This is a genomic window from Pseudomonas bohemica (assembly GCF_002934685.1).
GTDB lineage: Bacteria > Pseudomonadota > Gammaproteobacteria > Pseudomonadales > Pseudomonadaceae > Aquipseudomonas > Aquipseudomonas bohemica.
Window position 1 is genome coordinate 113,995 of sequence record NZ_NKHL01000119.1, and the last position, 57,671, is coordinate 171,665.

The following is a 57,671-nucleotide window of genomic DNA, read 5'->3' on the forward strand; positions in this document are numbered from 1 at the left end:
CCGGCGAGCAAAAATCCTGTGGGAGCTTCCGGAGGTTACGACGGTGGCGAATAGGGGTTGTCAGGCGCTGAAGATGCATCGCCTGGCGTGGCCCTTTCGCTACCGTCGTCCCTCCGGTTGCTCCCACAGGTACCGCGTGCTGGCGCTGATTTACCGGCGAGCGAAAATGCTGTGGGAACGTCCGCAGGTTACGACGGTGGCGAATAGGGGTTGTCAGGCGCTGAAGATGCCTCGCCTGACCTGGCCCCTTCGCGACCGTCGTTCCTGCGGTTGCTCCCACAGGGACCGCGTGCTGGCGCTGATTTATCGGCGAGCAAAAATCCTGTGGGAGCTTCCGGAGGTTACGACGGTGGCGAATAGGGGTTGTCAGGCGCTGAAGATGCATCGCCTGACCTGGCCCCCAGTTTGCTCTCACAGCGGTTATGTGGAACTCACTTCCCGCATCGGCTTGCCACGCACCGGCGCATCACCCGCCACGTAATAGTCGGCGGTGCTGCGCGGCAGTGGGGTGCGGCCGCGGATCTTGTCGGCGATTTTCTCGGCTATCATGATCGTCGGCGCATTGAGGTTGCCGGTGGTGATGATCGGCATGATCGACGCATCGACGACACGCAGGCTCTGCATGCCATGCACGCGACCTTCGCCGTCGACCACCGCCATTTCATCGGTGCCCATCTTGCACGAGCAGGATGGGTGGAATGCCGTCTCTGCGTGCTCGCGAACGAATTTGTCCAGTTGCTCGTCGGTCTGTACTTCGACGCCAGGGCTGATCTCGCGCCCACGGTACTTGTCCAGCGCGGGCTGCTGAATGATTTCCCGGGTCAGGCGGATGCCGTCGCGAAATTCCTGCCAGTCCTGCTCGGTGGCCATGTAGTTGAAGAGGATGCTTGGGTACTCGCGCGGGTTCTTCGACTTGAGCTGCACGCGCCCACGGCTCGGCGAACGCATGGAGCCCACGTGAGCCTGGAAACCGTGCTCTTTCACGCCGTTGCTGCCGTTGTAGTTAATCGCCACCGGCAGGAAGTGGTACTGAATGTTCGGCCACTCGAACTCTTCACGCGAACGAATGAAACCACCGGCTTCGAACTGGTTGCTCGCGCCAATGCCTTTGCCGAGGAACATCCATTCGGCACCGATGGCCGGCTGGTTCCACCAGAGCAGGGAAGGGTAGAGCGAGACAGGCTCCTTGCAGGCGTATTGCAAGTACATCTCCAGATGATCCTGAAGATTTTCGCCCACACCCGGCAGGTCGTGGACCACGGGAACGTCGAGCTTTTTCAGCAGCTCGGCCGGGCCGACGCCGGAGCGTTGCAGGATCTGCGGCGAAGCGATGGCGCCGCTGCACAGCAGGACTTCCTTGCGCGCGCGGGCTTCGACACGGGTGTCGCTGTCACCCACCAGATACGCCACGCCGATTGCGCGTTTGTTGTCGAACAGAATGCGATCGGTCAGCGCGTGGGTGACGATGGTCAGGGTCGAGCGCTTCTTTGCCTCATCCAGGTAGCCGCGTGCCGTGCTGGCGCGACGGCCGTTCGGGGTGACCGTGCGATCCATTGGGCCGAAGCCTTCCTGCTGATAGCCGTTGAGGTCGGAGGTAGCGGGATAGCCTGCTTGCACACCGGCTTCGACCATCGCGTGGAACAGCGGGTTGTTGCCGGCTTTCGGCGTGGTCACGCTGACCGGGCCGTCGCCGCCGTGGTAATCGTTGGGCCCGATGTCGCGGGTTTCGGCTTTGCGAAAGTACGGCAGACAGTCGAGGTAGGTCCAGTCTTCGAGGCCCGGCAGTTTCGCCCAGCCGTCGTAGTCCATCGCGTTGCCGCGGATGTAGCACATGCCGTTGATCAGCGAAGAGCCGCCCAGGCCCTTGCCGCGTCCGCACTCCATACGCCGGTTGTTCATGTGCGGCTCTGGCTCGGTTTCATACGCCCAGTTGTAGCGACGGCCTTGCAGCGGGAAAGCGAGCGCGGCAGGCATTTGCGTGCGAAAGTCGGCGCGGTAATCCGGGCCGCCGGCTTCGAGCAACAGAACAGTGACGCCTGCGTCTTCGGTGAGACGGGCTGCCAGGGTATTACCGGCCGAGCCTGCGCCGATGATGATGTAGTCAAATTCCTGGGACATTGAGAATGCTCCCTCTTGATAAGTTCTTCAGGGACGACACGGATGTGCGCGGTGCAATCTGTGGGAGCGAGCTTGCTCGCGAATGCTGGCGCTCAATCTCTAAACCTGTGCCGGATGTACAGGCCACTTCGCGAGCAAGCTCGCTCCCACAGATCGATGGTATTTGCGTGGGGGCGGATTTATCCGCGAAGGGCTCCGGCAGACTCCGGAGCGCTTTATCAGAACACCGAAGCGTATTCGCCCAGCTCGACCTGTACCGATTTGATGCGTGTGTACTGCGCCAACGAACTGATACCGTTTTCGCGACCCACGCCCGATTGCTTGTAGCCACCGACCGGCATTTTCGCGTCGGACTCGCCCCAGGCGTTGATCCAGCAAATGCCGGCTTCCAGCTGATGAATCACGCGGTGAGCGCGGCTAATGTCGCGAGTGACGATCCCGGCGGCCAGCCCGAACTCAGTGTCGTTGGCGCGGCGGATCACTTCTTCTTCGGAGTCGTAGCTGAGGATGCTCATCACCGGGCCGAAGATTTCTTCCCTGACGATGGTCATGTCGTCGTGGCAATCGGTGAATACCGTCGGCGCCACGAACGCGCCTTTGGCGAATTCACCCTCGGTCAGGCGATCGCCGCCGATCAACAGACGCGCGCCTTCTTCCTTGCCCTTGGCGATGTAGCTCAGCACGCTTTCCATGTGGGCGAAGCTGACCAGCGGCCCGAAGTTAGTGTTGTCGTCCTGCGGGTTACCGGCACGAATGCGTTTGACGCGCTCGACGATCTTCGCTTCGAACGCAGCCTTCAACGCGCCCGGCACGAACACGCGGGTGCCGTTTGTGCAGACCTGACCGGAGCTGTAGAAGTTGGCCATCATCGCAATGTCGGCGGCGCGATCCAGATCGGCGTCGTCGAAGACGATCAACGGCGACTTGCCGCCCAGTTCCATGGTCACTTCCTTGAGCGACGAACTCGACGCGCTGGCCATGACTTTCTTGCCGGTGTTGGTGCCGCCGGTGAAGGAGACTTTCTCGATGCGCGGGTGCTCCGTCAGCCAGGTGCCGACTTCGCGGCCGCTGCCGGTCAGCACGTTGAACACACCATCAGGCAGGCCCGCTTCGGTGTAGATTTCGGCGAGCTTCAGGGTGGTCAGCGAAGTGACTTCGCTGGGCTTGAAGATCATCGCGTTGCCTGCTGCCAGCGCTGGCGCGGACTTCCATAAGGCGATCTGGATCGGGTAGTTCCAGGCGCCGATGCCGACGGTCACGCCCAGCGGCTCACGGCGGGTATAGACGAACGAGGTGTCGCGCAGAGGGATCTGTTCGCCTTCGATGGCGGGCACCAGGCCTGCGTAATATTCCAGTACGTCAGCGCCGGTGACGATGTCGACGTATTTGGTTTCGGAGATCGCTTTGCCAGTGTCGAGGGTTTCCAGTTCAGCCAGCTCGTCGTTGCGCTCGCGCAGGATGTCGACGGCGCGACGCAGAATGCGCGAACGCTCCATGGCGGTCATCGCAGCCCAGATTTTCTGGCCCTTTTCAGCGCTGGCCACGGCACGTTCGACGTCTGCCTGAGTGGCCCGCTGAACCTTGGCGAGCACTTCGCCATTGGCCGGGTTGATGGCTTCGAAGGTCGCGTCGCTGCTGGCGTCGACGTAACCACCGTCAATGTAGAGTTTTTGCAGTTCGAAACGGGCCATAAAGTCCTCGCAGTTGTCTGTGATGGGCGTTGATCGGCGCGCCGTGCGCTGCTTCGATCCTTGTGCGGCCGCTGTGTTAACGCGGCGCTTTTGCCAGTTGGAAATCCATGTATTCGTAGGCGATCTGTTGCGCCTGTTCGGTATCGAACGCGTCGCCCGAGAGCGCACCGCGTAGCCACAAGCCGTCAATCAGGGCTGCAAGACCGCGTGCAGCGGTGCGCGCCTGATCCAGTGGCAGCACGCGGCGGAACTGGCAGCACAGGTTCGAATACAGACGGTGATCGTTGATCCGCTGCAGCCGGTGCAGGGAGGGCGAATGCATGCTGGTGGCCCAGAAGGCCAGCCAGGTTTTCATCGCCGGGCCGTTGACCTGGCTGGCATCGAAGTTGCCCTCGATGATGACTTTCAGGTGCGCTCTGGGGCTATCGTCTTTCAGTGCCTGACGCCGCTCGGCGACGCTGACGATCAGGGCATTCATCAGGTGACGCATGGTCGCTGCAATCAGGCCGTTCTTGTCCTGAAAGTAATGACTGATAATGCCGTTGGAGACCCCCGCGAGCTTGGCGATCAGCGCGATGCTGGCGTCGCCTATCCCCACTTGATCGACCGCCGACAGTGTGGCCTGGATCAGTTGTTGACGCCGAATGGGTTGCATACCGACCTTGGGCATCTGTAAGTCTCCTTGGCTCGCGAGGTAATCGTGAAAGACTGAAAACGGCGTCCACTCTAATGCTTTTTAATTGAACGTTCAATCAACAAAAAACCGCAGGCGTACGAAAAGCCAGAAACATGCCCTGTTGAAGCGTTAAGATTTCCTTCGCCGGTACCGGCCTATTCGTGAGCAAGCTCACTCCCACAGGGCTTTATGCCGTTCACAAGCTTTTCGGCGAAGCTAAAACTGTAAGAGTGAGCTTGCTCACGAGGGCGGGCTATTCGTGAGCAAGCCACTCCCACAGAGCTTTATGCCGTTCACAAGTTTTTCGGCGAACCTGAAACCTGTAGGAGTGAGCTTGCTCACGAAGGCGGGCTATTCGTGAGCAAGCCACTCCCACAGGGCTTTATGCCGTTCACAAGCTTTTCGGCGAACCTGAAACCTGTAGGAGTGAGCTTGCTCACGAAGGCGTCCGGACAAACGGCGCATTCAGCACGGTGCTGATGCAGCCGCGCCTCAACCGTGGTTCTTGCCCAGCAACGCGTGGTACAGCTCGCTGTCACCCAGAATGCCGACGAGTTGGTTGTTCTCTTGCAGCACCAGTTTGTTGCCGGTGTGGTAACGGATCTGCAGGGCTTCGCGCATGCCGATGTCCGAATGCACGACGGTGGGTCTGCGACCCAGATTTTCGACCGCCTGACCCGGTTCCCAGCTTTGCAGGTCAACCGCGGCGCCGTGCTGATGCAGGCCCTTGATTGTGTTGCCGTCAGCCAAGTCGATCCATGAGTCGTCGCCCGGATCCAGGCACACCTGCGAGCCGTTGATGCGGGTGCAGTCGGTGATCGGACGCATCAGGCTGCGGCCACAGAGCACGTTCAACGGATTGGTATGCGCAACGAAGGTCCGTACGTATTCGTCCGCCGGGTTCAGCACGATCTCTTCCGGCACGCTGTACTGGATGATCCGGCCGTCTTTCATGATCGCGATGCGGGTGCCGAGCTTGAGCGCTTCGTCCAGGTCGTGACTGACGAACACAATGGTCTTGTGCAGCTTCTTCTGCAGGTCCAGCAGCTCATCCTGCAGACCCTGGCGGATCAGCGGGTCGAGCGCGGAAAAGGGTTCGTCCATCAGCAGAATATCGGCGTCCATCGCCAGTGCGCGGGCCAGGCCCACACGTTGCTGCATGCCGCCGGACAGCTCGTCAGGCTTCTTGTTGCGCCATTGGGTCAGGCCGACCAGCTCGAGTTTCTCGTCCACCAACTGACGACGTTCCTTCTCGGGGCGACCCTGCATTTCCAGGCCGAAGCTGATGTTCTCGCGAACGGTCAACCAGGGCATCAACGCGAACTTCTGGAACACCATGGCGATGCGTTTGGTGCGCATCATCTTCAGCTCGGCCGGGGTGCAGTTGGCGATGTTGATTTGCTTGCCTTCGTGCTCGACGAACAGCGAGCCACGGCTGACGGTGTTCAGGCCGTTGATGCAGCGCAGCAGGCTGGACTTGCCCGAACCGGACAGCCCCATCAGTACACAGATTTCGCCTTTGTTGACGTCCAGACTGGCTTTTTCGACCCCGACAATCTGGCCGGTTTTCTTCAGGATTTCTGGCCGCGTCAGGCCCTGATCCAGCAGCTTGAGAGCCTCACGCGGGTCTTTGGAGAAGACGACGTCTACCTGGTCGAATTTGATGATGCTCATGCGTCAGCCCTCACTTTAGCGTCGGGTTGTTTGCAGATACGGTCGAGCATGATCGCCAGCAATACGATCGCCAGGCCCGCTTCGAAGCCCAGAGCGATATCAGCAGTGTTCAGTGCGTTGACCACGGGTTTGCCCAGGCCGTCGGCGCCAACCAGTGCTGCGATCACCACCATCGACAACGACAGCATGATGCACTGGGTGATACCGGCCGCGATGCTTGGCATGGCGTGGGGCAGTTCGATTCGTGACAGCAATTGACGGCGGGAGCAGCCGAAGGCCTTGCCGGCATCGAGCAGTTCTTGCGGGACATCGCAGATGCCCAGATAGGTCAGACGGATCGGCGCGGCAATCGCGAACACGACCGTGGAAATCAGACCTGGCACCACGCCCAGCCCGAAGAGGGTCAGGGTCGGAATCAGGTAAACGAAAGTCGGGACGGTCTGCATCAGGTCCAGGACCGGCCGCATCATGGTGTAGAACAGCGGCTTGTGCGCGGCAACGATGCCCAGCGGCACGCCGATCACCACGCAGACCAGGGTGGCGAATAGCACCTGGGCCAGGGTTTCCATGGTTTCCTGCCAGTATCCCAGGTTCAGGATCAGCAGAAAGGAGATCACGACAAAGGCGGTCAGACCCCATTTGCGCTGGATGAAATGGGCAATCAGAGCAATCAGGCCGATCAACACAAAAGGGTTGAACCAGGTCAGACCCGAGGTCAGTCCGTGGATCATGGCTTCCAGTGACGAAGCGATGGCGTCGAAGGTGCTGGCGCCGTGTTGCGTCAGCCATTCGACAAAGCCTGCGATGTACTGGCCTAGGGGGATTTTATGATCAGTCAGCATGATATCGATTGTCCGCGTGCGGGATGAAAAGAGGACAACAGGCGGGCGCGCCCGCCTGCGTGTCGAGTTACTTCGTCAGCTCGGCTTTTGCGGCTTCCAGGCCAGGTTTACCGTCCACTGTGGTGACACCCGCCAGCCAGGTGTCGAGAACTTGAGGGTTTTTCTTCAGCCACGCCTTGGCGGCTGCATCAGGCTTCATCTTGTCGTCGAGGATATTGCCCATCAGCGAGCTTTCCATCGGCAAGGTGAAAGACAGATTCTTGAGCAGTTGGCCAACGTTGCTGCACTCGCTGGTGTAGCCCTTGCGCACGTTGGTGTAGACGGTCGCCTGGCCGAAGTTCGGACCGAAATAGTCATCGCCGCCCGTCAGGTACTGGATCTTGAAGCGGGTGTTCATCGGGTGCGGTTCCCAGCCCAGGAACACCACGTCGGTGTGACGTTTGGTGGCGCGATCGACCTGCGACAGCATGCCTGCTTCACTGGATTCGACGACCTTGAAGCCTGCGTCTTTCAAGCCAAAGGCGTTCTTGTCGATCATGCTCTGGATCAAGCGGTTGCCGTCGTTGCCAGGCTCGATGCCGTAGATTTTGCCGTCGAGCTCCTTCTTGAATTTGACGATGTCGGCGAAATCGTGAAGACCCTTATCGTAGAGCTCTTGAGGAACGGCCAGGGTGTATTTGGCGTTTTCGAGGTTGGCGCGCACGGTCTCGACAGTACCGGCGTCGCGATAGGCCTTGATGTCGTTTTCCATGGTCGGCATCCAGTTGCCGAGGAACACGTCCATGTTCTTGCCATCGGCCAGCGACTTGTAGGTCACGGGCACGGAAATCATGGTGGTCTTGGTTTTATACCCCAGCGACTGGAGGACTACGCTGGTGACGGCGGTGGTAGCGGTGATGTCGGTCCAGCCAACATCGGAGAAATTGACCATCTGGCAAGCGGCGGGTTCTGCGGCTTGCGCCAGCATCGGCAGACTCAGCACAACGCCCAGCATCAGCTTTTGTGAACCTTTCATGGTTGGACTCCTTAGGTGTTTTCTTCTCGTCATCAGGCGAAGCTGACGCGTTTTTGGTGTCGGCGAGTCAAGTGGGAAAACAGCTCTATCACTGCGTCTGGCGATTGAGTCGACAACGATCATGTAACAGGCAAAAACAAACGCCTACAGGGCGCGTCGTAACCAGTACAGAGGGGGTCGTATCCAGTGTCAGTGACGTCGCTTACAGATTTTTTCCCCGCCCGGCGACGGCTTTTCGAGTGTCAATGCGGCAAAAAGTGTCCAAATCAGTGGCGCTTTTTCCCGGGGGAGCACTCCTGGACACTGTTGTATAGCCACGACGTTTGTGGACAAGAGTGAGTCGGTGTGAGACGCCGCACCTCGAGATAAAAGGCTGATGATGCCGGCATCTGGACGGATTGCAGCTAGAAGCGTAGCAGCTCCGTCGCCGGCCGCTTGGCGCGCCGGGAGCCCTGTTCTTCGGAGGTTTGCGGTAAATGGCTATCAGCGTGTTCGACCTGTTCAAGATCGGTATCGGCCCCTCCAGCTCTCACACGGTGGGGCCGATGCGCGCCGCGGCGTTATTTGTTCAGGGCCTGCGTGAGCGCGACCAGTTGGCCCAGGTGCAACGCATCGAAGTGCGCCTCTACGGCTCGCTGTCGGCGACCGGCGTCGGTCACGGCAGCGACAACGCCGTGATCATGGGGCTGATGGGCGAGTGGCCGGACGGAATCGACCCGACGCTGATCGGTCAGCACATTGCCAAGCTGCGCGAAACCGACACCCTGAAACTCAACGGCGATCATCCGATCCCCTTCGTCTGGCAGCGCGACATGCTGCTGATCGACGAGAACCTGCCCTTCCATCCCAACGCCATGACGCTGATCGCCTTCGATGCGAACGGCGAATCCCATCGCGACACCTATTACTCGGTGGGCGGCGGTTTCGTGGTGGATGAGGCGCAAGCGGCCAGTGGCGTACTGGACATGGACAACACCGTGCTGCCGTACGATTTTTCCAGCGCCGACGAACTGCTGATGCTCTGCGAGAAGCACAGCCTGCGGGTCTCGGAGCTGATGATGGAAAACGAGAAGGTCTGGCGCAGCGAAGAAGAGATTCGTGCAAGCCTCATGCGTTTATGGAGGGCAATGCAGGAATGTGTGGAACACGGTTTGAAGCACGAGGGCATTCTGCCCGGCGGCTTGAATGTGCGTCGGCGTGCGGCGCGTCTGCATCGCAGTCTTCAAGAGTTGAACAAGCCTAACGTCATCGGCTCGACGCTGAGCGCGATGGAGTGGGTCAACCTGTTCGCCCTGGCGGTCAACGAAGAGAACGCAGCTGGCGGGCGGATGGTCACGGCGCCCACCAACGGCGCGGCGGGCATCATTCCGGCGGTGCTGCACTACTTCGTCAAATTCAGCGATGAGGTCAGTGAAGCCAACGTCGTGGATTACTTCCTTGGCGCGGCGTCGATCGGCATCCTCTGTAAGAAGAACGCGTCAATCTCCGGTGCTGAAGTCGGTTGTCAGGGCGAGGTAGGCTCGGCGTGTGCGATGGCAGCGGCGGGCTTGGCGGATATTCTGGGAGCCACACCTGAGCAACTGTGCAACGCCGCCGAAATCGGTCTTGAGCACAACCTTGGCCTGACCTGCGACCCGGTGGGCGGCCTGGTTCAAGTGCCATGCATCGAGCGCAACGCGATTGCCGCGGTGAAAGCCATCAACGCCGCACAGATGGCGTTGCGTGGTGACGGCAAGCATTTCATCTCGCTCGATCGCGTGATCCGCACCATGCGCGACACCGGCGCCGACATGCACGACAAATATAAAGAGACCTCCCGCGGTGGGTTGGCGGTGAGTGCGGTTGAGTGTTGAGTCGTTAGCTTGGCGTTGCCTGTTCTGCAGTCTTCGTGAGCAAGCTCACTCCCACACAGGCTGTGTGAACACCCCGATGAGAGATTGAACTGCGCGCTCCTACGTAAATTCCGAAAAAGATCGGCCGGTGTGCCGGACGTGGAATTTACGTAATTACAGTTCATTTTTTAACCACTCACTGAATTGCTGAGGTTTTCACTCAGTCTGTCAGTCTGCATGGGGTGCCTCACAAGCCAGCAAATATGGTGTACATGCGGACCACTTCGCGAGTGAACTTGATGGCGAAGGCGCTGGAACAAACGCAGCCGTCCGTGAAAAAGCCTCTACAAATGCCTCCCTGGATCGCAATGTCGTGTACAGGCCGACCACTGTGGGGGGAGCTTGCTCACGAAGAGGGAGTTGCGCGCGCAGAGGTCGCGTGTCGTGAAGTGCTATCAGCCACTGCTCGCTTTTCGCTCACGCCCCAAACCTGCCGCTGCCTTTTGGCGCGTGATCGGTGTGACATGGCGCAAAGCCATGCCACACAAGCGCTACCGGGCCTACCGCCGGTCACCTGCGCATGGAGTGACACTCTCCCTGCGTCCGATATTTCGGTGATTCACATAAGTGCTACCGAATTGCTCATCCCGCCCGCTATTTCCGTGGCTCCACGATCGATAGGTCGCTAACGGAACGGTCATGTCGCTCCCGAATAGACGCATCACGACGTCGCAATCAGGGTTTATTGAATGAGCATTCAACTTTAGGCATGGCATTTGCGTTGCAGTAGACAATGCTCTCCATAGATGAGGGCGATACAACAAGAGCCTCTTCCTGGGGCCATCAACCGCTTTCCGAGTGAGGAGATACTGTGATGACTTCGTTCAACTCCGGGGCTCAACCCCAGAACCGTGCGCCTCAATCCATCGGCTTTCTGCTGTTGGACAATTTCACACTCATTTCCCTCGCATCTGCGGTTGAGCCTCTGCGTATGGCCAACCAGCTTTCCGGCCGTGAGCTGTATCGCTGGACCACACTGAGCGTCGACGGCGGACAGGTCTGGGCCAGCGACGGTTTGCAAATTACCCCTGACGCGGCCATGCACAAGGCACCGGTGCTGGACACCGTGATCGTCTGCGGCGGCGTAGGCATTCAACGTACCGTGACGCGCGAACACGTGAGCTGGCTGCAGAGCCAGGCGCGTCAGTCCCGTCGCCTCGGCGCGGTCTGCACCGGTAGCTGGGCGCTGGCGTGCGCTGGTCTGCTGGACGGTTTCGATTGCAGCGTGCATTGGGAGTGTCTGGCGGCGATGCAGGAAGCTTTCCCGCGCGTTGCCATGAGTACCCGCCTGTTCACCCTTGACCGTAACCGCTTCACCAGCTCTGGTGGCACCGCGCCGCTGGACATGATGCTGCACCTGATCAGCCGCGATCACGGGCGTGAACTGTCCGCCGCGATCTCGGAAATGTTCGTCTACGAACGTATCCGTAACGAGCAGGATCACCAGCGCGTACCGCTCAAGCATATGCTCGGCACCAACCAGCCGAAACTGCAGGAAATCGTCGCGCTGATGGAGGCCAACCTCGAAGAGCCGATCGACCTGGACGAACTGGCGGTTTACGTCTCGGTTTCCCGGCGTCAGCTCGAGAGGTTGTTCCAGAAATATCTGCACTGCTCGCCATCGCGCTATTACCTGAAGCTGCGCCTGATCCGCGCGCGGCAGCTGCTCAAGCAAACGCCGATGTCGATCATCGAAGTGGCATCGGTCTGCGGCTTCGTCTCCACCCCGCACTTTTCCAAGTGCTACCGTGAGTACTTCGGCATCCCGCCGCGTGATGAGCGTGTAGGCTCAAACACCACACAACAGGTGGCGATGATGCCGATTCCGCAGGCGATGGTCCTGTCGCCACTCTCCGGCCCGCTGTCGGCCCTGAGCCAGGCGCGCAACGAGTCGACGTTTGCGAGTGTGAGGCTGTAAGTTCTTTGCTCCGTCGATCGCGTCGTGCACTCCCCATGCAGCGACGCGATCGGGATTCATTGCGACGGGCGGTGGGTTTTTCAGGCCAAACCTGTCATTTCTGACAGTTGTTCCCTTTCTGGTTCAAGCGCTAAATATCTCCTGTACTGATCAGTTGTAGGTGTTAGGACCGTGCATAAATTGCCGCTGTAAAGTTCCGCTCCCTGCCGAAAGCTGACTCAAATACCTTAAACAATTTGAGGGGTGATATATGTCTGCTACTACAGATTCTTCGGCTAGGAAGGTCGACTATGTCGAGTTATTCGATGGAGAAAAATTTGTCGGCATTTCCAAGGTCGCCGATGATGGGACATGGAGCTTACCGGTCATCGGGTTGAGTCATGTACCGCACGTCTTTATCGCGAAAACAGCTGAAGGTCGGATCATATCTGAGCCTTGGACTATCACCACTGGACTTCCATTGACCCTTGGTTCGGATCATACGCAGCGAATTCTGGATTTCTGGATCGCGCGCGGTAAGCCTCCCGTGGGCGCGAAGGCTAATGGGCGGTTCTTGCGAGAGGCCACCGGTGGCGTCCCGCCTTATCTCTATACCTCATCTAATCTCAACGTCGCGATGGTGGACGCCACTACCGGTGAAGTCACGGCAGCGGGCAATGGCACGGCAGTCATCACTGTTAAAGATGCGGCCAATAGTGTTGCGCAGTATAAGTTGACCCTGACCGGGATTCATGAAGTCCGTCATTTAAACGAAGTTTGGTGGGCACCGTCGGGTCCGAATCGCGAGTGGGTGAAGACTGCGCTTACTAGAAACGAAATGCGCAGCCTCTATCGGACTTATTCCGAAACTGAGTCAGGTAATGTAGTGAAGTTTCTCGGATGGCCTGATAAGTCATATTGGACGTCGGACAATATCGAGGTCGTGGCCAACGCTTATGCGTTTACGCTGAATACCGATGCTCGAGAGGTTGTCATGAACGGCGGTACCAAGTTACCCACCGTTGTGAAAGTTTAAACCTTTTCAAAAAGCGCCAGAGTCGTTGACGTCTGCCTCTTGTACGCCTCCCTACACTTATTCGTCCTCGGACGAGCAGGCTGCGCAGGTCAGCACCGAAGGCGTTGTGACGGGTGCCGGGAACGGTATTGCGCAGATCAGAGTGTTGTTGATTCGGCAGGTCATGCGCGGCAGCCCCGTTTCAAGCCCGGCGTTGGCTCGACGAATATTTGGCCAATGCTGGCAACAACTGCTGATCGATCGCCTGACGCACCGCAGGCAGGATGGTCGCGCTGCCGCTGAGCATCTTTTCCACCAGCTGACGCAACGCCCGCGCGCGGTCTTCGTTCAGGCCGCATACCGCTTGGGCGCAGGCCTGTTCGGCGGTCGCGCCTGATGGCGTTTCAAAGCCCAGGGATCTGAGTTGACCCAGTAGATCGTCCTGGTCGATCAGGTCTGCATGCATCATGACGCTCGCTCCTTTTTGTTGAGGTTGAGCCGATTCTGGTAGCGCGCCGCACGCTCGGCAATACCTGTCGTCGGCAATGTCTGGCATGCACATCACTGTGTCGGTTTTGGCTATGTAACCGTTTAGTTAATTCGGCATAATGGCCGCACTTTAAATTGCTCGGGCCACGGTTTGGTCACCTTCTAGTCCGAGCAAGTACCTCAACCCCGGTTTTGTAACGGCTTAACCGGGGCTTTTTTTGCCTGGCGTTTTTGTCCAGCGACTCCGGGCTACGAGCGGTCTGCGCAACGTTGGCTGTTTTGTTAAACTCCGCAGCCTTCCAGGAGCCGCCATGAACTACCGTCACGCCTTCCACGCCGGCAACCATGCCGACGTCTTGAAACACATCATCCTGACTCGCTTGATCGCGCTAATGTCGCGCAAGGAGCAGCCGCTCGCCTATATCGACACCCATGCGGGTCTCGGCCTGTACGACCTTCAGGGCGATCAGGCGACGCGCACCGGTGAATGGATCGAAGGCATCGGCCGTTTATGGGCCGCGGACGATGTGCCTGCGGTGGCCGCAGGCTACATGGACGTGATTCGTCACATGAACCGCAAGACCGGCGAGTTGCGCTACTACCCAGGCTCCCCCGAACTGGCCCGCCGCGTGACCCGCGAGCAGGACCGCGTGCTGCTCAACGAGAAGCATCCGGAAGACGGCGCGCTGCTCAAGGACAACATGAAATACGACCGCCGCGTCGCCGTGCATCTGGGTGAGGGCTGGCATGTGCCGCGTGCCTTGCTGCCGGTGCCGGAGAAGCGTGCGGTGATGCTGATCGACCCGCCTTTCGAACAGCTGGACGAGATGAAACGCTGTTCGGTGGCGCTGAAAGAGGCCATTGGGCGCATGCGCCAGACTGTCGCGGCGATCTGGTACCCGATCAAGGATCAGCGTGCGCTCAAGCGTTTCTATCAGGAGTTGGCCGAAACCGGCGCGCCGAAATTGCTGCGTGTTGAATTGCTGGTGCACCCACTGGATACGCTCAACAGCCTCAATGGCTCGGGCATGGCGATTGCCAACCCACCGTGGGGACTGGAAGAAGAGTTGCGCGAGTTGCTGCCTTGGCTGGCCGGGAAGCTTGGGCAGACCCAGGGGGATTGGCGGATGGATTGGTTGATTGCCGAATCATGATTGATCGCCGCTTTACTGACGGAGCGCGCTTGCCCGCGATTGCAATCGGCCTGACCCCATCAGGTGACCGACACGGCGCAATCGCGGGCAAGCGCGCTCTTGTATTGGTGTGCCATGCATCCTGTGATTACTGATTCAGCCTCGGCGGCATGCACACCCCGGTCCCGCCGATCCCGCAATACCCCTGCGGATTCTTCGCCAGATACTGCTGGTGATACGCTTCGGCAAAGTACATGGTCGGGGCTTGGTCGATCTCGGTGGTGATTTCACCTAGACCGGCCTTGGTCAGTTCAGCCTGGAACACCTCGGCGCTGGCCCTGGCGGCGTCTAGTTGCTCGGGTTTGGTTGCGTAGATCACCGAGCGGTACTGAGTGCCGATGTCGTTACCCTGACGCATGCCCTGGGTCGGGTTATGCAGTTCCCAGAACATCGCCAGCAGCTCTTCGTAGCTGATTTTCGCCGGCTCATACACCACCAAAACCACTTCACTGTGCCCGGTCAGCCCCGAGCAGACTTCTTCGTACGTCGGGTTCGGCGTGAAGCCGCCTGCATAGCCCACGACTGTGCTGACAACGCCTTCACGTTGCCAGAAACGACGTTCGGCGCCCCAGAAGCAGCCCAGGCCGAAGATGGCGAATTCAACGTCTTCAAAGAACGGACCCAGCAGCGGACGACCGTTGACGAAGTGTGTCTCTGGAAGGGCCATCGGCGTTTCACGTCCCGGCAGCGCTTGCTGGGCAGTTGGCATTTCGTTTTTGTTCACAAGAATTTCCGAGCGCAGAGCCATGAGGTCAATCCTCTCTGACAGGTGACTGCCATAAATGGGGTCAGAATTTTCTGATTCAAATGAAAGGCGACCAGTTTGCCGCACAACCTAAAGGCGGGAAAGAGCCCGTGAGATCGACTCAGGCCAGCGGGCCGCGAGGGTAGCGGCGCAGGGCGTTGATCAGGTCTTCGCCGGGGATTGGTTTGTCGAAGAGATAACCCTGGCCCACATCGCAACGATGACGACGCAGGAAAGTCAGTTGCTCAGCCGTCTCGATGCCTTCGGCCACGACGCTCAGCTTGAGGTTGTGAGCCATGGCGATGACCGCCGAGGTAATTTCCATGTCGTCCTGATCATCCGGAATATCGCGGATGAAGCTGCGGTCGATCTTGATCACATCGATGGGGAATTTCTTCAGGTAGCTGAAGGATGAATAGCCGGTGCCGAAATCGTCCATGGCCAACGTCAGGCCCAGTGTTTTCAACGACTCCAGTTGCAGGCGCGTGTCATCGGTCGCCTCCAGCAGCAGGCCTTCGGTCAACTCCAGCTCCAGCAACGAAGGGTCGAGTTGTTCTTCGCGCAGGATGCTGGCCAGGGAACTGACCAGCTCCGGATCAGAGAACTGCTTGGGCGAAACGTTGATGGCGACATGCAACTTGCCGTAACCGGCGGCCGTCAGTTGCTTGCTCATGCGGCAGGACTGGCGCGCCACCCATTTGCCGATCGGGATGATCAGGCCGGTTTCCTCGGCGACGCTAATGAACTGGTCCGGGCGAATCATGCCCTTTTCCGGGTGGTTCCAGCGCAGCAGCGCTTCCATGCCCAACAGCCGGCCAGTGCGCAGGCACAGCTTGGGCTGATAGAACACTTCCAGCTCGTTTTGGGTCAGTGCGCGACGCAGGTTGTTCTCGACGAACAGCTTGTAGCTGGCTTCGGCGTTGAGCGCTTCAGTGAACACCTGCACCTGATGCTTGCCGTTGGCCTTGGCCTTGTGCAGCGCCAGGCCTGCGTTTTTCATCAGGGTCTGCGGATCGCGGCCATGCAGCGGCGCGCAGGCCAGGCCCACGGAGCCGGTGACGCTGATCAACTGGTTGTCGACGAACATCGGCTTGTCGAGGGTAGTCAGCACCTGATGGGCGATGCGCTGGCCGTCTTCGGGGCCGGTATCGTCCAGCAGCACGGCGAATTCGTTACTGGCGAAGCGCGCCAGGATGCCGGTCGGGCTCAGGCTGTTGCGCAGACGACGGGCGAGGCTGATCAGCAGCTTGTCGCCGGTCTGGTGGCCAAGGCTGTCATTGATGCGCTTGAAGTTGTCGATGTCCACAAGAAGCAGGCTGATGGGCGTCTCGACGTCTCGGGCGAAATGCTCGTCGAGGGTGCGGATGAACGCCGGACGGTTGCCCAGGTTGGTCAGGTTGTCGGTATACGCCAGGCGCTCGATCCGCTGCTGGGAGAGCTTGGCCTGGGTGATGTCTTCGTAAATACCGATGTAATGGGTCAGCTCGCGGTTGTCGCCATAAACCTTGGAGATCGACAACTGGCCCCAGTAGGGTTCCAGATTCTTGCGTCGACTCTTGAATTCACCTTGCCAGCTGTTGCCGCTGACCAGGCTTGAATTGGTGTCCAGTAGCAACGACCCCAGATTTTCCAGCGCTGGCAGTTCCGACAGGCGATGGCCGTGGACTTCGTCGGCGCTGTACTGCGTGATCTCGGTGAAACTGGGGTTGACGTACTCGACCACCCCATCGCAATTGACGAGCAGAAACGCGTTGGCGCTCTGTTCCACCGCACGCTGGAACAGGTGCAGGGCGTTGGTGGCGGTGCGGCGCTTGTGATTGTTGATGACCTGGGCAAACTGATCGGCCAGCTCGCCGGCGAACGCGATCTCGTCGGACTGCCACTCGCGAGCCGTGTCGCTGTGGTCAAGACACAACACGCCGACCACCTGCCCGTCGATGCGAATGCTGGCGTCGAGAATAGCGTTGATGTAGCGCGGGCGCAGGCACTCGGCGAGCTCTTTGGTGCGGGGGTCGGACTCTACATCGCTGGCATCGATGGCCCGACTGGTGTGCAGGGCTTCGAGGTAACTGGGGAAGCGACTGATGTCGATCGGCTCTGCCTTGAGGTACTCATCGGTTTGCCGTCGGTATTCGGCAATCGGTTCAAGCGTCTTGCCATCGAGGTTCCAGATCGCAGCGCGGGAGATGTCGTAAATTTCGCAGGCGCTCTTGGTGATCAGCTCTGCCGCCTCCTGCAAAGAGTTGCTGGAGCTGTAGCGATGGCGCGCCAGGCGCAGAATCAGACTCTGCTGGGCGCGGACACGCTCCAGATGCTTGAGTTGTTCGTGCTGGGCGCGCTGGTTCAACTCAAGGGCGATCTGCAGGCGAGAGTTCTGAACCTCCAGGTCCGGGCTGAAGGCCAGTTCGCTGGAATCGAACACTTCATCGACCACCATCAGATAGCCACGCAGCAACTCACGATTGTGCTGCCGGTAGCCTTCGCCGATCTCCAGCAGACCCAGCGGGCCACGGGTGGTGTGCAGGGTGTAGCGGATGATGTAATGCGAACTGCTGACCAGCTGCATCTGGATCGCATCGTGCAGTTGGTAGCGGGCGTCAGGCTCCATCAAGCTGGCATAGGGCGCTCCGATGAGGGCGCACAGCTCCATGGCCGGCATGTCGAATTGCTTTTCGCAGTTGGGATCCAGGTACAGCATTGCCCAGCTGGCTTCATTCAGCCGCTCGAAACGCAGCATGCCGAGCCGCGAAGGCACCGGCAATTGCGTCACGACCTCGGCTGCCGATCGAGCGGCAGCATCAGGTTGGCTTTTCATGAAGGAACTCGCTTTAAGAGTACGGTCGCGCATGGGCAAGAAGCCCATTGTGAAATCGCGTGTCGCAAGGTTGCATCATGGCGAACGGGCTGACAAGTGAGCGCGATGGCTTAGTGCTATAAATCTGTCGGCAAATCGAGGATTAACTGAAGGTTGTTGGTCGGATTTGGGGGCAGAGGAGGTAAGTGGTTATTAGTTGGCTGTTGAAGATAATGAGATGTGTATGAATCCTTTATCTCGGTGGCGCTGATCGGGATTCGTCCTAACGTACGAATGGTTTCGCCTTCGGCGATTTGCGTTTAAAAGCGCAGCAAAGCCTGCGTTCAGCCTGCACCCAAGTCGCGTTCGGCGGCGTCTGAACCATCGCGTTAGAGAGCAAAAGCAACAGCAGATGCAGACGGCGCAGGTTGACGCGACCCTTGTAGGAGACGTCGGAGGTTACCACGGCAGCGAAGACGGGGAAGCAAACATCCCATCTGCACCTGACCCACCGCTTTCGCAAGATCAACAGCAGATGCAGACGGCGCAGGTTGACACGATTGTTGTAGGAGACGTCGGAGGTTACGACGGCAGCGAAGACGGAGGAGCAAACAACCATCTGCACCTGACCCACCGCTTCGCAAGATCAACAGCGGACGCAGACGCCGCAGGTTGACACGATTGTTGTAGGAGACGTCGGAGGTTACGACGGCAGCGAAGACGGAGGAGCAAACATCCCATCTGCGCCCGACGCGCCGCATTGGCTGCCGTCGTAACCTCCGACGTCTCCTACAGATTCTGCGTCGTACGAAGATTTTGCGCACGCGCATATGTCGCAAAGAATGATGTTCGGCATCAGATAGGCGAAGAGCGTTAGCTCCAGCCCGCGTTGCTAACCAGCCGCCCAAAAAAAGCCCCGCCAATGAGCGGGGTTGAGGTACGAGCGTGGCAGCTCGAAAACGGCAGAGGCCCGCTCCACATGAGCGGGCCTTTTTGAGGCTTACAGCAGGATCGTACGGATGTCCGTCAGCAATTCGCTCAGACGCTTGGTAAAGCGAGCAGCTGCAGCGCCGTTGATCACGCGGTGATCGTAGGACAACGACAGCGGCAGCATCAGGCGCGGCTGGAACGCCTTACCGTCCCAGACCGGCTGCGTGGTGGCCTTGGATACGCCGAGGATCGCGACTTCCGGCGCGTTGACGATCGGCGTGAAGCCGGTGCCGCCAATGTGACCCAGGCTCGAGATGGTGAAGCAAGCACCTTGCATGTCGTTGGCCGACAGCTTCTTGGAACGTGCCTTCTCAGCCAGTTCGGCCGCTTCGGCAGCCAGTTGCAGCAGGCTCTTCTGGTCGACGTTCTTGATCACAGGGACCAGCAGGCCATCCGGGGTGTCGACCGCAAAACCGATGTGGAAGTACTTCTTGCGGATGACCGCTTTGCCGCTTGGCGCCAGCGAGCTGTTGAAGTCCGGCAGTTCCTTGAGCAGGTGAGCGATGGACTTAAGCAGCAGTGGCAACACGGTCAGTTTCACGCCGGCTTTTTCTGCGACAGCTTTCTGCGCGACGCGGAAAGCTTCCAGGTCGGTGATGTCCGCCTGGTCGAACTGAGTTACGTGCGGGATGTTCAGCCAGCTGCGGTGCAGACCGGTCGCGCCCAGCTGCATCAGGCGCGTCATCGGCACTTCTTCGATTTCGCCAAAACGGCTGAAATCGACTTCCGGAATCGGTGGAATACCCGAGCCGCCGGTGGCGCCGCCAGCAGTTGGCGCATCCTTGGACTTGGTCATGATGGATTTGACGTACGCCTGCACGTCTTCCTTCAGCACACGGCCATGGGGACCTGTGGCGGTCACAGCATTCAGTTCGACACCGAACTCGCGAGCCAACTGACGAACAGCTGGGCCAGCGTGGACTTTGGCGCCGCTTTGTGCTGGCGCCGCGGCTGGCGCGGGAGCCGCTTCAGCTTTCGGAGCTGGAGCAGCGGCCGGGGCAGCAGCAGGCGCTGATGCAGGCGCGTCAGCCTTGGCCGGAGCCGGGGCGGCAGCTTGTGCCGGGGCTGCAGCCGGTGCAGCGCCCGCGACTTTCAGTTTCAGAATCAGATCGCCAGTGCCGACCTCGTCTTCGACCTTGACGCTGATGCTTTCGACCACGCCAGCGGCTGGAGAAGGAATCTCCATCGAGGCTTTGTCGGATTCCAGCGTGATCAGGGATTGGTCGGCTTCGATGCTGTCGCCCACCTTGACCATTAGCTCGATGATGCGTGCCTTGCCCGAAGAGCCGATATCAGGAACGTGGATGTCCTGAACGGCATCAGCGGCAGCGGCAGCTGGAGCAGGTGCGGCGGCAGGAGCAGGTGCCGCAGCTTCAGTCAGTTTTTCGGCTGCGGGTGCTGGAGCGGCAGCGGCCGGTTCAGCAGCAGGGGCGGCAGCAGCTTCGCCTTCCACTTCCAGTTCGAACAGCTCGTCGCCTTCTTTCAGGCGATCGCCCAACTTGACCTTCATGGTCTTGATGACGCCGGCCTTTGGAGCAGGAATTTCCATGCTCGCCTTGTCCGATTCGAGCGTCAGAACGCTCTGGTCAGCTTCGATGCGATCACCGACCTTGACCATCAACTCAATGACTTCACCTTCACCGTTGCCGATGTCGGGTACGCGAATTAGCTCACTCACAATGTCTCTCCTTAGGAGAACCTGTTCACTCGACTGCGCTGGTTCCCTAGCGACAAAACAGCCCTGAATGCTCATTTACCGAAGTAAATTCCGCATCGCAGGCTGTTTTGCGCAATCTGTCAGCGCTCTATACGATCTTCAGCGCAGACCTTAGCAGTCCAGCGGGTTGCGTTTTTCCGGGTCGATGCCGAACTTGGTGATGGCTTCAGCCACTACTTTCGGTTCGATATCGCCGCGATCGGCCAAGGCTTCCAGGGCGGCCAGCACGACGAAGTGGCGGTCGACTTCAAAGAAGTTACGCAGCTTCTTGCGGCTGTCGGAACGGCCGAAACCGTCGGTACCCAGGACTTTGTATTCCTTGGTCGGAACCCACTGACGGATCTGGTCAGCGAACAGTTTCATGTAGTCGGTCGACGCGATCACTGGACCTTTGCGACCATTGAGGCATTCTTCAACGTAGCTCAATTGTGGCTTCTGGCCTGGCTTGAGACGGTTGCTGCGCTCTACGGCCAGGCCGTCGCGGCGCAGTTCGTTGAAGCTAGTGACGCTCCAGACGTCCGCGCCGACGTTGAACTCCTCGCGCAGGATCTTCGCCGCTTCGCGAACTTCGCGCAGGATGGTACCCGAACCCAGGAGCTGCACGTGATGCGCGGCTTCCTTGGTGTCTTCTTCCAACAGGTACATGCCCTTGACGATGCCTTCTTCTGCACCGGCCGGGATGGCTGGCTGGGTGTAGGATTCGTTCATCACGGTCAGGTAATAGAAGACGTCCTGTTGCTCTTCGAACATCTTCTTCATGCCGTCCTGAATGATCACCGCCAGCTCGTAGCCGTAGGTCGGATCGTAGGTGCGGCAGTTCGGGATGGTCGAGGCCAGGATGTGGCTGTGACCGTCTTCGTGCTGCAGCCCTTCACCGTTCAGGGTGGTACGACCGGCCGTGCCGCCGACCAGGAAGCCACGGGTGCGGCTATCGCCTGCGGCCCATGCGAGGTCGCCGATACGCTGGAATCCGAACATCGAGTAGAAGATGTAGAACGGAATCATCGGTTGGTTGTGGCTGCTGTACGAAGTACCTGCAGCGATGAAGGAGGACATGGCGCCTGCTTCGTTGATGCCTTCCTCGAGGATCTGACCTTTCTTGTCCTCGCGGTAGAACATCACCTGTTCTTTATCGACCGGCTCGTACAGTTGGCCTACGGAAGAGTAGATGCCCAGTTGACGGAACATGCCTTCCATACCGAAGGTACGGGCTTCGTCCGGGATGATCGGAACGATACGCTGGCCTACTTCCTTGTCCTTGACCAGCTGCGCCAGGATGCGCACGAAGGCCATGGTGGTGGAAATTTCGCGATCGCCGCTGCCGTCCAGGATCGCCTTGAGGGATTCCAGCGGCGGGGTCGGCAGGCTGAAGCTTTCAGCGCGACGTTGTGGCACGAAACCGCCCAGCGCGGCGCGACGCTCGCTCAGGTAACGGGCTTCGGCGCTGCCTTCTTCCGGTTTGAAGAATGGCAGGGAATCGAGCTGTTCGTCCTTGATCGGGATGTCGAAGCGGTCGCGGAAGTGACGCAGGCTGTCCACGTCGACTTTCTTGGTGTTGTGCGCAGTGTTTTTCGCTTCACCGGCGCCGGTGCCATAACCCTTGATGGTCTTGGCCAGAACCACGGTCGGCTGACCCTTGTGGTTAACCGCCTGATGGTAAGCGGCGTAGACCTTGTACGGGTCGTGGCCACCACGGTTGAGTTTCCAGATTTCGTCGTCGGACATGTCCGCAACCATCGCCTTGAGTTCCGGCGAGTTGAAGAAGTGTTCGCGAACGAAGGCGCCGTCTTTGGCCTTGTAGTTCTGGTATTCGCCGTCGATGACTTCGTCCATGCGACGTTGCAGGATGCCATCGACGTCCTTGGCCAGCAGTGGGTCCCAGAAACGGCCCCAGATGACTTTGGTGACGTTCCATTGAGCACCGCGGAACACGCCTTCCAGTTCCTGGATGATCTTGGCGTTGCCGCGAACCGGACCGTCCAGACGCTGCAGGTTGCAGTTCACGACGAAGATCAGATTGTCCAGCTTCTCGCGACCGGCCAGGGCAATGGCGCCCAGGGATTCCGGCTCGTCGGTCTCGCCGTCGCCCAGGAAGCACCAGACCTTCTGCTTGCCCTCAGGGATGTAGCCGCGGTGCTCCAGGTACTTCATGAAGCGCGCTTGATAGATAGCCTGGATCGGACCCAGACCCATCGAAACGGTCGGGAACTGCCAGAAGTCTTTCATCAGCCACGGGTGTGGGTAGGACGACAGACCGTTGCCATCGACTTCCTGACGGAAGTTGTTCATCTGGTCTTCAGTGATACGGCCTTCCATGAACGCACGGGCATAGACGCCTGGCGATGCGTGACCCTGGAAGTAGATCAGGTCGCCGCCGTGTTCGTCGGTCGGGGCCTGGAAAAAGTAGTTGAAGCCGATGTCGTACAGGGTCGCACTGGAAGCGAAGCTGGAGATGTGACCGCCCAGATCCGGATCGCCGATGTTGGTTTTGACAACCATCGCCAGGGCGTTCCAACGCACCAACGAGCGAATGCGGCGTTCCATGAACAGGTCGCCAGGCATGCGTGCTTCGTGGGTGACAGGGATAGTGTTGCGATATGGCGTGGTGATGGCGTACGGCAGCTGCGAACCACTACGTGTGGCCAGCTCGCCCATACGGGTCATCAGGTAATGAGCACGGTCTTCGCCTTCTTTGTCGAGAACCGATTCCAGGGCGTCCAGCCATTCCTGGGTTTCGACGGGATCGAGGTCTTGCATGGCTTGCTCCAGGGCGGAAAGGCTTCCAGAATCGGTTGCCTGAGTTTGTTGCGACTGGCCTTGTGGGCAGACGACGTAAAAATTCTTGGATGACCGGATGGGTACCCGGCGTTGTGTAGTTTTACTACAAATCTTTAGCCGTTTCAGCTTTTCGACTTGTATATACAGTAGTAAAACTACAGCTGAACGATGTTTTCGCTCATGTGTTGCGACGAATCAAATGAATAATGTTGGTGGAAACCATAAAAAGATCAGTTGCTCAATTGTGCTGGCAACCAAAAACAGGTAAATGCCAGCAATTTTTAACCTTTGTTCGACAGTCCGGTCCGTAACGTGTGTACAACCCTCACGGCGGGTAGTCTTTTGAACGCCGATCAAGGATAGACCATGAGCCTCCCCTCGCTGGCTGATCTGCCGGCCGTCCTTCTGCCGTTGGTCACTCGTGCGCAGCAGTCGTTCCGCGCGGCGCTCGCCGCTTCGTCCGATACTGGCCTGGCCACTTTCGATGCCTGGCCCGCCGAACGTCTGGCCGCTTTCGATCGCATCTGCGCGGCCAGCGATTTCGTCGCCGATCAGATCGTGCGCGACCCGCAGATGCTGCTCGATCTCGCCGCATCGGGCGAGCTGGAACGCAGCTTTACGGCCGGTGAGTTGCGTGAGCACATCGCCAATGCGGTTGCCCAAGCGACTACCGACGATGAACTGGGGCGTAATCTACGTCGTCAACGGACACGTCAGCAAGTCCGAATTATCTGGCGCGACCTCTCACGTCGGGCGGATCTGGTCGAAACCTGCCGTGACCTTTCCGACATGGCTGATGGCAGTATCGACCTTGCTTATCGCTGGTTGTACGAGCGGCATTGCCAGCAATTCGGCACGCCAACCGGGCGCCGCAGCGGCGAGCAGCAGCAAATGGTCATCCTCGGAATGGGCAAGCTGGGCGCAGTCGAACTGAACCTGTCCTCCGATATCGATCTGATTTTCGCTTACCCCGAAGGCGGCGAAACACAGGGCGTGAAGCGAGCGCTGGACAACCAGGAATTCTTCATTCGTCTCGGCCAGCGGCTGATTAAAGCTCTGGACCCGGTGACTGTCGATGGGTTCGTCTTCCGCGTCGACATGCGCCTGCGGCCTTACGGTTCATCCGGGGCCCTGGTGCTCAGCTTCAACGCGCTGGAGCAGTATTACCAGGATCAGGGCCGCGACTGGGAACGCTACGCCATGATCAAGGCGCGGGTGGTGGGCGGCGATCAGGCCAAGGGCGCCGAGCTGTTAGAGATGCTGCGACCGTTTGTCTATCGACGTTACCTGGATTTTTCCGCGATCGAAGCGCTGCGCACCATGAAGCAGCTGATTCAGCAGGAAGTCCGCCGCAAAGGCATGGCGGCAAACATCAAACTGGGCTCGGGCGGCATCCGTGAAGTGGAATTCATCGCCCAGGCTTTTCAACTGATTCATGGCGGCCGCGACCTGAGCCTGCAACAGCGACCATTGCTCAAGGTGCTGCGCACGCTCGAAGGGCAGGGCTATCTGCCAGCGGCGGTCATCACCGAACTGCGCGAAGGTTATGAATTCCTGCGCTACACCGAGCATGCCATTCAGGCGATTGCCGACCGGCAGACCCAGATGTTGCCCGAAGATGCGCTGGATCAGGCGCGCATCGCATTGATCATGGGTTTTGCCGACTGGGACGCCTTCCACGAGAAGTTGATGTACTGGCGCGGCCGAGTTGACTGGCATTTCCGGCAGGTCATCGCGGACCCCGATGAGGAAGAGGGTCAGGAGGACGGCGGCGAAGAGATTGTCGGCGGCGAATGGTTGCCGCTGTGGGAAGAATCGCAAAACGAAGAAAGCGCCTGTCTTCAGCTGCAGGGAGGCGGATTCGCCGATGCGCCGAAAGCGCTGAAACATCTGAGCAACCTGCGTAACAGCTCCCAGCTGCGCTCGATGCAGCGTCTTGGGCGGGAACGGCTCGACGCGTTCATTCCGCGTTTGCTCGCCCAAGCGGTCGAACACGACAATCCCGATCTGGTTCTCGAACGCGTGCTGCCTCTGGTCGAAGCAGTGGCGCGGCGTTCGGCTTATCTGGTGCTGCTGACGGAAAACCCCGGCGCGCTACGACGCTTGCTCACCCTGTGCGCGGCCAGCCCCTGGATTGCCGAGCAGATCGCCCGCTTCCCGCTCTTGCTCGATGAGCTGCTCAACGAGGGACGCTTGTTCAGCCCGCCGCAGGCGCCTGAGCTGGCGGCCGAGTTGCGCGAGCGACTGACGCGGATCCCTGAAGACGATCTGGAGCAGCAGATGGAAGCACTGCGCCACTTCAAACTGGCGCATCGCCTGCGTGTCGCGGCTTCGGAAATCACCGGCAGCCTGCCACTGATGAAAGTCAGCGATTACCTGACCTGGCTGGCCGAGGCGATTCTCGAGCAGGTGCTGGCGCTGGCCTGGCGGCATACCGTTGCCCGTCATGGGGCGCCGCGCCGTCCCGATGGTACGTTGTGTGATCCGGGATTCGTGATAGTCGGTTACGGGAAAGTCGGCGGCATAGAACTGGGGCATGGTTCGGACCTGGATCTGGTGTTCATTCATGACGGCGATCCGCAGGCCGAGACCGATGGCGCCAAACCGATCGACGGCGCGCAGTTCTTCACCCGGCTTGGGCAGCGGATCATTCACCTGATCACCACGCAGACCAACTCCGGCCAGCTGTATGAAGTGGACATGCGTCTACGACCCTCCGGTGCGTCGGGCCTGCTGGTCAGTTCGCTGGGTGCGTTTTCGCGTTATCAGGAGAACGAAGCCTGGACCTGGGAGCATCAGGCTTTGGTGCGTGCGCGAGTGCTGGTGGGCAGCGCCGATGTGGGTAAGGGGTTCGAGGCCGTACGCGCTTCAGTGCTGGGGCGTGCGCGCGATCTGACGCTGTTACGACAGGAAGTCAGCGACATGCGCGCCAAGATGCGCGACAACCTCGGCACTCGGGGCACGGCGGCCGGAAAGGGTGAAAACGCCTTCGAGCCCACGTCGTCGTTCGATCTCAAGCAGGACGCCGGTGGTATCGTCGATATCGAATTTATGGTGCAATACGCGGCCTTGGCGTGGTCCAGAGAGCATCCCGCTCTGCTTCGATACACCGATAACATCCGCATTCTCGAGGGTCTGGAAGAGGCAGGTTTGCTACCCGCCGCCGACGCGAGCCTGTTGCGCGAGGTGTATAAGGCGTACCGTTCCGCCGCTCACCGACAAGCCCTGCAGAAGGATGCGGGCGTGGTCAGCGGCGATCAGTTCGCCAGCGAGCGGCGTGAAGTGATGCGGATCTGGGGGCAGTTGGGGTTGAGTTGATAGATGAAGGAATTTTCATTGAGTCCTCCAGACCCTTCGTGAGCAAGCTCACCCCCACGGTAGATCGTGAATCCTGCGGGAGCGAGCTTGCTCGCGAAGGGGTCAGTAAAACACTGCAAAGTCCGGATGTTGGCGGGCATATATAAAGCTATGACAGGGAGGCGTCAGGCTGTGTGCAAGCACCACGCAGTCTGATGGGCCTCCCTGCTCGTTTCTGGTCGTTTTTGGATTGAGCATGAGAATTCTGATCGTAGGGCCCAGCTGGGTCGGTGACATGGTGATGGCGCAGACGCTGTTCCAGTGCCTGAAGCAGCGTCACCCGCAATGCGAGATCGATGTCCTGGCCCCCGAGTGGAGCCGGCCGATCCTTGAGCGTATGCCCGAGGTGCGCAAGGCCTTGAGCTTTCCGCTCGGTCACGGCGCCCTTGAACTGGCGACTCGCCGGCGCATCGGTAAATCGCTCAAGGGCCAGTACGACCAGGCGATTCTGCTGCCCAATTCCCTGAAGTCGGCGTTGGTGCCGTTCTTCGCCGGCATCCCGAAACGCACCGGCTGGCGTGGCGAATTCCGCTATGGCCTGCTCAACGACGTGCGCACGCTGGATAAACAGAAATACCCGTTGATGATCGAGCGCTTCATGGCGCTGGCCTACGAGAGGGACGCTGAACTGCTGCGTCCTTATCCTAAACCGAGCCTGCAAATCGAAACCGCCAGCCGCGATGCCGCGCTTGCCAAGTTCGGGCTGAGCCTTGATCGGCCAGTCCTGGCGTTGTGCCCTGGCGCAGAATTCGGCGAGTCCAAACGCTGGCCGTCCGAGCACTATGCCAGGGTCGCCGAAGCGAAGATCCGCGAGGGTTGGCAGGTCTGGCTGTTCGGTTCGAAGAACGATCATGCGGTTGGTGAAAGCATCCGCGAACGTTTGATTCCCGGCCTGCGTGAAGAGTCGACCAATCTGAGCGGCGGCACTTCCCTGGCCGAAGCCATCGACCTGTTGTCGTGCGCCGATGCCGTGGTCTCCAACGATTCCGGGCTGATGCACGTCGCCGCTGCGCTAAATCGTCCGCTGGTCGCGGTCTACGGCTCTACCTCGCCGGGCTTCACACCGCCGCTGGCCGATCAGGTCGAGATCGTGCAATTGGGCATCGAATGCAGCCCCTGCTTTGATCGCACCTGCCGTTTCGGCCACTACAACTGCCTGCGTCTGCTGGAGCCGGATTCGGTGATCCAGGCCTTGAGGCAGCTGGGCGGCACGCCGGTAGAGGTCGCCTGACTTGCGGGTACTGCTGATCAAGACCTCGTCGCTGGGTGACGTCATTCATACCCTGCCTGCGCTGACCGATGCCGCTCGCGCGGTACCCGGCATTCAGTTCGACTGGGTGGTGGAAGAAGGCTTCGCGGAAATCCCGACCTGGCATCCCGCGGTGTCCGGGGTGATTCCGGTGGCTATCCGTCGCTGGCGCAAAAACCTCTGGCAGACCTTCAGGAATGGCCAGTGGCGCCAGTTCAAACAGCGGCTGCGCGACACTCATTACGATCTGGTCATCGACGCTCAGGGCCTGCTGAAAAGTGCCTGGCTGACGCGTTATGTCAAAGCGCCTGTCGTCGGTCTGGACAAAAACTCTGCACGTGAGCCTCTGGCTGCGCGCTTTTATGATCGGACCTACCCCGTGGCCCGTGGGCAGCACGCGGTCGAGCGCCTGCGTCAGCTATTCGCGCAAGCACTGGGCTACCAAATACCTGCGGGCCTTGGCGATTACGGGCTTGATCGTAGCCGACTGCTGAACGCCGAAAGCGACACGCCGTTCGTGCTGTTTTTGCACGGCACCACCTGGGACACCAAGCACTGGCCGGAGCTTTACTGGCGTCAGCTGGCCGAACGCATGATCGGGCAAGGGCTGGAGGTGCATCTGCCGTGGGGCAATCCGGCAGAAAAGGCCCGCGCCGAGCGTATCGCCGAGGGCCTTGATAAAGCCGTCGTGCTCCCCAAACTCAATCTGGCCGGCGTCGCCAAAGTGCTGGCTGGCGCGCAAGGCTGCGTGGCCGTGGACACAGGCCTTGGGCATCTGGCGGCGGCGCTGGACGTGCCGACCCTGTCGTTGTTCGGCCCCACCAATCCTGGCCTGACCGGCGCTTATGGCAAGTCGCAAGTCCATCTGGCGGGCGACTATCCGGCCTGTGCGCCATGCCTGCAAAAGAAATGCACCTATCGACCGACGGCTGAAGATCAGCGTCAGTTCGATACCGAACGCGAGTGGCCGATGTGCTTCACTCGCCTGAATCCCGAGCGAGTAGCGAGCCAGTTGGGTTCGCTGTTGCTGGCAAAGGAACATCCGTGATGCAACTGGCCTTCGTGCTTTATAAATACTTTCCCTTCGGTGGCCTGCAGCGCGATTTCATGCGCATCGCCCTGGAATGTCAGCAACGCGGTCACACCATCCGCGTCTACACCCTGATCTGGGAAGGCGACGTGCCGCCTGGCTTCGAAGTGCTGGTGGCGCCGGTCAAGGCGATCTTCAACCATCGACGCAACGAAAAACTCACCGACTGGATGAACGCCGACCTGGCCAAACGCCCGGTGGATCGTCTGATCGGTTTCAACAAAATGCCCGGCCTGGACGTGTATTACGCCGCCGATGGCTGCTTCGAAGACAAGGCGCAAACCCTGCGTCACGGCCTGTACAAGCATTGGGGCCGCTATCGCCACTTCGCCGCTTACGAGCGCGCGGTGTTCGCCAGGGATGCGAAAACCGAAGTGCTGATGATCTCCGAAGTGCAGCAGCCGCTGTTCATCAAGCATTACGATACGCCGCTTGAGCGCTTCCATCTGCTGCCGCCGGGGATTTCCCAGGATCGTCGCGCGCCGGAGAACGCCGCCGAGATTCGTGCCGAGTTCCGTCGCGAGTTCAAGCTGGGCGATGACGACCTGCTGCTGGTGCAGATCGGTTCCGGCTTCAAGACCAAGGGCGTCGACCGTAGCCTCAAGGCGCTGGCTGCGCTGCCGTCGGAGCTCAGAAAACGCACGCGGCTGTTTGTCATCGGCCAGGACGATCCCAAGGTGTTCCAGCTGCAAAGCACAGCGCTGGGACTGAGCGACAACGTCACCTTCATGAAAGGCCGCAGCGACATCCCGCGTTTCCTGTTGGGTGCTGATCTGTTGATTCACCCGGCCTACAACGAGAACACCGGCACCGTGCTGCTCGAAGCATTGGTCGCGGGGCTGCCGGTGCTGGTCAGCGCGGTGTGTGGTTACGCCCATTACATCGCCGAGGCCGACAGCGGTCTGGTACTGGATGAGCCGTTCGAGCAGAGCCAGCTCAATCAATTCCTGGCCCGCATGCTCAAGGATGACGCCGCGCGCGATGTGTGGCGTCGCAATGGGCTGGCATTCGCCGACACGGCTGATCTTTACAGCATGCCGCAGCGCGCTGCGGATGTGATTCTGGCGGAGCACCACGGATGAAATTGATCCTTGCTGAACCCTTCAAGAGCCTCTGGGCCGGACGCGATGCGTTCGAAGCCGTCGAGGCGCTGCAAGGTCAGGTTTATCGCGAACTGGAAAACCGCCGCACGCTGCGCACTGAAGTCGACGGGCGTGGCTATTTCGTCAAGATTCATCGCGGCATCGGCTGGGGTGAAGTGGCGAAGAACCTGCTCAGCGCCAAATTGCCGGTGCTCGGTGCAGGACAGGAATGGCAAGCGATCAACCGCCTGCACGAAGTCGGCGTGCCGACCATGACCGCGGTGGCCTATGGCGAGCGTGGCAACAGTCCGGCGTCGCAACACTCATTCATCGTCACCGAGGAACTGGCGCCGACCGAAAGCCTGGAAGACGTCAGCATCAACTGGCGCAACGAGCCACCCGAGCCGCGCATGAAGCGGGCGTATATCGCCGAAGTCGCGCGTCTGGTCGGCATGATGCATCGCGCCGGGGTCAACCATCGCGACTGCTACATCTGCCATTTCCTGCTGCACACCGACACGCCGGTCACGCCCGAGGACTTCAAGCTTTCGGTGATCGACCTGCACCGCGCCCAGACCCGCCCGGCGATCACCATGCGCTGGCGCAACAAGGACCTGGCCGCGCTGTATTTTTCGGCGATGGATATCGGACTGACCCGTCGCGACAAGCTGCGCTTCCTCAAGGGTTACTTTCAGCAGCCGCTGCGGCAGATTCTCGCCGAAGAATCGGCATTGCTCAGTTGGCTCGAAGCCAAGGCCGAGAAGCTCTATCAGCGCAAACTGCGCTATGGGGATGCGCTCTGATGGCGGGTTGGAACCTTGAACCGGAATACGCTGCGCTGGCCGATGACTTCGGCTCTCTGGACGCTGTTTTTGCCCTGCAAGGCGAACGCCTGACACGCGATCCACTGTCGGAAGTGATTCGCGTCGAGCGCGGCGGGGTGAACTATTACGTCAAGCGCTACGTGGCCGCGGGCAAGGGCCTGCGCCGCTACCTGGGTCGGCCGCGGGTCAAGTCCGAGTGGCAGAATCTCAAGCGTTTCGCCAAGTGGGGCATCCCGACCGCCGAGGTCGTGGCCTGGGGGCTAGAGCGCAAGGGCGCCGCTTATGATCGTGGCGCGTTGATCACTCGCGAATTGCCGCGCACCGAGGATTTGTCGGAGCTGGCCCGAACCCATGACGCGCGTCTGAACGACCGTGCCTGGGTCGATGGCATCAGCCAGCAGGTCGCACACTACACCCGGGCCATGCACGATCATCACTTCACCCATAACGATCTGAAGTGGCGCAATCTGCTGGTGGATGATCGCTCGACGGTGTTCCTGATCGACTGTCCCAACGGCGCGTTCTGGGTCAGCTTCATGCTGCGCTATCGCATCACCAAGGATCTGGCGTGTCTGGACAAGGTGGCCAAATATCACCTGTCGGCCACCCAGCGCCTGCGTTTTTATCTGCAATATCGGGGGCGCGAACGCCTGAATGATTCAGACAAAAAGCGCATTCGGCACATCGTCAGCTTTTTCGAGGGACGCGAATGAGTGTTTTCATCGCTGAAACCGACCGCGCCCTGCTGGAGCGTCACGGTCTGGCGGATTTCGACTCGCTGTGGGACGTGGAACTCGACGCGGTCGACGAGCCCAACACCGGGCGCGGCGGCTGGAGCAGCGTGTTTCGCCTGGAGCTTGACGGTTCGGGCTATTACCTCAAGCGCCAGAGCAACTACCTGACTCGCACCTTGCATCATCCGCTGGGCGAACCTTCGTTCTCCCGCGAGTTTCGCAACATCAGCCTGTACCGGAAACTCGGGATTCCGGCGCTGCACGCGGTGTTCTATGGCGAGAAGAAGGTCGAGGGCGAGCGCAGGGCGATCCTGATGACTCGCGCGCTGGATGGCTGGACCGATCTGGACACTTTGCTGTTGCAGTGGGGCGAGCTGTCTGCCACGCGGCGCCTGGCCATTCTGCAGGCCTGCGGGCAACTGGCGCGCACGCTGCACAAGGCCGGGCAGGTGCATGGCTGTTTCTATCCCAAGCACATTTTTCTCAAGGCGAAGGGCGGCGCGTATCAGGCCCAATTGATCGACCTTGAGAAAACCCGCAAATCGATCTTCGGCCAGCGCGACCGGGTCAAGGACATCGAACCGCTGCTGCGCCGCGCGCCGGTATGGAACGAAGCGGAAATCCGCGAACTGCTCGCGGCCTATTTGCAGGCGCCGGGCGACAGTGGTCTGGTTGATGCGTGGTGGCAGCGCTTGGCCAGGCGTGGGAGTCATAAGCGCAGCAATCGATAAGCATGATTTAAGTGGATACAGACCTGTGGGGTGAGCTTGCTTACGAAGGGTGCAGTACACCCAACCCATTTGCTGTGCAGAACTACCGTCTTCGTGAGCAAGCTCACTCCCACAGGTAACTTGTACCTGTCAGATCACGGATCCAGTTGAATGAAAGAGGGCGCTGATGCGTTTGTCTGAACTGAAAAACGCCGGTCGCACCCCGACGCTGCCGATGAGCATTGCGTTGGCGGATGCTGCCGGTCCGGCCGAGTTGCAACTGCTGAGCCTGCTGCGCGTGCTGCCCGGTCAGCGCTACGTGGGCGCCGGAGTCTGGCGCGGGCGGCCGGTGTTGGCCAAGTTGCTGGTCGGGCACAAGGCGCCTCGGCATTTTCAGCGCGAGCTTGCAGGCGTGCAGTTGCTTGCCGAGCAGGGCCTGACCACACCGTTGCTGTTGGCCGATGGGCTTGAGGAAGGCGAGGGCGGCTGGCTGCTGTTCGAGTTTCTCGATCAGGCCCGCAGCCTTGGCGATGCGTGGAAGTCCGTCGAATACCTGCCGCCATTGGCCGATGAACAAACCGCCGTGCTGGGCGAAGCACTTGCTGTCGTCGGGCAAATGCACGCCAAGGGCCTGTGGCAGGAAGACCTGCATCTGGACAACCTGCTACGTCAGAACGGCAATCTCTACCTTATCGATGGCGCTGGCATTCGCGTCGAAGAAGCCGGCAAGCCGCTGTCCCGCCAGAAGGTGCTGGAAAACCTAGGTGTGTTCTTTGCCCAATTGCCAAAGACGCTCGAACCCTTCACCGAAGAACTGCTGGTCTACTACCTGTTGAGCAATGGCGAACACGCGCTGCCCGTCGAAGCGTTGCGAAAACAGATCGACAAGGTCAGCCAATGGCGCCTGCGCGATTACCTGATCAAGGTTGGGCGAGAGTGCAGCCTGTTCGGCGTTTCGGATGGCCCGTTCGGGCTGCGCGCGATTCGTCGCGAGGAAGAAGCTGCCATGCTGCCGGTGCTCGACAACGCAGACACCCTGATCGACAGCGGCCACCTGTACAAAACCGGAGGCGCCGCGAGCGTGGCCAGAGCCGAGGTCAATGGCCGGGCCTTGGTAATCAAGCGCTACAACATCAAGAACTTCACTCATTGGCTCAAACGCTTCTGGCGCCCGAGCCGCGCCTGGCATTCGTGGCGTGAAGGCAATCGTCTGATGTTTCTCGGCATCGCCACGCCCAAGCCACTGGCGTTATTGGAGCAGCGAATCTTCTGGTTACGGCGCAAGGCTTATCTGGTCACCGAATACCTGCCGGGTCCCGACATCATCGAGCGTTTCGCGCCCTATGCCACCACAGGCGATGCGCCGGAAAGTGAGTTGCAGGCGCTGGACAGGCTGTTCGCGCAGTTGATCCGCGAGCGCATCAGCCACGGCGATCTGAAGGGGCATAACGTGTTCTGGCATCAGGACCGCTGGGCCCTGATCGATCTCGACGCCATGTGTCAGCACAGCTCGCAAAGCGCGTTCGCTGCGGCGTTTGCCAAGGATCGCGCGCGGTTCATGCGCAACTGGCCGGCCGACAGCGCGCTACACCAATTGCTGGAGCAGCGGCTGCCTAAAGCGCCTTGAGAGGGTATGCCGAAGTGGACAGCCTGTTCAGGAGCTGGCACTTCGGCATTTGGGCGTGGTTACCCCACTTGGTTAAAGCCGTTGCGCTGCAGTTTGCGCAACAGCGTATCCAGGTTTTCCTGAGGCTGCAGGTGAAGGTTCATCGCGGCCCAGTTCGGGCGATCGACAAACACCTTGCCCTCGGCGTCAGTCAGCACGGGTGTGCGATAAATCGCGTTATCTCGAGCCCTGTGGACGATGACCGCAGGCTGTCCGGACTTTTGCTCGACCAACATCATGCCAGGCCGCGCCAAGCGCTCTTCCGGGGGCAGAGTGGGTGAAGGCGTGAGGTCGATGATGGTGCCCGGCACCTCTATATCAATCTTGAAATCGCTCTTGATGAAGCCTTCTCGGCCGCCCAGTGGCAGCCGCGAATATTCGCCGACGTCGATGGTAATTCCTCGGGAGGCCCCGGGGGCCACGTCATCCAGGCGAAGGCCAATCGCCCCTTCCAGCTCGGCGATGCCGGGTACGGTTTTGTAGGTGTTGCAGTGAGTATTGCCCACGAGCGCGACCCACCTGTGCTTGCCAACGATCGCCTGATGGCGGCGAATCGTGCGCGAGGCGAAGTAATTCATCATCTGCTGTCGAGTGGTCGGGGTCTCCAGACGAATGCCTTTGAGGTGATAACTGGCGGCACAATCGATGGCGCGAACTTCAATGCCGTGTTGTTGGGCCTTGAGCACCAGGTTTTCAAAGGTGTACAGCTTGCTCGGGTCGGTCAGATGACCGCGATCCAGACTTCGTAGATCGCCCAGCAGCCGCTCGCTCATATGACCTGTCTCGAAAAAACGATCCAGGTCCAGCTGATGCAGGTCGGTCATCAGATGCTCCATGTACAGCGTCTTCACGTTCTGTTGTGTGAGCAGCGGCAGGTTGTCGATGATGAATTTCTTGCTGGCGATCGACGCGTGAAACTCGCCGACGACCACGCCATCGGTTTGCTGATAAAGGTCGGTGATGAATTGTTCGATGCCAGGTTGCGACTCAAGGACTGGCATCGTCGGACGCGCGGCAAAATCGTCGAAGATGATGTGCCGCGAATCCGTTTGCAGTTTCTGACGTAATTCGTAGAAATGCTCCTCTACCGGTACGGCCTTCTCGTCAGGAGAAAAGTACCGGCTGTCCAGGCCACGGTGCCGGTTGTAGGCCAGCTCGTGCAGCATCTCGCGCATCTCTGTGGGCATCTCATACGCCGCGTCGGCGAGCGACTGTTGCAGTGCCGTCGGCGAAGTGTCGGTAACCCACTGCTCAGGGGCGATGCGTTGCCAGCCTGCCGATTCGTCCCAGCGAAAACCTGTGGCAGCGGGGCGGGCTTTTTCGGAAACCGCAACGGCAGGGCTGTTCAGGTTGCTCGCAATATCGGTGGGCAGGGCAGGGTCAGCCATACTCGGGTTGGCAAACTCGATCTTGAAGTCGCACGGCGCCGAATGGGCATTGGTGGCCGCTCGGCCAGTATCGACGCTGATGCGTGTTGCCCGGCCCGCTGGCACATCTTCGATGTGCACGCTGATCACACCTTGCAACTCGGCAATACCGGGGATTTGTTCGTCGGTGGTTGCCACCTCCTGGTCGAGCAAGGCGATCCAGCGCCTGGTCGGATCTTGAGCAACGTCCGCGCTGATGACCTTGTGGCCGAAGAAGTTGCTCATTTTTTTTGCCGCTGCGCTGTCCGCGGCAGGCGTTGCGACCTCGAAGCCATCCACCGGATAGCTGACCGAGGAGTTCAATGGACGAACCTCGATGCCGTGGCGATGAGCTTCCTTGATGAGGTGGTAGTAGTCGAATTCGCGGCTTGTATTATCCAGCGCGCCACCGTTGATGAACTCCAGATGGTATTTGATCTCGTGAGAACCGGAGCGAATGGTTCGGCCTTTGTTGTGATACTTGGCCAACTTGCGCAGGTGTTTGTCGGTGAACAGGTGTGGCAGGTAAATAATTTCGACACGCTGCTGGACCAGGTCCTGCATGTGTTTGATGAGCAAATGTTTGCTGGCGATGGATTTGGGCGCTTCGCTCAGGACCAGTCCTTTGCTGTGGGTAAAGATACTTTCCAGAAAGCTGCCGACACCTGCGGGCGAGTTGATTGCGGGGATCGGCGGGCGAGGAGGCAGCACAACGGCTTGCTCGAAGAACTCCTGGGCGCGGTCGTAAAGCTTCTTTTTGACCGCACGCAGCACTTCCCGCATCTCTGCGTAAAAAACTTCGAAGTATTCCTCCAGTCCCGCGCCCAGGTCATCCAGCGGCGCAATGTCGATGATTCTGTCCAAATGGCGCTGATAGTTCTTCGGCACTTGGAACTCATCCAGGCTCGAATGCGCAGTGGCGCTTGTCGCTGTTTGCGCCTGCAACGGCGTGAAGCCGGTGAGGTCATCCTTGCCGCCGCCGCGCAGGCCCGTGCGCTCGATCAGCCTCCACTGGCCTTGGTTGTCCAGTTTTACTGGCTGGCGCCCGAAAAACGCATACGGGTTTTGCGGGTCGACAATATTCCAGCAGCGAAGGCTCGCGTCGTACTGGACCTGATAGACCCGCCCGTTCATTTCGATGTAATGCGTGCCGTTACCCAGGTAGACGCCGTTGGCGTGTCCTTCAGTGACCCGAGGCAGGTCGCGCAGGGAAATATGCACGACACGGTCGGCACTCACTGCATCCGGCCTGGGCGGCGTTGCAGTGGAGAATGACTGCCCAAGCGGCCGCCAAGCGCCGCTGGCATCTTTGAGCGCATAGTGCCTTGTCGCGTAAACATCCTCATTGTCGAAACCCAGACTGCGGTACACCGGCGCCTGGCCGTTCGCATTGGGCTTGCCGATCAGGAACGGCTCATCCTCGAGTTCGATCGGATAGAGTTTTTCGCTTTTGGTTGAGCGCGACAGTTTTTTCAGCGCGGCAGGCTTAGCGGTAGTGTTCGAGCCCTTGCCCAGCTTGCGCAGCAGGCCGCCAAAACCCTTCAAACCTGACTGCAAGTCGCCTGCGGCCCCGGCCATGTTCAGCATCGAGGCAAGAATCAGCGCATCGGCGTCTTCCGGCGACTCGCCCGTCAGCGCCTGAAATGCCTTGAAGCTGTCACGCAGCGAAAGCCCGACGCCGACCACGAAGCTGGCAGGCGGGAATGGCATCGTAAGCACCGTGGCAACGATGTCGACAGTGGTCCAGATCAACTGGCTAAGCATGTCATGGCGACCGGTCGTGGTGTCCTCCACGTCCCGCAGCTTGCGTTCGATCGGCCGGTTAAAGCAGAACTGCGCGAAGTCGGCGATCGACTCCTTTGGAATGACCGGTGGTTTGTTGGCATTGCCCTGTTTCATATCGTTGAGGAAGAATGACAGAACTCGGCGCGCGTTGATTCGGCAACGATCCTTGTAGTAGTCGATCATGCCCGGTTGACTGAGGGATGCAACGAACGAACCGAATACCCGGAACTCGACCCCGTCGGGGGCTTGCGGTGTATAAAGCAGCGGCGCGAGCCTGTTTTCGTTGGATAACAGGGCGAAGCAGCCTTGCACGGTTTCCAAATGAGTCAGCTTGGTGTTGGGAATGACCAGTTGATCCAGCAGCTTCAAGTGCGAGGCGATGAAGGGTTTGTCGATGTGGATTTGCAGCGGATGAATCGGATAGCGGGCACGGCTCTCGGCGTCGGTGCGATGAGCGTTGTCGATGGCGACTTCGAGCCATTGATATTGAGCCGCATCGATGTGTCCTTTGAGCAGGCTGCGCAGTGCGGCGGCCTGCATCTGCAGGCAGGTGATCTGCGTGCTGGCCTGGCGGCGGAATCCGTAACCGGTGGATGCAGGGTCCAGCAGCGTACGCCTGATCAGCGCGACGTAGGCGTCACAGAGCCATTTGCCACGCACCGAGCCTGCGACCTGCTCCGGCGTGAGAGCGCTCAGATCAACGCCTTCCGGCCCGCTGAACGTCGCCATGGTATCGGCGGCCGGGTTGAGAAAGCCGAGGCTGTCGTCATAGCCGTTGCGCATCATCTGGGTGTAGGTCAGCGTTTCTCGCGCAGACGTGATGACGATGCGGTCAGGGTCCACAGTGCCGGCGGGCACGTTAAGCAACTGAGCGATTTTCTCGCTGGCACGCTGGTGCACATAGTCATCGAACGCCTGAACCCTGGTATGCGGCTGCGCGTCGTAATTACTGACGGCGCCATTGATCGCGTCTTCCAGAGCCAGCAGTTTTTGGCGCTGGGCGGGACTGGCCTTCATATACCAGTCGGGGGTGTGGGCTTGCTGATTGGAAAGCGTGATCTGCACCAATTCGCTGACCAGCCCTTGCAAAGCTGCGTCGTAGCCTTGCAGTGTCGTCAGCTGCACGAAGTCGGGCTCGGGGTGAGGTTTGTGTGTGAGAGCGTCCAGGGTCTGGTTCAGCGCAGGGCGATTGGAGGCTTGCAGTTGGGCGAGCAAGTAGTCGCGCATCTGGGGAATGGTCGCCCACGCCACCAGTTCATGGAGCAGCTGCGTTTCGTTGGCAAAGCTCTGGAACAGCTGAGTTCGCGGCGCGTCCGAGGCGAACATGATCAGCCGCTCAAGCTCTCCCTGGGCATTGTCTTTCCTCACGACCAACAGGCGCGCAAGGACGTTGTCATTCATTCGAATGTGCTGGACCGTCAACCTTGCGCCGTCTTCAAGAGGCATGGACCCGGTCATGGCCTTGATCGCGGCGAAGTCGTCGGCCGATATATGGCCCTGCATTCTGGCGGCATAGGCCGACTCGGCCAGCTGGATGCCGATCAACTCGCCCATCAGTTTCTGGTTGGACACCCTGGCGTAGGTCTTGCGCTGATACTCCCCGAAGCTGGCTCGAAGATTCAGCGCCTCGATGGTACGGGCCATATAAGCAGGCGTCAGCGCGGGGTGAGTGCTGCCCACCGGCACGCCATCGATGCTGATTCTGGTCTTGGTCAGAAAAGCCGAGCCCGGCGCCTGGTCATCCGGGTGCAGGCCATAAAGCGCCAGCTGGGGCAGGGTGCGCGTGATGGTGTAGTGCTGGCCGGTAATCGGCAGGGTGCGCTGGGTACTCACGCTGATCTTGTCGGGCGCGAGGTCGTAACCCAGATCGTTGGCGATGGCCGCGCGCAGGCTGACATCTGCATATTGCTCGGCAGAAGCCGCTCCGTTAAGGGCACTGGATAGGGCTTCGCGGGCCTGGTCGTAACGCTGCATGTGCTGTTTGAGCAATTCGAGATCCGTCACCGAAGCGATTTTGATCCACTGCGGCAAGGCCGCGCGCATATTGCGTTCGGCCAGCACTCGTTCGCGTCGCTCCAGCATCGCTGCCGGCCCGAACAGTCCGGACATGGCAATGGCGCGCTCGATCTGTGCGGCCCGTTGGTCAGGGTCAGTGGTCAGCCCGGCGCCACAGACATAGCGCACATCCTCACGTTGCTTATCGATCTGGCTTTGCACCGCATGCAAGTACGGATTGGCTGTGATGGCCTGTAGCTGCACATCGGATGCGCTGAAGGCGTCGATGAACAGGTCCGAATCATTGGCGACGGCGAAGGCTATGTCCTGATGGCGCTGATCGGCGTTGATCAGCAAGGCCCAGCGCAGTTCCGTGTCGTTGAGCCACTGAGCGACGGTATCGAGCAGTGCGTGCCGGGTCGCGAACTCGGTCAGGCCGATGCCCGGCAATGCCAGCAGCGTGCGCCCGGTTGCCAACGTCATGACCAGCGCACCCCGGATTTCCACCCGGGTCGCAGCGTTGAATTGCACATGCAGCGATGAGGCGCTGACCTGGCCCTGCGCGCCGTCACTTGAGGCGGGGCCGGACTGCGCCATACACGTTACGGCGTCCGGTCTGAGTTCGTTCTCGTGGGATTTGATCAAGGCCTCGTCATGGATCGACTTTTCTAGGCAGTCAGCAAATAGACTTGCCCGACTTCGTCCCGAGGCGCTGAGCGTTTGCCAGTAGCTGGTGAGGCGTTGCAACAGACCACTGACGTGCTCCTCGACTTGCACTTTGTTTCCGCTCTTCAGGGCGTCGAGCAATACCTGCGGTGCCTTGGGCAAATGACGCGATTCTTCGACGAGGGTTGTGTGGGTCTGGATCAGACGTTTCAGCGCGGCTGCAGCGCCAGGCTGCGTGGCAGCAGGTGCTGCGCGGACAGGTGTGAGCTTGAGCATGGATCGTGTTTCCTGATTGGCCCTCTGGAAAGCAGGGCGCCGTCAACGCGGGATTGCGTGATGCGCAAGCAATCAATCAGGGTTCGTTCAGGGCAGGGCGGTAGATATGTATTGCAGTGCATCTGCAGCAGCGGCTCACGAAAAGGCGTCTTCCCCGCGTTGCCGTCGGCCGTTGTGCGCCCGGACAACCACCGGCACGGTTTTATTCGCCCCGCGCCATATCTTGGTTCATTACGCTATAATCCCGCCCTTTAGCTGCCCGCCGCACTTGCGCCAGGCGCACCTTATTCGTCAGGCGCACGACGCCTGTCTGCAGACTTTAAGAGGCTAGACCCTAGTGGCATTGACGATCCTTGGCCTGTCCGGCGCCCTTAGCCATGATCCTTCCGCGGCCCTGTATATCGACGGCAAACTGATTGCAGCTGCCGAAGAAGAGCGCTTCGTTCGCGACAAACACGCAAAGAACCGCATGCCGTACGAGTCTGCGAAGTTCTGCCTGGAGCAGGCTGGCATCAAACCGTCCGACGTCGATGTGGTTGCCATTCCGTTCGCCCCAATCAGCCTGTTCGGCGAAGCACGCTGGCACTATGCTAAGCGTTACTGGTATGCCCCGGATCGGGCACTTGACGCCATTCTGATGGGTAATCGTCGCTACAAGCGCTATCGCAACAAGATCGTCTGGTGCCTCGAGCAACTGGGCTTCGATCCGAAGAAGATCAAGATCGAGCCGGTCGAGCACCACCTGGCCCACGCTTCCAGCGCCTATCACTGCTCCGGTTTCAAAGAGAAAACCGCAATCCTGGGGATCGATGGCAAGGGCGAGTACGCCACCACGTTCTTCGGCTACGGCGAGAACGGCAAGATCCACAAGATCAAGGAATTCTATGACCCGGACTCCCTCGGCGGCTTGTACGGCGCGATCACGGAGTTCCTCGGCTTCGAAATGCTCGATGGCGAGTTCAAGGTCATGGGCATGGCGCCTTACGGCGATGCCAGCAAATACGACTTCTCGCGTCTGGCCAGTTTCGAAAATGGCGAACTGGTGATCAACACCGAATACGCCAACGTCATCGGCCTGCGCCGCTATAAAGAGAAGGGCAAGGGCTTCTACTTCTCGCCCAAGCTGATCGAGTGGCTGGGTCCCAAGCGCGAAGGCGACATTGCCGACGAACCGTACATCCACTACGCGGCCAGCATGCAGGCGCTGTTCGAGAAGCTGGCGTTGCAGATGATGGATCACTACCTGGGCGATATCCTCAAGGAAACCGGCAAGATCGCGTTCGCTGGCGGCTGCGCACTCAACGTCAAGCTGAACCAGAAGATCATCGCCCGTCCGGAAGTCAAAGAGCTGTTCGTGCAGCCCGCTTCTGGCGATGCGGGTACGGCGGTCGGTGCTGCCGCTTACGTTTCCCACGCTCGCGGTGTACCGGTCGAGAAGATGGAACACGTCTACCTCGGCCCGTCGTACAGCAACGAAGACGTAATCGCGGCGTGTGCCCGCCATCCGAGCCGGCCTGCATGGCGCAAGCTTGAGAACATGCCCGAGCAGATCGCCAGGATCATGGTCGACGGCAACCCGGTGGCCTGGTTCCAGGGCCGCATGGAGTTCGGCCCGCGCGCGCTGGGCGGTCGTTCGATCATCGGCTGCCCGAGCGTGGCCGGCGTTGCCGACCGCATCAACCACCAGATCAAGTTCCGCGAGCGCTGGAGGCCTTTCTGCCCGTCGATGCTCGACACCGTTGCGCCACAGATGATCAAGATCGATCACCCGGCGCCGTTCATGACCTTCACCTTTGAAGTCGCCGAAGAGTGGAAGACCCGCGTGCCGGAAGTCGTCCACGAAGACGGCACATCCCGCGCCCAGGTGCTCAAGCGCGAATACAACCCGCGTTACTACGACATGATGAAGGCGCTGGAAAACCTGACCGGTAACGGCGTGTCGCTGAACACCTCGCTCAACCGTCGCGGCGAGCCGATGATCTGCTCGCCAACCGACGCCCTGAACATGTTCTTCGGCTCGGACCTGCAGTACCTGATCATGGAAGACATCCTGGTGGTCAAAGAGGGCGCGGATACCTATGACACGCTCGGCTGAGCGCCATGTATTGCAGTTCTGCCACGGCTATGACGGGCCGTTTCTCGACTGCGCCCGTCAATACGCCAGCCTTTTCGCGGGCAAGGGATACCGAGTCACCACGGTATTCCTGACCGGCGCTGCCGACCCGGAAGTCGCTGCGGGCTGCGCTTCGGACGACGTGCTGTTCATGGAATACAGCTCCAGGGCCATTCGTGGCCTGAAGCTGGGCGCCATTCGCGATCTGCGCAAGATAGCCGCGTCCCGGGATTTTGCGTTCTGTATCGCCCACCGTTTCAAACCGATCTACATCGCGCTGCTGGCCACCGGGTTGCCGGTGATTGGCGTGCATCACGCCTTCGGCGACTATGAGCGCCGCAGCCGCAAGTTGTTCGCGCACCTGTTCCGCATGCGCCTCAGCCTTCTGGGCGTCTCCGATGCCGTGCGCGACGACATGCGCAAGTGCCTGCCCAAATGGCCGACCGGGCGTATTCAGACGCTGTATAACCGGATCGACATCGAGCAGCTCACCGCCACTCAGGTATCCCGCGAAGAGGCCCGAGAAGCGCTGGGTCTGCCGCAGGACGCCTGGATCGTCGGCAACGTCGGCCGCCTGCATCCGGACAAGGACCAGGCCACGCTGCTGCGCGGTTTTGCCCAGGCATTGCCGGCGCTGCCTGCCGATAGTCAGCTGGTGATTCTGGGCAAGGGGCGTCTGGAACAGGATTTAAAAGAATTGGCCATGGAACTGGGTGTTGGGTCGCGTGTTCTGCTGCTCGGCCAAGTGCCTCAGGCCAGTCGCTACTTCAAGGCCTTCGACGCCTTCGCCCTGAGCTCCGATCATGAACCCTTCGGCATGGTGCTTCTTGAAGCGATGGTCGCCGGGGTGCCAGTGATCGCGACAGCCGCCGGCGGCGCCAGGGAAGTAGTCGAGGGCGTGGGCATTCTCTTCCCGCTGGGCGATGCCGAGCATCTGGCCCAAGGGCTGAATCACCTGTCGCGACTGAACGCCGAACAGCGCCAGTCCTGCGCCGAAATGATGCTCGATCGCCTGCGTGAGCGGTTCTCCGATGAAGCTGTTCGCAATGTTTTCTGGCGTTTGCCGCAAGTCACCGACCTGACTGCGGTGTCCTGATGCTCAATCGTTTTCAAGCCTGGCGGGAACGTGGCTGGACGCCGATCGATGCGCCCGCCTATCAGCGCACCTGGGAGCGTTTTGGCGGCAGTGTCGCGACCCATCCTCTGGTGGTCGAGCGGCTGGCCGGGCTGGCGCAAATCCCGGTGCGCTATCTGGGCTGGGAGCAAGATGGCGAACTCAGAGCAGCGATCCCGACCTGGGGTCGCTCGCTGGCGTTGTCCAAGGACGTGTTGAAAAGCCGCGGCAAAAAAGGCCTGTTCGATTTGGGTAACGCCGAGCTGATCCTGCCGGCGGCAGCCGACGCTCAGGTGGCGCTGCGTCATCGTGGACGTTACCTCTCGCAACTCAATGAGGGGCGCATTACGACGCTAAAACCCCAGACCGAATCTCTGGCAATGGCCCGCACGCCGGAAGAACTGTCGAAGAAATTTCGCTACAACCAGCGGCGCGAACTGCGTCTGCTGGAGGAGGCTGGCGGCGTCGTGCGCCCTATCACTGATTTCAGCAGCGCCGAGATCGCGCGCATGTATTGCGATCTGTTCCAGCGCCGCTGGGGTTTCGCGGCCACCGGCGCCGAGCGCATGGCGGAAGTTGTCGAGCTGCTGCGCGATCTGCTTATCGGGTCAGTGATCTTCCTCAACGACGCGCCGATTGCCATTCAACTGATTTACCGCGTCGAAGCGCCGGAGTGGGTCAGCATCGAATACGTCAATGGCGGCGTCGACCCTGAAACCCGAGACTTCAGCCCCGGCAGCGTGTTGAGTTTCATCAATACGCAGAGCGCCTGGGAAGACGCGCGGATGCGGGCCAAGGCACTGCGCTTTTCCTTCGGTCGCGCCGATCGTGAGTACAAGGATCGTTGGTGCAATCCCGTACCGGTGTTTCAGATTTGAGCCGCAAACAGGCATTGCTCAAACGCCACCGCCGCAACAAGCGCGTGGCGTTGCTGGTGGCATTGGTCATTCTGGTGCTGCTTGGCATGCTGGTGACGTGGTGGTTGCCGCTGGTGCTGGCGGTACTGGGTTGGGTGGGGCACGAGGCCTGGTTCTCTGATCATTTGTTCTACTCGCCAGGTGATGACTACCTTTACCAGTTTCCGGCACAAAACGAAGTGCCCGGCGCCGCTTTGCAGGGCGACCTGCTGACGGTCGATCAGGTGCCCCAACTCAATGGCTTCGAAACCCTGGTGCTGGCGGTATCAATCAAAAGCTCATGGCTGGGGCGTTTTCTCGACCCTACCGTTGAATTGAGCAGTGGCCAGATGCGCGACAGTCAGGTATTCGAGCGCGGGGTGAAGGGCCTGCGTTATCTCAATCTCACAGGCTTCGGCGCGGCGCTGAATGCGGGCACCTTGCGTATCCGTGGACGCCGTTGCAGCCTTCACGGACGGCCGCGTCTTTGGTCATTTGCCCATGCCGACGCCCGACGTCAGCGCGTGATGGTCATTGCGCCCCATGCCGATGACGCTGAATTGGCAGCTTTCGGCCTATACAGCCAGGCTGATGAAAGCTGGATCGTCACCCTGACCGCTGGCGAAATCGAAGCCGAGCATTATCAGCAGATGGGTATGCAGCGGGCAGAGGCAGCCCGAATCAAGGGCCGTTTGCGCGCCTGGGACAGCATTACCGTGCCGCGCTGGGCAGGTGTGCCAGAGTCGCGCTGCGTGCAGTTGGGCTATTTCTGTCTTCAGTTACCGGCCATGCAGGCAGCCCCCGATCAGCCGATTGCCTCCCGCGAAGCCGATTTGTGCGATACGCGCATTTTCCGGCAGTTCAACAGCCTGTCGTTGCCGAGCGATGCCGACGGCGCGCCGACCTGGAACAACCTGATCGCCGATCTGCGTGCCTTATTGCAACAAGCACGGCCACAGGTGTTGGTCATGCCCCACGCGACCATCGATCCGCACCCCGATCACATTTGCTCCCAGGCCGCTGTGCTGGAAGCCTTGCAAGGGCTGGAGTGGCAGCCGAGCGTGATTCTCGGGTACGCCAATCATCTTCACGACAATGATCGTTGGCCGATGGGCGATGTCTATAGCGGCGTCGCGCTGCCACCGGTGTTCGACGTGTCACAGCCGCTGGTGCCCTACAGTATCGAGCTCAATACCGATCAACAGCGAGACAAGGCCATGGCCTTGGGTATGATGCATGACCTGCAGCCACCGCCACCGCTCAAACGCCGGATTCGGCGCTGGCTGCAGAAGTTGCTGGCCGGGCGACGCTGGCCGGCGGAAGGTGAAAACGAATTTTTCAGAAAGGCCGTGCGCCGTCACGAGTTGTTCTGGCGCAGGGAGCTCTGATTGCCCTCGATGATGATCATCAATGCATCGAGAGGCCGGGCTGAGATCTGGTTTTATAAAGGAAGCCCATGAAGGTTCTATTTCTGGTCCAGAAAGAGCAGCGCGCCATTCTGGATCGTCTGTACGAAGGCGTCGCGACCAACTGCGATTGCGATCTGCGATGGCTGACTTCAGACGAGCAACGCAATCTGCGGCGCTACTTCCGCCAGCACGTGGACGTGACGCAATACGACCGTATTGTGTTCTTTCTGCGTTTCAAGCAGGAAATCCGGCAGGCGAGCTTCATTCGTACGGTTCCGAACCTGGTGATTCTCGAACACGATGCCTACCAGAACTACATCCCTTGCAAGTACACCGGTAAGTTCAGCGCCCACTATCGCAAGTTGCCGTGGGTGCGTGTACTGAGTTCCGGGTTCGTGGTCAGCGAGCGACTGCGCGGGGAGGGCTTCGACGCGGTATTCGTGCCCAAGGGTTATGACCAGACGCTCCTTAGTGATCAAGGGCGTGAGCGGGACATCGAACTGGCGTTCGTCGGCAGCACCAACAGCGTTGCCTACAGCGGCCGCAAGGCATTGCTCGACGAACTCGGGCAAGTCGAAAAACTGGTGGTGACCCGTACCAAGTCCGGCGAAGAATATTGCCAAACCCTGAACCGCATTCGCTTTTTCGTCAGCGCGGACGTGGGCATGGGTGAGTACATGATCAAGAATTTCGAGGCGATGGCCTGCGGATGCGTACTGTTTGCCTATGATCAAGGCGAGGCTGAAAATCGTGCGTTAGGTTTGCAAGACATGCACAACGTGGTGTTTTACAGCGATATCCCGCAGTTGCAAGAAAAGCTGGCGGTCCTGCGCGATGACCCGAGTCTCGCTGCGCGTATTGCAGTCAATGGGCGCGATCTGTCAGTGTCTCAGTTTGGATTTGGGGCAATCGGCGCGCGAATCGTGCGTGAACTTGAACCGCCACTGCGCAAACAGGCGCCGGCGAGTAGGTTCGAGAGGCTGCGAGCAGCGTTAGGGATCTGATTTGAACGATTTATGTGCTGGCCATAATGATACTAATTTGAAATCAGATAATCTCCGCATGCCATTTTTCTCGCTATCAGACCGTCATGGAACACGCCGCCAGCCTCTGGAATCATGGTCTTTGCAGGCGCAGTCAGATGCCAAGGATCGAGTGCGGATATGAAATGGCCTTTAGTCTCGATTCTAGTGCCGTGTTTCAATCATGAGCTTTATATCGAAGAGTCGCTGCTGAGCGTTCTTGAGCAGGACTATGACAACTTCGAACTGATCGTCGTCAACGACGGTTCCACCGACGCCAGCGCCGAGAAAATCGAAGCGCTGCGTCAGATCCATGGTTTTCAGTTCTACCAGCAGGAAAACCAGGGGGTCAGTGCTGCGCTCAACCACGCGCTGAGCCACGCCCGCGGCGATCTGGTCGTCACGCATGACTCCGACGACGTGATGCTGGCTGGGCGCATTCGTCGTCAGGTCAGCTACATGCAGGAACATCCGGATGTGGGGCTGCTGGGCGCGAAGGTCATCTATATCGACTCGCAGGGCAGGCCGCTCAAGCACAAGGTTGCCAGCCATGCACCGGTGCAACGCTGGAGCTTCGACGAATTGCTGGCCGACGCCTATGCGGTTGGCGGACCAGTGGCCATGTACCGGCGCGAAGCCATCGACAAGGTAGGTGGCTACGATCCCTCGATCAAGGTCCAGGATTTCCAGATGACCTTGCGCATCGCCAAGGCCGGGTATCAGGTGCATATCCTGCCGGACCGGGTGACGCTGTATCGCCGCCATGAAACCAACATTTCCAAGACGGCCTACAAAAGCCAGTTGATTTACGATCTGAAAGTCATCGAGGCCTATCGGGACAACCCGGCCTATGACGCAGGACGCCTGGCGATCATCAACAAGGCGCTTAAAGAATCGGTGGTAGCGGACAAGAAGTTCGCGCGCGGGTTGTTTGCCAGCGTTCCGGTCCATCGCTGGAATCGAGTGACATGGAAGCGATTCAGGCACTTCGTCTTCAAATATAGAAAGCCCAAGGGTATCCAGTGAGTCAGTCTTTACAGGATCAGCAGTTGTTAAGCAGAGTCGTTTCGCAAGGGAACGCTCAGTTGCGCTCAATCATTGACCACCTGGGTGTCGCTGGCGTGCTGCTGGCTTTCGGTCTGTTCTGGAGCGTGGCGGGCGTCATGCTCACGCCGACGCTGAAGTTCTATAGCTGGCTGCTGACCGTCTTCGTTTACTTGCCCTGCCTTTACCTGATCGTTCGTTATTTTCATGAGTTTCGCCACACGGTGCTCAATCGGCGCGAGCTGTGGCTATTTCTGCTGCTCTTCGCCTGGTCACTGATCTCGCTGGCATGGAGCGTCGGTGCCGAGCGCTACCTGACCATCATCAAGCGGGAGCTGTTCTTCCTCATGCTGATCCTCGGCTGGATTGTCTGGGGGCGGACATTCAATCGCCCGCTACAGAGCATGATGATCCTGTGGGGCGGCATGGCCGGCCTTTATTCGCTGGCAGCCCTGATCGCCTACCCCATGCGCGGCATCGACCGGATGTACGGCTTCGGCGGCTTCATGGACAACCCCAATCCGGCGGGCTACACCATCGCCGCGCTGGTCGTGCTCAGTTGCACCTGGTGGCCACGAAAGCTCAGTGGCCAGGTGGTCTGGGCCCTGCTCCAGGCGTGTTCGGTGGCGTTTGTCATCATGACCGGCAGCCGCGGTTCGATCGTTTCCCTGATGGCGGTGGCCGCTGTGGTCGTGTTGCTTGGAGGCGGGCGCTTCTATCGTGCCCTCGCGATCGTGGCGTTGGTCGCCGCCGTGGCGTTGGCGATCTTCGAGCCGTCGATGCTGCAGCGTGGTGATTCCGAGCGCATGGTCTTGATCAAGGGCGCGCTGGAGCTGGTTCATCAGCGGCCCTGGCTGGGCGTCGGCCTGAGTAGCGATTACGAAGTGTCGGCGGGCGGGATCGTGTTCGGCCATTGCCATAACCTCGTCCTCGACACCGCAGTGCAGTACGGCATTCCGTTCACTGCGCTGTGGGTCTGGCTGTGGCTATGGCTCGGCTATCGCGCCTGGCGCCATCGCACGGAAAGCCTGGGCATGGCGATTCTGATGATCTGGGTGTTCGCCACTGTCGCTGTGCAGTTCGACGTCTTTACCGTATTTGGACGCGCGCGAGCGATGTGGATGGTGGTGTGGATGCCTTTCGTTCTTTCGCTGTGCCTTGGCAAATCCGAGAAAAAGGCAGTAGCTAGCTAAGCCTCACGCCTGCTTCGCCGACGCCAGGTGCTCGCTGAGTATCTGGCGTTTCCACTGATGAGCGCTGTGCTCGATGTAACTGTCGAAAAACAGATCCCCACCTTTTTGCAGCAGCCAGGCGTGGTCGTGCTTGTAACGACGCATGTGCTGGAAGTTGCGCAGGCATAGGCTTTTGCGCAACGGGCGACGCAGGATCTTCATGTCGGCGATGTCGATCAGGCCCAGTTCGTTTTCCGGCGTCATCACCACATTGCCCAGGTGCAGCGAGCGGAAGTAGATGCCCTGATTGTGCAACTCGGCGACGAAACGACCGAATTTCGTAATCAGCGCAGCATCCTGGAAATGCGCGGGATCAGCGATCAACTGGCGAAGGGTCTGCCCGGGCAGCGGCTGATAATGCACCACATCACGGGAAATATCGGCGACCCGGTAGGTGTCCAGCACATGCGGGCAGGGGATCCCTCGTTTGCGAAGGGTCAGCGCATTGCTGGCGAAGCGCTTGGCGTAGGGAAAGAACGCCGCCGACGAAATCAGCCGTTTGCGCCGGAACAGCTTCATGAAGTTGCCGTCGGTCAGGCGTAGCACCTTGTCCCCGAAGAAGTCGGCTTCTATGACTTCGGCGTCGCTGCGTAGGGCTTGGTAGTCAGCGTAGGCGAGTGCTCGCATGCGGGCTCCTTCGAAAATGGCGGCCATGATACCTCAGCAGCTTGCCCGAGGCCCAACCCTACCCTTGCAGGCAATGTGAAAACTGCTGCGGGCTGGGCGCCTTCGGCGTTAAGCACGCAATACTGCGTTTAAAGACGGGCGAAAAATGCTTGTTTGGAACACCTGGAGTCGGAGGCGACCCCGGCCGTTTTTCGCCCGTTTTTGCATTGTCTGCCTTCGCTCGCTACGTTTTCACACAACCTGCGTGTGTTAGTATTTCGGCTCTTTTTATCGTATCGATGACCATGAGCACGCCAGAGAAACGCGAATCCTCCAGCCTGAAAATCTATCTCCGACTGCTGACTTATGTGAAGCCTTATGTAGGCCTCTTTCTGCTCAGCATTGTCGGCTTCGTCATTTTCGCCTCGACCCAGCCCATGCTGGCCGGCATTCTCAAATATTTCGTCGATGGCCTGACCAACCCTCAAGCCGCGCTGTTCCCTGACGTGCCTTACTTGCGCGATCTGCAGTTGCTGCAGGCAGTGCCGCTGCTGATCGTATTGATCGCCGCGTGGCAGGGGTTGGGGTCTTATCTGGGTAACTACTTCCTGGCCAAGGTCTCCCTGGGCCTGGTTCACGACCTGCGGGTCGAGTTGTTCAACAAACTGCTGGTGTTGCCCAACCGTTATTTCGACACTCATAACTCCGGGCACCTGATCTCACGCATTACCTTCAACGTGACCATGGTCACCGGCGCCGCCACCGACGCCATCAAGGTGGTGATCCGTGAAGGCCTGACCATCGTCTTTCTGTTCCTTTATCTGGTGTGGATGAACTGGAAACTGACCATCGTGATGCTGGCAATTCTGCCGCTGATCGCGTTCATGGTGGGCAGCTCGAGCAAGAAATTCCGCAAGCAGAGCAAGAAAATCCAGGTGGCGATGGGCGATGTGACCCATGTTGCGTCGGAAACCATTCAGGGTTATCGCGTGGTGCGCAGCTTCGGCGGTGAGAAGTACGAAGAAGAGCGCTTCGCCAAGGCAAGCACCAGCAACACCGACAAACAGCTGCGCATGACCAAGACCGGCGCGATCTACACGCCGATGCTGCAATTGGTAATCTATACCGCCATGGCCGTGCTGATGTTCCTCGTGCTCTGGCTGCGTGGTGATGCGACGGCCGGTGATCTGGTGGCCTACATCACGGCGGCGGGTCTGTTGCCCAAGCCGATCCGTCAGCTGTCTGAAGTCAGCTCGACGATCCAGAAAGGTGTCGCCGGCGCTGAGAGCATCTTCGAACAGTTGGACGTGACACCGGAGGTCGATACCGGTACCGTCGAGCTGGATCGGGTGCAAGGCAATCTGGAGGTCCGAAATCTGAGCTTCACCTATCCGGAAACCGCGCGTCAGGTCTTGCACGACATCAGCTTCACTGCAGCCCCCGGGCAGATGATCGCGCTGGTCGGTCGGTCCGGCAGCGGCAAGTCGACGCTGGCCAACCTGATTCCACGCTTTTATCACCACACATCGGGACAGATCCTGCTCGATGGCGTCGAGATCGAGAACTATCGCCTGCGCAACCTGCGCAAACATGTGGCTCAAGTGAATCAGGCCGTGACGCTGTTCAACGACACGGTCGCCAACAACATCGCTTATGGCGATCTGGCGGGTGCACCGCGTGCCGATATCGAAGCGGCCGCAGCCGATGCCTACGCCAAGGAGTTCGTCGATCAGTTGCCTGAAGGCTTCGACACTCAGGTGGGCGAAAACGGCGTGCTGCTGTCCGGCGGTCAGCGGCAGCGTCTGGCAATTGCTCGCGCGCTCTTGAAAAACGCACCGCTGCTCATTCTCGATGAAGCCACCTCGGCGCTGGATACCGAATCCGAACGTCATATCCAGGCGGCGCTGGACCATGTAATGAAGGGCCGCACCACCCTGGTCATCGCCCACCGGCTGTCGACCATCGAGCGCGCCGATCTGATTCTGGTCATGGATCAAGGCCGCATCGTAGAGCGCGGTACCCACACCGAGCTGCTGGAGCAAAACGGCTACTACGCGCGTCTGCACGCGATGGGTCTGGATGAGCCCGCGCCGGTTGGGGCCATCTGACTCCTCTGTCCCATACAGCGCTTAAACCTGTAGGAGCGCACTTTCCCGCTAAGGCGTCAGGCCAGACACGTCAAAGTTGACTGGCCTACTACCTTCGCGGGCAAGCGCGCTCCTACAGGTAATCATCGTTCTACTGTTACACCGAGTTTCCCTCCGGTTCTCAAGCCTTTGCAAACCCTGTGCTAAGATTCCGCCCCTGTTCATTCTTAGTTACGGGTTGTTCGATGAAGTTGTCCATGCCGCGTTTCGATCAGGCACCAGTTCTGGTAGTGGGCGATGTCATGCTCGACCGCTATTGGCATGGCGGTACCTCGAGGATTTCACCTGAGGCGCCGGTTCCGGTGGTCAAGGTCGATCAGATCGAAGATCGTCCGGGCGGCGCCGCCAACGTGGCGTTGAACATCGCCGCACTGGGTGCCAAGGCGTCGCTGGTCGGCGTCACCGGTCAAGATGAGGCAGCCGAAAGCCTGAGCAACAGCCTAAAGGCCGCGGGCGTCACCGCGCGCTTCCAACGCATCGCCCACCAGCCCACCATCGTCAAATTGCGCGTCATGAGCCGCCATCAGCAACTGCTGCGCATTGACTTCGAAGAGCCCTTCGTTACCGACGCGCTAGCCCTGAGTAAGGAAGTTGATTCGCTGCTCGAAGGCGTCAAGGTGCTGGTGCTGTCCGACTACGGCAAAGGCGCACTGAAAAACCATCAGGTGCTGATCAAGGCGGCTCGTGATCGCGGCATACCGGTGCTTGCCGACCCGAAAGGCAAAGACTTCGCGATCTATCGCGGCGCCAGCATCATCACACCAAATCTCAGCGAATTCGAAGCCATCGTCGGCCATTGTGCCGATGAGGGCGAGTTGGTCGCCAAAGGCGCGCAGCTGATGGCGGAGCTTGAACTGGGTGCGCTGCTGGTGACCCGTGGCGAACACGGCATGACCCTGCTGCGTCCCGAGCAACAGGCTCTGCACTTGCCGGCCCGTGCACGGGAAGTGTTCGATGTGACCGGCGCCGGCGACACAGTCATCTCCACCCTGGCCGCTGCCATCGCGGCAGGCGAGGAGTTGCCCCACGCCGTGGCGCTGGCCAACCTTGCGGCCGGTATCGTCGTTGGCAAGTTGGGCACCGCGGCCATCAGCGCGCCTGAGCTGCGTCGTGCGATCCAGCGTGCCGAGGGTTCGGAACGGGGCGTGTTGAGCCTCGATCAACTGCTGCTGGCCATCGACGACGCTCGCGCGCACAACGAGAAGATCGTGTTCACCAACGGTTGCTTCGACATTCTCCATGCCGGTCACGTCACCTATTTGGAGCAGGCGCGGGCGCAGGGCGATCGTTTGATCGTCGCGGTCAACGACGATGCGTCGGTCAGCCGCCTCAAGGGCCCTGGCCGCCCGATCAACAGCGTCGACCGGCGCATGGCGGTGCTGGCGGGGCTTGGCGCGGTGGACTGGGTGATCAGCTTCCCTGAAGGCACGCCGGAAAACCTGCTGACCCATGTTCGGCCGGATGTGCTGGTCAAAGGTGGCGATTACAGCGTCGATCAGGTGGTCGGCGCATCGATCGTTCAGGCGTACGGCGGTGAAGTGCGGGTGTTGGGGCTGGTCGAAAACAGTTCGACGACCGCCATTGTCGAGAAGATCCGCAGGCAGTGAGTCGCGAGCCTCTCGCACTTCGCTGATCTGCAGGTATGACGCAGAACCTGTGGGAGTGAGCTTGCTCACGAAGAGTTCGGTACATCCGCCGTATTTTCAGCGGTTCGGATACCGTATTCGCGAGCAAGCTCGCCCCCACAGTTTTACGTGCAGCGCCCGACAGATGGGCGGCTCCTCTACGACTTATGCAACGTCTTGCGCGCAATGCGCAGCAGCTGTTTGGCTCCCACCTTCAACCGGCGCTTGATCCCGGTCTTCTTCGGTTTCGGCGGCGTCAGCCCTTGCTGCAGCAGCCAGTCCTTCCAGCGGATCCGCTCCTCCTTCACCACCCAGCCTTCCTGAGCGGCAAAGCTCTCCGCCAGATACAAGCCGCGCGTGCTGGCCGGTGTCAGCTTGTCATTCTTGAGGGTGTACAGCTCCGGCAACGGCGAGCCGTTTTCCAGTGGCATGAGGTACAAATCGGGTTTGCTGCGATTGAGTCGGGCGACCAGCTGATCGTTCTCCAGGCTCTCATCGACGTGAAAGAGGCTCAGCGGCCGCGCCTCTTTCGGCACTTCCAGACGCATGTCGTAGATCAATTGCAATGAAGCAGTCGGCAGATGGACGTACGCCCGAGGACGCTCGATCAACGTCATGCTGCCGCAACGCACGGGCCGCGCGGCGCCGGACAGCGGGCTCAGGCGAAAGGGCATGGCCTCGCGATAGTGCAAGGCAGCGGCATAAGGGGCGGGCAGCCAGGTGTCATTGAAGCGGCCGCCGAGCCAGCCTTGCGGCGTTTCAATGAGGCATTCCTCGGCCACTTCCTGGATCGCCGTGTGCAGCGGCAGATTCAGTTCATGGGCCGGGACGTAGCCGGAAATCAGCTTCAAGACCACATCGCCTCGGTCCTGGCGCCGCTGGCGTACCAGCACCCAGTAGTCGCGATTTTGCCAATTGAGGGTCAGTCGCACCGACACGCCAAGATTGGCCAGCTCAGTGGAAAAACGCTCGTTGTCCTCCACCTCGATCTTGCGCCGACGTTGCAGGGTCTGGGAGAAATTGAGCGGCATCCCGACGCTCTGGTAACTCAGGCTTTCGGGGGTGGCTTCGATGAACAGCGGCAGGGTTTTGAAGTTGCTTGGGTTCTTTCTTATAAGCGTTCGCGGCATATCGGCTCCTTCTTGCGTTGGGGTCGGCCGCCTGTATCAGGCTCGACGGCGAATCACATTGGCAGCGGTGGCTACGTTATGGGCCAGGTGCAGCGGGTTGATGGTCCCGACGATAGCACCGGTGACGCCAGGATGCTCAAACAGCAGTTCGAAACTGGCTTGCACAGGATCGACACCGGGACTCAGACAAACGTGCCCACTGGCCAGGGCTTTTTTGATCAAGATGGCTTTGTTGTGGGAAGCAGCGTAGTCCAGGACCGGTTTTTCGCCTTGCTCGTTGAGATTGTAAGTGACCATCGCGCAGTCACCCTCCTGCAACGCCAGCAAGCCTCCCTCAACGGTCTTGCCCGAAAAGCCGAAGCCGCGAATCTTGCCTTCGCGCTTGAGCTCGGCCAAGGTCTGGTAGACGCCGCACTCGTTGAGCACATGCAAGTCATTGCCGTCGGAATGCACCAGCACCAGGTCGATGAAGTCGGTTTCCAGGCGCTTGAGGCTGCGCTCCACGGACATCCGCGTGTGCGCTGCGCTGAAGTCGTGACTCGACCGACCCGCTTCGAATTCCTCCCCCACTTTGCTGACAATGACCCAGTCATGGCGCTGCCCGCGCAGCAAGGGGCCGAGGCGTTCCTCGCTGCGGCCGTACGCGGGTGCGGTGTCGATCAGGTTGATGCCCAGATTGCGCGCCTGTTTGAGCAGCATCCGCGCTTCGTCGTCGTCGGGAATGGTAAAGCCGCTGGGGTATTTCACACCCTGATCGCGGCCCAACTTGACGGTTCCGAGACCGATGGGGGAAACGTCGATGCCGAGGCCGCCCAGCGGTCTATGCAGATCGTGCAAGGTCTTCATGGCAGCAGCACATCCCACACAGGTTTGGCCAGTGGCGGCTTGGGCAGGTCGGTAGAGGTCGGCTGCGGGATCGGGTGAATATCGTCACGCGACAATGAGGCCAGGACACGATCAGCGAAGTCCGGCGCCAGTGCGAGCTTGGTCGGCCAACCCACCATCAGGCGTCCCTGCACGTCGAGGAAGGCGTTGTCCGGGCGCACCAGGCCGCTCTGCTGAGGCTCTGCGCGATTAACCCGCAAAGTGGTGAACTGCGCCTGACTCAGATCGACCCAAGGCAGCAGCTGCGAGAGCTCTTTTTTTGCGAATGCGATTTGCTCGGCGGGGTCACGGGCCACGCCGTCGGCTTCGGAAATATCGCCGCCCAGGTACCAGACCCACTGCCCACCGGCCGCCGGGTGGGTGGTGACGGTGATGCGCGGCTTCGGTCCGCCACCCAGGCAATGCGCATACAGAGGCTTGAGCGTTGGGCCTTTGACCAGAACCATGTGCAGCGGTCGGCGCTGCATGGCCGGCTGGCTGACATTGAGCGCCTTGAGCAGATCGGCAGTGCCTTCGCCAGCACTCAGCACCACGCGCTGGGCATGAATGTCGCGACCGTCGACCCGCAGGCCCACCAGTTCGCCATCATTGCGCAGTGGTTCGATGACCTCGCCTGCCAGCAGACTGTCGCCCGCCAATTCGGCGAGTTTTTTCACAAGACTGGGTACGTCGATCACCAGCTCGGCCAGGCGATAGACCTTGCCCTTGAAGCGCGGGTCTTGCAGAGCTGGGGGAAGCTCGCTGCCTTTGACCTGATCGACACGCCCGCGCACGGCCTTGCTGGCGAAGAAGCTGGTGAGGTTGCCAGCGATGGTGCCCGGCGACCACAAATAATGGGCCTCGGACAGCAAACGCACGCCGGACAGGTCCAGTTCGCCCTTGCCATCCAACGCTTCGCGCCAGCGGCGGGGCATGTCGGCGATGGCTTCAGAGGCGCCGGAGAGCGCGCCATGCAGGGCGTATTTGGCGCCGCCGTGAATGATTCCCTGAGACTTGAACGTCTGCCCGCCGCCGAGGCTGGCGCTTTCCACCACCACTGTCGAAAAACCCTGCCGACGCAGACGTGCGTTGAGCCAGAGACCGGCAACGCCTGCGCCGACAATCAGGACGTCGGTGGAAATAGCAGATGGCATGGACACCTCAAATGGCAAAGCGAATCGGGCCATTATAGGGGAAGCCGCTTTTCAATGACCTCCTTAATGACCGGCCGTTTTCGAGAACAGCTGGATCACCACCACGCCCGCGACGATCAGCGCCATTCCCGCAATGGCAGGCAGGTCGAGTTTCTGGCCGTAGATGAACAACGCAGCGATGCTCACCATGACGATGCCCATGCCGGCCCACACCGCGTAGGCAACGCCCACCGGGATGCTTCGCACCACCAGCGTCAACATCCAGAACGCCACGGCGTAACCGACGATCACTAACAGCAGAGGCAGCGGCGTGCTCAGGCCTTTGACGGCTTTCATGGAGACGGTGCCGATGACCTCGGCGCAGATGGCGATGGCGAGCAGGTAATAGGCGGACATGGCAGAACCCTCAATACAAAAGCAGTCTTCAATGCCAGCGATTCTAGAGCAATCGCAGATGGGGTAAAGTCATTACCTATCTCTTTAGCTGATAGGTTTTTACATCGTGGAGTGGAGCCTTGAGCAGATCCGGCTGTTCGTCAGCGTGGCCGAGAAGCGTTCTTTTTCTGCCGCGGCCAGAGAGTCGAAGCGTGCGCAGTCGGCGGTCAGCAACGCGATTGCCATGCTCGAAACCGATCTGGGCGTGAGCTTGTTCGATCGCAGCAGTGGGCGTCAGCCGCGTCTGACCGAGTCGGGGAGTGCGTTGCTGGAGGAGGCGCGAGAGCTGTTGCGTCAGTGCGATCGCCTCGATGGCCGCGCCCTGGCGTTGATGCGCGGGCAGGAAGCGTGCTTGCGTCTGGCCCATGACGAAGCGATGCCCTACCAGCCGGTGCTCGACAGCCTGGAAGCGCTGGATGAACGTTTCCCCAGTGTCGAGGTGCAGCTGGCCAGCGGTGCTCAGGGTGACGTAGCGCGCAAGCTGCTGGAGCGGCGTGCTGATCTCGGGCTGCTG

General features: G+C 59.9%; 39 protein-coding genes (1 of these 39 running past the window's edge). 22 read left to right on the forward strand and 17 right to left on the reverse strand.

The window, feature by feature from the left end:
- Positions 1-420: 420 nt before the first annotated feature.
- From betA to CE491_RS24795, 6 genes are all read right to left on the reverse strand, one after another.
- Positions 421-2,118 carry a choline dehydrogenase gene (betA, locus tag CE491_RS24770; RefSeq protein WP_110950966.1) on the reverse strand — a complete coding sequence of 566 codons (1,698 nt, stop codon included), beginning with the start codon at positions 2,116-2,118 and terminating at the stop codon, positions 421-423.
- A 218-nt stretch (positions 2,119-2,336) separates the two neighbouring features.
- Entirely contained in the window at positions 2,337-3,809 is a 1,473-nt protein-coding gene (gene betB, locus CE491_RS24775) for a betaine-aldehyde dehydrogenase (RefSeq protein ID WP_110950967.1), read from the reverse strand.
- A 76-nt stretch (positions 3,810-3,885) separates the two neighbouring features.
- Positions 3,886-4,479 carry a transcriptional regulator BetI gene (gene betI, locus CE491_RS24780; protein ID WP_110950968.1) on the reverse strand — a complete coding sequence of 198 codons (594 nt, stop codon included), beginning with the start codon at positions 4,477-4,479 and terminating at the stop codon, positions 3,886-3,888.
- A gap of 498 nt (positions 4,480-4,977) precedes the next feature.
- Complete coding sequence (gene choV, locus CE491_RS24785; RefSeq protein WP_110950969.1) at positions 4,978-6,159, reverse strand: choline ABC transporter ATP-binding protein; 1,182 nt, start codon at positions 6,157-6,159, stop codon at positions 4,978-4,980.
- The gene (choW, locus tag CE491_RS24790) at positions 6,156-7,004 is read right to left on the reverse strand and encodes a choline ABC transporter permease subunit (RefSeq protein WP_199885250.1); all 849 of its coding nucleotides are present in this window, start codon (positions 7,002-7,004) and stop codon (positions 6,156-6,158) included. Before choW ends, choV begins: the two co-directional genes overlap by 4 nt.
- 64 nt (positions 7,005-7,068) lie before the next feature.
- Complete coding sequence (locus CE491_RS24795) at positions 7,069-8,016, reverse strand: choline ABC transporter substrate-binding protein (RefSeq protein ID WP_110950971.1); 948 nt, start codon at positions 8,014-8,016, stop codon at positions 7,069-7,071.
- A 476-nt stretch (positions 8,017-8,492) separates the two neighbouring features.
- On the opposite strand from CE491_RS24795, the gene CE491_RS24800 reads away from it, so the two are divergent.
- From CE491_RS24800 to CE491_RS24810, 3 genes are all read left to right on the forward strand, one after another.
- Positions 8,493-9,869: an L-serine ammonia-lyase gene (locus CE491_RS24800; RefSeq protein ID WP_110950972.1), complete on the forward strand. Its 1,377-nt coding sequence runs from the start codon at positions 8,493-8,495 to the stop codon at positions 9,867-9,869.
- Between the two features lie 853 nt (positions 9,870-10,722).
- Positions 10,723-11,826, forward strand: a complete 1,104-nt coding sequence (gbdR, locus tag CE491_RS24805; RefSeq protein WP_110950973.1) for a choline metabolism transcriptional regulator GbdR — start codon at positions 10,723-10,725, stop codon at positions 11,824-11,826.
- Positions 11,827-12,076: 250 nt separating this feature from the next.
- Positions 12,077-12,841 carry a hypothetical protein gene (locus CE491_RS24810; protein ID WP_110950974.1) on the forward strand — a complete coding sequence of 255 codons (765 nt, stop codon included), beginning with the start codon at positions 12,077-12,079 and terminating at the stop codon, positions 12,839-12,841.
- 181 nt (positions 12,842-13,022) lie between these two features.
- Here CE491_RS24810 and CE491_RS24815 read toward each other — a convergent pair whose 3' ends face one another.
- Positions 13,023-13,289: a hypothetical protein gene (locus CE491_RS24815; protein ID WP_110950975.1), complete on the reverse strand. Its 267-nt coding sequence runs from the start codon at positions 13,287-13,289 to the stop codon at positions 13,023-13,025.
- A gap of 331 nt (positions 13,290-13,620) precedes the next feature.
- Between CE491_RS24815 and CE491_RS24820 the strand changes: the two genes are divergently transcribed.
- Positions 13,621-14,463 (forward strand): 23S rRNA (adenine(2030)-N(6))-methyltransferase RlmJ, encoded by an 843-nt coding sequence (locus CE491_RS24820; protein WP_110950976.1) that lies wholly within the window; start codon positions 13,621-13,623, stop codon positions 14,461-14,463.
- Between the two features lie 127 nt (positions 14,464-14,590).
- Here CE491_RS24820 and msrA read toward each other — a convergent pair whose 3' ends face one another.
- From msrA to aceE, 4 genes are all read right to left on the reverse strand, one after another.
- Positions 14,591-15,250: a peptide-methionine (S)-S-oxide reductase MsrA gene (gene msrA, locus CE491_RS24825; RefSeq protein ID WP_110950977.1), complete on the reverse strand. Its 660-nt coding sequence runs from the start codon at positions 15,248-15,250 to the stop codon at positions 14,591-14,593.
- Positions 15,251-15,368: 118 nt separating this feature from the next.
- Positions 15,369-18,062, reverse strand: a complete 2,694-nt coding sequence (locus tag CE491_RS24830; RefSeq protein WP_110950978.1) for a putative bifunctional diguanylate cyclase/phosphodiesterase — start codon at positions 18,060-18,062, stop codon at positions 15,369-15,371.
- A 979-nt stretch (positions 18,063-19,041) separates the two neighbouring features.
- Positions 19,042-20,709 carry a dihydrolipoyllysine-residue acetyltransferase gene (gene aceF, locus CE491_RS24840; RefSeq protein ID WP_110950980.1) on the reverse strand — a complete coding sequence of 556 codons (1,668 nt, stop codon included), beginning with the start codon at positions 20,707-20,709 and terminating at the stop codon, positions 19,042-19,044.
- A 150-nt stretch (positions 20,710-20,859) separates the two neighbouring features.
- Entirely contained in the window at positions 20,860-23,505 is a 2,646-nt protein-coding gene (gene aceE / locus CE491_RS24845) for a pyruvate dehydrogenase (acetyl-transferring), homodimeric type (RefSeq protein WP_110950981.1), read from the reverse strand.
- Between the two features lie 387 nt (positions 23,506-23,892).
- Here aceE and glnE point away from each other — a divergent pair, with 387 nt between their 5' ends.
- The 8 genes from glnE (at position 23,893) to CE491_RS24885 (ending at position 34,199) form a co-directional block, all read left to right on the forward strand.
- Entirely contained in the window at positions 23,893-26,844 is a 2,952-nt protein-coding gene (gene glnE / locus CE491_RS24850; protein WP_110950982.1) for a bifunctional [glutamate--ammonia ligase]-adenylyl-L-tyrosine phosphorylase/[glutamate--ammonia-ligase] adenylyltransferase, read from the forward strand.
- Between the two features lie 235 nt (positions 26,845-27,079).
- Positions 27,080-28,114, forward strand: a complete 1,035-nt coding sequence (waaF, locus tag CE491_RS24855; RefSeq protein WP_110950983.1) for a lipopolysaccharide heptosyltransferase II — start codon at positions 27,080-27,082, stop codon at positions 28,112-28,114.
- A 1-nt stretch (position 28,115) separates the two neighbouring features.
- Positions 28,116-29,180, forward strand: a complete 1,065-nt coding sequence (gene waaC / locus CE491_RS24860) for a lipopolysaccharide heptosyltransferase I (protein WP_110950984.1) — start codon at positions 28,116-28,118, stop codon at positions 29,178-29,180.
- Positions 29,180-30,304, forward strand: coding sequence for a glycosyltransferase family 4 protein (locus CE491_RS24865; protein WP_110950985.1), 1,125 nt, complete (start codon positions 29,180-29,182; stop codon positions 30,302-30,304). Before waaC ends, CE491_RS24865 begins: the two co-directional genes overlap by 1 nt.
- Positions 30,301-31,107: a lipopolysaccharide core heptose(I) kinase RfaP gene (rfaP, locus tag CE491_RS24870; RefSeq protein WP_110950986.1), complete on the forward strand. Its 807-nt coding sequence runs from the start codon at positions 30,301-30,303 to the stop codon at positions 31,105-31,107. The genes CE491_RS24865 and rfaP overlap by 4 nt, the downstream gene beginning before the upstream one ends.
- Positions 31,107-31,841, forward strand: a complete 735-nt coding sequence (locus tag CE491_RS24875; protein WP_110950987.1) for a lipopolysaccharide kinase InaA family protein — start codon at positions 31,107-31,109, stop codon at positions 31,839-31,841. Before rfaP ends, CE491_RS24875 begins: the two co-directional genes overlap by 1 nt.
- Positions 31,838-32,593, forward strand: a complete 756-nt coding sequence (locus tag CE491_RS24880) for a lipopolysaccharide kinase InaA family protein (protein ID WP_110950988.1) — start codon at positions 31,838-31,840, stop codon at positions 32,591-32,593. The genes CE491_RS24875 and CE491_RS24880 overlap by 4 nt, the downstream gene beginning before the upstream one ends.
- A gap of 166 nt (positions 32,594-32,759) precedes the next feature.
- Positions 32,760-34,199 (forward strand): lipopolysaccharide kinase InaA family protein, encoded by a 1,440-nt coding sequence (locus CE491_RS24885; protein WP_110950989.1) that lies wholly within the window; start codon positions 32,760-32,762, stop codon positions 34,197-34,199.
- Positions 34,200-34,258: 59 nt separating this feature from the next.
- On the opposite strand, the gene CE491_RS24890 is transcribed toward CE491_RS24885, so the two are convergent.
- Positions 34,259-40,366 carry a membrane-targeted effector domain-containing toxin gene (locus CE491_RS24890; RefSeq protein WP_110950990.1) on the reverse strand — a complete coding sequence of 2,036 codons (6,108 nt, stop codon included), beginning with the start codon at positions 40,364-40,366 and terminating at the stop codon, positions 34,259-34,261.
- 337 nt (positions 40,367-40,703) lie between these two features.
- On the opposite strand from CE491_RS24890, the gene CE491_RS24895 reads away from it, so the two are divergent.
- The 7 genes from CE491_RS24895 (at position 40,704) to CE491_RS24925 (ending at position 49,157) form a co-directional block, all read left to right on the forward strand.
- On the forward strand, positions 40,704-42,461 hold the full coding sequence (locus CE491_RS24895) for a carbamoyltransferase family protein (RefSeq protein WP_110950991.1): 1,758 nt from the start codon (positions 40,704-40,706) through the stop codon (positions 42,459-42,461).
- Positions 42,445-43,575: a glycosyltransferase gene (locus tag CE491_RS24900; RefSeq protein ID WP_110950992.1), complete on the forward strand. Its 1,131-nt coding sequence runs from the start codon at positions 42,445-42,447 to the stop codon at positions 43,573-43,575. Before CE491_RS24895 ends, CE491_RS24900 begins: the two co-directional genes overlap by 17 nt.
- Complete coding sequence (locus tag CE491_RS24905) at positions 43,575-44,471, forward strand: antimicrobial resistance protein Mig-14 (RefSeq protein ID WP_110950993.1); 897 nt, start codon at positions 43,575-43,577, stop codon at positions 44,469-44,471. Before CE491_RS24900 ends, CE491_RS24905 begins: the two co-directional genes overlap by 1 nt.
- Positions 44,468-45,877 carry a PIG-L deacetylase family protein gene (locus CE491_RS24910; protein WP_110950994.1) on the forward strand — a complete coding sequence of 470 codons (1,410 nt, stop codon included), beginning with the start codon at positions 44,468-44,470 and terminating at the stop codon, positions 45,875-45,877. Before CE491_RS24905 ends, CE491_RS24910 begins: the two co-directional genes overlap by 4 nt.
- Before the next feature lie 68 nt (positions 45,878-45,945).
- Entirely contained in the window at positions 45,946-46,902 is a 957-nt protein-coding gene (locus CE491_RS24915) for a glycosyltransferase family protein (protein ID WP_110950995.1), read from the forward strand.
- 159 nt (positions 46,903-47,061) lie between these two features.
- Positions 47,062-47,946 carry a glycosyltransferase family 2 protein gene (locus CE491_RS24920; protein ID WP_110950996.1) on the forward strand — a complete coding sequence of 295 codons (885 nt, stop codon included), beginning with the start codon at positions 47,062-47,064 and terminating at the stop codon, positions 47,944-47,946.
- 59 nt (positions 47,947-48,005) lie between these two features.
- On the forward strand, positions 48,006-49,157 hold the full coding sequence (locus CE491_RS24925) for an O-antigen ligase family protein (RefSeq protein ID WP_110950997.1): 1,152 nt from the start codon (positions 48,006-48,008) through the stop codon (positions 49,155-49,157).
- 3 nt (positions 49,158-49,160) lie between these two features.
- Here CE491_RS24925 and CE491_RS24930 read toward each other — a convergent pair whose 3' ends face one another.
- Positions 49,161-49,823 carry a protein kinase family protein gene (locus CE491_RS24930; protein WP_110950998.1) on the reverse strand — a complete coding sequence of 221 codons (663 nt, stop codon included), beginning with the start codon at positions 49,821-49,823 and terminating at the stop codon, positions 49,161-49,163.
- Positions 49,824-50,107: 284 nt separating this feature from the next.
- Here CE491_RS24930 and msbA point away from each other — a divergent pair, with 284 nt between their 5' ends.
- Together msbA and hldE are read left to right on the forward strand one after the other, a co-directional pair.
- On the forward strand, positions 50,108-51,910 hold the full coding sequence (gene msbA / locus CE491_RS24935) for a lipid A export permease/ATP-binding protein MsbA (RefSeq protein ID WP_110950999.1): 1,803 nt from the start codon (positions 50,108-50,110) through the stop codon (positions 51,908-51,910).
- 224 nt (positions 51,911-52,134) lie between these two features.
- Entirely contained in the window at positions 52,135-53,556 is a 1,422-nt protein-coding gene (gene hldE, locus CE491_RS24940; protein ID WP_110951000.1) for a bifunctional D-glycero-beta-D-manno-heptose-7-phosphate kinase/D-glycero-beta-D-manno-heptose 1-phosphate adenylyltransferase HldE, read from the forward strand.
- Positions 53,557-53,732: 176 nt separating this feature from the next.
- Here hldE and CE491_RS24945 read toward each other — a convergent pair whose 3' ends face one another.
- From CE491_RS24945 to CE491_RS24960, 4 genes are all read right to left on the reverse strand, one after another.
- On the reverse strand, positions 53,733-54,704 hold the full coding sequence (locus CE491_RS24945) for a metal ABC transporter ATPase (RefSeq protein ID WP_110951001.1): 972 nt from the start codon (positions 54,702-54,704) through the stop codon (positions 53,733-53,735).
- Positions 54,705-54,740: 36 nt separating this feature from the next.
- Positions 54,741-55,550, reverse strand: a complete 810-nt coding sequence (locus CE491_RS24950) for an aldo/keto reductase (protein ID WP_110951002.1) — start codon at positions 55,548-55,550, stop codon at positions 54,741-54,743.
- Entirely contained in the window at positions 55,547-56,722 is a 1,176-nt protein-coding gene (locus CE491_RS24955; protein WP_110951125.1) for an NAD(P)/FAD-dependent oxidoreductase, read from the reverse strand. Before CE491_RS24955 ends, CE491_RS24950 begins: the two co-directional genes overlap by 4 nt.
- A gap of 63 nt (positions 56,723-56,785) precedes the next feature.
- Positions 56,786-57,118, reverse strand: a complete 333-nt coding sequence (locus CE491_RS24960; RefSeq protein ID WP_062379095.1) for a DMT family transporter — start codon at positions 57,116-57,118, stop codon at positions 56,786-56,788.
- A gap of 106 nt (positions 57,119-57,224) precedes the next feature.
- Here CE491_RS24960 and CE491_RS24965 point away from each other — a divergent pair, with 106 nt between their 5' ends.
- Positions 57,225-57,671 carry the 5' portion of a LysR family transcriptional regulator gene (locus CE491_RS24965; RefSeq protein WP_110951003.1) on the forward strand. 438 nt of this gene lie beyond the right edge of the window, so 447 of the gene's 885 nt are visible here — the first part of the coding sequence; it begins with the start codon at positions 57,225-57,227; its stop codon lies beyond the right edge, outside the window.

What these genes read in the sequence shown, in the direction of transcription:
- CE491_RS24875 (WP_110950987.1), top strand. Translation starts at nt 31,107, where the DNA reads ATGGCGGGTTGGAACCTTGAACCGGAATACGCTGCGCTGGCCGATGAC.
- CE491_RS24795 (WP_110950971.1), bottom strand. Translation starts at nt 8,016, where the DNA reads ATGAAAGGTTCACAAAAGCTGATGCTGGGCGTTGTGCTGAGTCTGCCG.
- CE491_RS24890 (WP_110950990.1), bottom strand. Translation starts at nt 40,366, where the DNA reads ATGCTCAAGCTCACACCTGTCCGCGCAGCACCTGCTGCCACGCAGCCT.
- gbdR (WP_110950973.1), top strand. Translation starts at nt 10,723, where the DNA reads ATGACTTCGTTCAACTCCGGGGCTCAACCCCAGAACCGTGCGCCTCAA.
- CE491_RS24810 (WP_110950974.1), top strand. Translation starts at nt 12,077, where the DNA reads ATGTCTGCTACTACAGATTCTTCGGCTAGGAAGGTCGACTATGTCGAG.
- betB (WP_110950967.1), bottom strand. Translation starts at nt 3,809, where the DNA reads ATGGCCCGTTTCGAACTGCAAAAACTCTACATTGACGGTGGTTACGTC.
- aceE (WP_110950981.1), bottom strand. Translation starts at nt 23,505, where the DNA reads ATGCAAGACCTCGATCCCGTCGAAACCCAGGAATGGCTGGACGCCCTG.
- CE491_RS24820 (WP_110950976.1), top strand. Translation starts at nt 13,621, where the DNA reads ATGAACTACCGTCACGCCTTCCACGCCGGCAACCATGCCGACGTCTTG.
- CE491_RS24930 (WP_110950998.1), bottom strand. Translation starts at nt 49,823, where the DNA reads ATGCGAGCACTCGCCTACGCTGACTACCAAGCCCTACGCAGCGACGCC.
- CE491_RS24815 (WP_110950975.1), bottom strand. Translation starts at nt 13,289, where the DNA reads ATGATGCATGCAGACCTGATCGACCAGGACGATCTACTGGGTCAACTC.
- betA (WP_110950966.1), bottom strand. Translation starts at nt 2,118, where the DNA reads ATGTCCCAGGAATTTGACTACATCATCATCGGCGCAGGCTCGGCCGGT.
- rfaP (WP_110950986.1), top strand. Translation starts at nt 30,301, where the DNA reads ATGAAATTGATCCTTGCTGAACCCTTCAAGAGCCTCTGGGCCGGACGC.
- CE491_RS24955 (WP_110951125.1), bottom strand. Translation starts at nt 56,722, where the DNA reads ATGCCATCTGCTATTTCCACCGACGTCCTGATTGTCGGCGCAGGCGTT.
- CE491_RS24905 (WP_110950993.1), top strand. Translation starts at nt 43,575, where the DNA reads ATGCTCAATCGTTTTCAAGCCTGGCGGGAACGTGGCTGGACGCCGATC.
- CE491_RS24880 (WP_110950988.1), top strand. Translation starts at nt 31,838, where the DNA reads ATGAGTGTTTTCATCGCTGAAACCGACCGCGCCCTGCTGGAGCGTCAC.
- CE491_RS24950 (WP_110951002.1), bottom strand. Translation starts at nt 55,550, where the DNA reads ATGAAGACCTTGCACGATCTGCATAGACCGCTGGGCGGCCTCGGCATC.
- CE491_RS24915 (WP_110950995.1), top strand. Translation starts at nt 45,946, where the DNA reads ATGAAGGTTCTATTTCTGGTCCAGAAAGAGCAGCGCGCCATTCTGGAT.
- betI (WP_110950968.1), bottom strand. Translation starts at nt 4,479, where the DNA reads ATGCCCAAGGTCGGTATGCAACCCATTCGGCGTCAACAACTGATCCAG.
- waaF (WP_110950983.1), top strand. Translation starts at nt 27,080, where the DNA reads ATGAGAATTCTGATCGTAGGGCCCAGCTGGGTCGGTGACATGGTGATG.
- choV (WP_110950969.1), bottom strand. Translation starts at nt 6,159, where the DNA reads ATGAGCATCATCAAATTCGACCAGGTAGACGTCGTCTTCTCCAAAGAC.
- CE491_RS24945 (WP_110951001.1), bottom strand. Translation starts at nt 54,704, where the DNA reads ATGCCGCGAACGCTTATAAGAAAGAACCCAAGCAACTTCAAAACCCTG.
- hldE (WP_110951000.1), top strand. Translation starts at nt 52,135, where the DNA reads ATGAAGTTGTCCATGCCGCGTTTCGATCAGGCACCAGTTCTGGTAGTG.
- msbA (WP_110950999.1), top strand. Translation starts at nt 50,108, where the DNA reads ATGAGCACGCCAGAGAAACGCGAATCCTCCAGCCTGAAAATCTATCTC.
- msrA (WP_110950977.1), bottom strand. Translation starts at nt 15,250, where the DNA reads ATGGCTCTGCGCTCGGAAATTCTTGTGAACAAAAACGAAATGCCAACT.
- CE491_RS24960 (WP_062379095.1), bottom strand. Translation starts at nt 57,118, where the DNA reads ATGTCCGCCTATTACCTGCTCGCCATCGCCATCTGCGCCGAGGTCATC.
- CE491_RS24800 (WP_110950972.1), top strand. Translation starts at nt 8,493, where the DNA reads ATGGCTATCAGCGTGTTCGACCTGTTCAAGATCGGTATCGGCCCCTCC.
- CE491_RS24900 (WP_110950992.1), top strand. Translation starts at nt 42,445, where the DNA reads ATGACACGCTCGGCTGAGCGCCATGTATTGCAGTTCTGCCACGGCTAT.
- CE491_RS24885 (WP_110950989.1), top strand. Translation starts at nt 32,760, where the DNA reads ATGCGTTTGTCTGAACTGAAAAACGCCGGTCGCACCCCGACGCTGCCG.
- CE491_RS24865 (WP_110950985.1), top strand. Translation starts at nt 29,180, where the DNA reads ATGCAACTGGCCTTCGTGCTTTATAAATACTTTCCCTTCGGTGGCCTG.
- CE491_RS24830 (WP_110950978.1), bottom strand. Translation starts at nt 18,062, where the DNA reads ATGAAAAGCCAACCTGATGCTGCCGCTCGATCGGCAGCCGAGGTCGTG.
- glnE (WP_110950982.1), top strand. Translation starts at nt 23,893, where the DNA reads ATGAGCCTCCCCTCGCTGGCTGATCTGCCGGCCGTCCTTCTGCCGTTG.
- CE491_RS24920 (WP_110950996.1), top strand. Translation starts at nt 47,062, where the DNA reads ATGAAATGGCCTTTAGTCTCGATTCTAGTGCCGTGTTTCAATCATGAG.